The sequence below is a fragment of the Candidatus Frackibacter sp. WG13 genome (genome assembly GCF_900114655.1).
Classification (GTDB): domain Bacteria; phylum Bacillota; class Halanaerobiia; order Halobacteroidales; family Acetohalobiaceae; genus Frackibacter.
On the sequence record NZ_FOTT01000017.1, the window covers coordinates 1 to 57671 of the forward strand.

At 32.4% G+C, this 57671-nt stretch carries 64 protein-coding genes (1 of these 64 running past the window's edge); 53 read left to right on the forward strand and 11 right to left on the reverse strand.

Annotated elements, in window-relative coordinates; all coding sequences use genetic code 11:
• The first annotated feature begins 423 nt into the window (after positions 1-423).
• From BM077_RS09390 to BM077_RS09410, 5 genes are all read left to right on the forward strand, one after another.
• On the forward strand, positions 424-3171 hold the full coding sequence (locus BM077_RS09390) for a calcium-transporting P-type ATPase, PMR1-type (RefSeq protein WP_089749814.1): 2748 nt from the start codon (positions 424-426) through the stop codon (positions 3169-3171).
• Positions 3172-3548: 377 nt separating this feature from the next.
• The gene (locus BM077_RS09395; protein ID WP_089749811.1) at positions 3549-4031 is read left to right on the forward strand and encodes a chemotaxis protein CheW; all 483 of its coding nucleotides are present in this window, start codon (positions 3549-3551) and stop codon (positions 4029-4031) included.
• 37 nt (positions 4032-4068) lie between these two features.
• Entirely contained in the window at positions 4069-6057 is a 1989-nt protein-coding gene (locus tag BM077_RS09400) for a chemotaxis protein CheA (protein ID WP_089749809.1), read from the forward strand.
• A 19-nt stretch (positions 6058-6076) separates the two neighbouring features.
• Positions 6077-6439, forward strand: coding sequence for a response regulator (locus BM077_RS09405; protein WP_089749806.1), 363 nt, complete (start codon positions 6077-6079; stop codon positions 6437-6439).
• A 50-nt stretch (positions 6440-6489) separates the two neighbouring features.
• Positions 6490-7608, forward strand: a complete 1119-nt coding sequence (locus BM077_RS09410; protein WP_089749803.1) for a protein-glutamate methylesterase/protein-glutamine glutaminase — start codon at positions 6490-6492, stop codon at positions 7606-7608.
• Positions 7609-7732: 124 nt separating this feature from the next.
• On the opposite strand, the gene gyrA is transcribed toward BM077_RS09410, so the two are convergent.
• From gyrA to BM077_RS13880, 4 genes are all read right to left on the reverse strand, one after another.
• On the reverse strand, positions 7733-10120 hold the full coding sequence (gyrA, locus tag BM077_RS09415) for a DNA gyrase subunit A (protein ID WP_089749800.1): 2388 nt from the start codon (positions 10118-10120) through the stop codon (positions 7733-7735).
• Between the two features lie 222 nt (positions 10121-10342).
• Positions 10343-10690, reverse strand: coding sequence for a hypothetical protein (locus tag BM077_RS09420; protein WP_089749798.1), 348 nt, complete (start codon positions 10688-10690; stop codon positions 10343-10345).
• 11 nt (positions 10691-10701) lie between these two features.
• A complete protein-coding gene (locus BM077_RS09425; protein ID WP_089749796.1) occupies positions 10702-11229 on the reverse strand; it encodes a hypothetical protein in 528 nt (175 codons plus the stop codon).
• 73 nt (positions 11230-11302) lie between these two features.
• Entirely contained in the window at positions 11303-11446 is a 144-nt protein-coding gene (locus BM077_RS13880; protein ID WP_176941692.1) for a hypothetical protein, read from the reverse strand.
• 336 nt (positions 11447-11782) lie between these two features.
• On the opposite strand from BM077_RS13880, the gene gyrB reads away from it, so the two are divergent.
• The 9 genes from gyrB (at position 11783) to BM077_RS09465 (ending at position 17729) form a co-directional block, all read left to right on the forward strand.
• Positions 11783-13702 carry a DNA topoisomerase (ATP-hydrolyzing) subunit B gene (gene gyrB, locus BM077_RS09430; RefSeq protein WP_089749794.1) on the forward strand — a complete coding sequence of 640 codons (1920 nt, stop codon included), beginning with the start codon at positions 11783-11785 and terminating at the stop codon, positions 13700-13702.
• Between the two features lie 343 nt (positions 13703-14045).
• Positions 14046-14324: a TIGR04076 family protein gene (locus tag BM077_RS09435; RefSeq protein ID WP_089749792.1), complete on the forward strand. Its 279-nt coding sequence runs from the start codon at positions 14046-14048 to the stop codon at positions 14322-14324.
• A gap of 62 nt (positions 14325-14386) precedes the next feature.
• Positions 14387-14806: a (2Fe-2S)-binding protein gene (locus BM077_RS09440; protein ID WP_089749789.1), complete on the forward strand. Its 420-nt coding sequence runs from the start codon at positions 14387-14389 to the stop codon at positions 14804-14806.
• A gap of 128 nt (positions 14807-14934) precedes the next feature.
• Positions 14935-15249, forward strand: coding sequence for a nucleotidyltransferase domain-containing protein (locus BM077_RS09445; RefSeq protein WP_090003518.1), 315 nt, complete (start codon positions 14935-14937; stop codon positions 15247-15249).
• Between the two features lie 10 nt (positions 15250-15259).
• Positions 15260-15487, forward strand: coding sequence for a HEPN domain-containing protein (locus BM077_RS13885; protein WP_218124678.1), 228 nt, complete (start codon positions 15260-15262; stop codon positions 15485-15487).
• The gene (locus BM077_RS13890; protein WP_218124677.1) at positions 15477-15626 is read left to right on the forward strand and encodes a HEPN domain-containing protein; all 150 of its coding nucleotides are present in this window, start codon (positions 15477-15479) and stop codon (positions 15624-15626) included. The genes BM077_RS13885 and BM077_RS13890 overlap by 11 nt, the downstream gene beginning before the upstream one ends.
• A gap of 134 nt (positions 15627-15760) precedes the next feature.
• Positions 15761-16054: an autorepressor SdpR family transcription factor gene (locus tag BM077_RS09455; protein ID WP_089749786.1), complete on the forward strand. Its 294-nt coding sequence runs from the start codon at positions 15761-15763 to the stop codon at positions 16052-16054.
• Positions 16041-16682 carry an SdpI family protein gene (locus BM077_RS09460; protein ID WP_176941691.1) on the forward strand — a complete coding sequence of 214 codons (642 nt, stop codon included), beginning with the start codon at positions 16041-16043 and terminating at the stop codon, positions 16680-16682. The genes BM077_RS09455 and BM077_RS09460 overlap by 14 nt, the downstream gene beginning before the upstream one ends.
• A 138-nt stretch (positions 16683-16820) precedes the next feature.
• Complete coding sequence (locus tag BM077_RS09465) at positions 16821-17729, forward strand: permease (protein ID WP_089749782.1); 909 nt, start codon at positions 16821-16823, stop codon at positions 17727-17729.
• A gap of 158 nt (positions 17730-17887) precedes the next feature.
• On the opposite strand, the gene BM077_RS09470 is transcribed toward BM077_RS09465, so the two are convergent.
• Positions 17888-20746 carry a cation-translocating P-type ATPase gene (locus BM077_RS09470; protein ID WP_089749780.1) on the reverse strand — a complete coding sequence of 953 codons (2859 nt, stop codon included), beginning with the start codon at positions 20744-20746 and terminating at the stop codon, positions 17888-17890.
• Positions 20747-20956: 210 nt separating this feature from the next.
• Between BM077_RS09470 and BM077_RS09475 the strand changes: the two genes are divergently transcribed.
• The 5 genes from BM077_RS09475 (at position 20957) to BM077_RS09495 (ending at position 25263) form a co-directional block, all read left to right on the forward strand.
• Positions 20957-21868 (forward strand): YIEGIA family protein, encoded by a 912-nt coding sequence (locus BM077_RS09475; protein WP_089749778.1) that lies wholly within the window; start codon positions 20957-20959, stop codon positions 21866-21868.
• 2 nt (positions 21869-21870) lie between these two features.
• The gene (locus BM077_RS09480) at positions 21871-22077 is read left to right on the forward strand and encodes a capping complex subunit for YIEGIA (protein WP_089749776.1); all 207 of its coding nucleotides are present in this window, start codon (positions 21871-21873) and stop codon (positions 22075-22077) included.
• 209 nt (positions 22078-22286) lie between these two features.
• Entirely contained in the window at positions 22287-23153 is an 867-nt protein-coding gene (locus BM077_RS09485) for a hypothetical protein (RefSeq protein ID WP_089749773.1), read from the forward strand.
• 105 nt (positions 23154-23258) lie between these two features.
• Positions 23259-24785, forward strand: coding sequence for a GAF domain-containing sensor histidine kinase (locus BM077_RS09490; RefSeq protein WP_176941690.1), 1527 nt, complete (start codon positions 23259-23261; stop codon positions 24783-24785).
• Positions 24786-24879: 94 nt separating this feature from the next.
• Positions 24880-25263 carry a carbonic anhydrase gene (locus BM077_RS09495; protein ID WP_089749769.1) on the forward strand — a complete coding sequence of 128 codons (384 nt, stop codon included), beginning with the start codon at positions 24880-24882 and terminating at the stop codon, positions 25261-25263.
• Between the two features lie 50 nt (positions 25264-25313).
• On the opposite strand, the gene BM077_RS09500 is transcribed toward BM077_RS09495, so the two are convergent.
• On the reverse strand, positions 25314-26078 hold the full coding sequence (locus BM077_RS09500) for an ABC transporter permease (RefSeq protein WP_089749767.1): 765 nt from the start codon (positions 26076-26078) through the stop codon (positions 25314-25316).
• Positions 26071-26994, reverse strand: a complete 924-nt coding sequence (locus BM077_RS09505; RefSeq protein ID WP_089749765.1) for an ABC transporter ATP-binding protein — start codon at positions 26992-26994, stop codon at positions 26071-26073. The genes BM077_RS09500 and BM077_RS09505 overlap by 8 nt, the downstream gene beginning before the upstream one ends.
• 246 nt (positions 26995-27240) lie before the next feature.
• Between BM077_RS09505 and BM077_RS09510 the strand changes: the two genes are divergently transcribed.
• The 6 genes from BM077_RS09510 to BM077_RS09535 all read left to right on the forward strand — a co-directional run bounded on the left by BM077_RS09510 (position 27241) and on the right by BM077_RS09535 (position 30742).
• Positions 27241-27828: a flavodoxin family protein gene (locus tag BM077_RS09510; RefSeq protein WP_089749763.1), complete on the forward strand. Its 588-nt coding sequence runs from the start codon at positions 27241-27243 to the stop codon at positions 27826-27828.
• 15 nt (positions 27829-27843) lie between these two features.
• Positions 27844-28416 (forward strand): 2'-5' RNA ligase family protein, encoded by a 573-nt coding sequence (locus tag BM077_RS09515; protein WP_089749761.1) that lies wholly within the window; start codon positions 27844-27846, stop codon positions 28414-28416.
• 122 nt (positions 28417-28538) lie between these two features.
• Positions 28539-28700, forward strand: coding sequence for a rubredoxin (rd, locus tag BM077_RS09520; RefSeq protein ID WP_089749759.1), 162 nt, complete (start codon positions 28539-28541; stop codon positions 28698-28700).
• A gap of 17 nt (positions 28701-28717) precedes the next feature.
• The gene (locus tag BM077_RS09525; RefSeq protein ID WP_089749757.1) at positions 28718-29092 is read left to right on the forward strand and encodes a desulfoferrodoxin; all 375 of its coding nucleotides are present in this window, start codon (positions 28718-28720) and stop codon (positions 29090-29092) included.
• Positions 29093-29131: 39 nt separating this feature from the next.
• Positions 29132-29707 (forward strand): rubrerythrin, encoded by a 576-nt coding sequence (gene rbr / locus BM077_RS09530; protein ID WP_089749756.1) that lies wholly within the window; start codon positions 29132-29134, stop codon positions 29705-29707.
• 300 nt (positions 29708-30007) lie between these two features.
• A complete protein-coding gene (locus tag BM077_RS09535; protein WP_089749754.1) occupies positions 30008-30742 on the forward strand; it encodes a DUF421 domain-containing protein in 735 nt (244 codons plus the stop codon).
• A gap of 37 nt (positions 30743-30779) precedes the next feature.
• On the opposite strand, the gene BM077_RS13755 is transcribed toward BM077_RS09535, so the two are convergent.
• Positions 30780-30956: a hypothetical protein gene (locus tag BM077_RS13755; protein WP_177188346.1), complete on the reverse strand. Its 177-nt coding sequence runs from the start codon at positions 30954-30956 to the stop codon at positions 30780-30782.
• A 120-nt stretch (positions 30957-31076) separates the two neighbouring features.
• Here BM077_RS13755 and BM077_RS09540 point away from each other — a divergent pair, with 120 nt between their 5' ends.
• The 23 genes from BM077_RS09540 (at position 31077) to BM077_RS09650 (ending at position 50949) form a co-directional block, all read left to right on the forward strand.
• The gene (locus BM077_RS09540; protein WP_176941688.1) at positions 31077-31826 is read left to right on the forward strand and encodes a threonine/serine exporter family protein; all 750 of its coding nucleotides are present in this window, start codon (positions 31077-31079) and stop codon (positions 31824-31826) included.
• A gap of 15 nt (positions 31827-31841) precedes the next feature.
• Positions 31842-32273: a threonine/serine exporter family protein gene (locus BM077_RS09545; RefSeq protein WP_089749751.1), complete on the forward strand. Its 432-nt coding sequence runs from the start codon at positions 31842-31844 to the stop codon at positions 32271-32273.
• 231 nt (positions 32274-32504) lie between these two features.
• Positions 32505-34139 carry a bifunctional aspartate transaminase/aspartate 4-decarboxylase gene (locus BM077_RS09550; protein ID WP_090003517.1) on the forward strand — a complete coding sequence of 545 codons (1635 nt, stop codon included), beginning with the start codon at positions 32505-32507 and terminating at the stop codon, positions 34137-34139.
• A gap of 116 nt (positions 34140-34255) precedes the next feature.
• A complete protein-coding gene (locus tag BM077_RS09555; RefSeq protein ID WP_089749747.1) occupies positions 34256-35512 on the forward strand; it encodes an aspartate aminotransferase family protein in 1257 nt (418 codons plus the stop codon).
• A 12-nt stretch (positions 35513-35524) separates the two neighbouring features.
• A complete protein-coding gene (locus BM077_RS09560; protein WP_089749745.1) occupies positions 35525-35977 on the forward strand; it encodes a type II toxin-antitoxin system RatA family toxin in 453 nt (150 codons plus the stop codon).
• Positions 35978-36047: 70 nt separating this feature from the next.
• Positions 36048-37445: a Trk system potassium transporter TrkA gene (gene trkA / locus BM077_RS09565; protein ID WP_090095239.1), complete on the forward strand. Its 1398-nt coding sequence runs from the start codon at positions 36048-36050 to the stop codon at positions 37443-37445.
• Between the two features lie 12 nt (positions 37446-37457).
• Positions 37458-38897 carry a TrkH family potassium uptake protein gene (locus tag BM077_RS09570; protein ID WP_089749741.1) on the forward strand — a complete coding sequence of 480 codons (1440 nt, stop codon included), beginning with the start codon at positions 37458-37460 and terminating at the stop codon, positions 38895-38897.
• A 93-nt stretch (positions 38898-38990) separates the two neighbouring features.
• Entirely contained in the window at positions 38991-40091 is a 1101-nt protein-coding gene (locus BM077_RS09575; protein ID WP_089749739.1) for a GerAB/ArcD/ProY family transporter, read from the forward strand.
• A gap of 113 nt (positions 40092-40204) precedes the next feature.
• Positions 40205-40435: a hypothetical protein gene (locus tag BM077_RS09580; RefSeq protein WP_089749737.1), complete on the forward strand. Its 231-nt coding sequence runs from the start codon at positions 40205-40207 to the stop codon at positions 40433-40435.
• A 253-nt stretch (positions 40436-40688) separates the two neighbouring features.
• On the forward strand, positions 40689-40970 hold the full coding sequence (locus BM077_RS09585; protein ID WP_089749736.1) for an acylphosphatase: 282 nt from the start codon (positions 40689-40691) through the stop codon (positions 40968-40970).
• Between the two features lie 94 nt (positions 40971-41064).
• Positions 41065-41583 (forward strand): CDP-diacylglycerol--glycerol-3-phosphate 3-phosphatidyltransferase, encoded by a 519-nt coding sequence (gene pgsA, locus BM077_RS09590; RefSeq protein WP_089749733.1) that lies wholly within the window; start codon positions 41065-41067, stop codon positions 41581-41583.
• Between the two features lie 140 nt (positions 41584-41723).
• Complete coding sequence (locus BM077_RS09595; protein ID WP_176941687.1) at positions 41724-42476, forward strand: winged helix-turn-helix domain-containing protein; 753 nt, start codon at positions 41724-41726, stop codon at positions 42474-42476.
• Positions 42477-42582: 106 nt separating this feature from the next.
• Positions 42583-43269, forward strand: a complete 687-nt coding sequence (locus BM077_RS09600; protein WP_089749730.1) for a hypothetical protein — start codon at positions 42583-42585, stop codon at positions 43267-43269.
• 168 nt (positions 43270-43437) lie between these two features.
• Positions 43438-43776, forward strand: a complete 339-nt coding sequence (locus BM077_RS09605; protein ID WP_089749728.1) for a winged helix-turn-helix domain-containing protein — start codon at positions 43438-43440, stop codon at positions 43774-43776.
• A 103-nt stretch (positions 43777-43879) separates the two neighbouring features.
• Entirely contained in the window at positions 43880-44722 is an 843-nt protein-coding gene (locus BM077_RS09610) for an ABC transporter substrate-binding protein (RefSeq protein ID WP_089749817.1), read from the forward strand.
• Between the two features lie 28 nt (positions 44723-44750).
• On the forward strand, positions 44751-45446 hold the full coding sequence (locus BM077_RS09615) for an ABC transporter permease (RefSeq protein WP_089749726.1): 696 nt from the start codon (positions 44751-44753) through the stop codon (positions 45444-45446).
• Entirely contained in the window at positions 45443-46183 is a 741-nt protein-coding gene (locus BM077_RS09620) for an ABC transporter ATP-binding protein (protein WP_089749724.1), read from the forward strand. The genes BM077_RS09615 and BM077_RS09620 overlap by 4 nt, the downstream gene beginning before the upstream one ends.
• A 140-nt stretch (positions 46184-46323) precedes the next feature.
• Positions 46324-47388 (forward strand): tRNA 2-selenouridine(34) synthase MnmH, encoded by a 1065-nt coding sequence (gene mnmH, locus BM077_RS09625; RefSeq protein ID WP_089749722.1) that lies wholly within the window; start codon positions 46324-46326, stop codon positions 47386-47388.
• 24 nt (positions 47389-47412) lie between these two features.
• Positions 47413-48366, forward strand: coding sequence for an ADP-ribosylglycohydrolase family protein (locus BM077_RS09630; RefSeq protein WP_176941686.1), 954 nt, complete (start codon positions 47413-47415; stop codon positions 48364-48366).
• Between the two features lie 228 nt (positions 48367-48594).
• Positions 48595-48867: a YqhV family protein gene (locus BM077_RS09635; RefSeq protein WP_089749719.1), complete on the forward strand. Its 273-nt coding sequence runs from the start codon at positions 48595-48597 to the stop codon at positions 48865-48867.
• Between the two features lie 51 nt (positions 48868-48918).
• Entirely contained in the window at positions 48919-49755 is an 837-nt protein-coding gene (locus BM077_RS09640; RefSeq protein ID WP_089749718.1) for a phosphosulfolactate synthase, read from the forward strand.
• Positions 49756-50463 carry a 2-phosphosulfolactate phosphatase gene (locus BM077_RS09645; protein WP_089749716.1) on the forward strand — a complete coding sequence of 236 codons (708 nt, stop codon included), beginning with the start codon at positions 49756-49758 and terminating at the stop codon, positions 50461-50463.
• Positions 50464-50490: 27 nt separating this feature from the next.
• Positions 50491-50949, forward strand: coding sequence for a DUF441 family protein (locus BM077_RS09650; protein WP_089749714.1), 459 nt, complete (start codon positions 50491-50493; stop codon positions 50947-50949).
• A gap of 182 nt (positions 50950-51131) precedes the next feature.
• On the opposite strand, the gene BM077_RS09655 is transcribed toward BM077_RS09650, so the two are convergent.
• The 3 genes from BM077_RS09655 to BM077_RS09665 are packed head-to-tail and all read right to left on the reverse strand — an operon-like array spanning position 51132 to position 54000.
• Positions 51132-52382, reverse strand: a complete 1251-nt coding sequence (locus BM077_RS09655) for an MFS transporter (protein WP_089749713.1) — start codon at positions 52380-52382, stop codon at positions 51132-51134.
• Positions 52382-52690: a ferredoxin family protein gene (locus BM077_RS09660; RefSeq protein WP_089749711.1), complete on the reverse strand. Its 309-nt coding sequence runs from the start codon at positions 52688-52690 to the stop codon at positions 52382-52384. Before BM077_RS09660 ends, BM077_RS09655 begins: the two co-directional genes overlap by 1 nt.
• Positions 52690-54000: an FAD-dependent oxidoreductase gene (locus tag BM077_RS09665; protein WP_089749709.1), complete on the reverse strand. Its 1311-nt coding sequence runs from the start codon at positions 53998-54000 to the stop codon at positions 52690-52692. The genes BM077_RS09660 and BM077_RS09665 overlap by 1 nt, the downstream gene beginning before the upstream one ends.
• A 134-nt stretch (positions 54001-54134) precedes the next feature.
• Here BM077_RS09665 and BM077_RS09670 point away from each other — a divergent pair, with 134 nt between their 5' ends.
• The 5 genes from BM077_RS09670 to nth all read left to right on the forward strand — a co-directional run.
• Positions 54135-54596, forward strand: coding sequence for a demethoxyubiquinone hydroxylase family protein (locus tag BM077_RS09670; protein WP_089749706.1), 462 nt, complete (start codon positions 54135-54137; stop codon positions 54594-54596).
• A gap of 29 nt (positions 54597-54625) precedes the next feature.
• Entirely contained in the window at positions 54626-55759 is a 1134-nt protein-coding gene (locus BM077_RS09675) for a GerAB/ArcD/ProY family transporter (RefSeq protein ID WP_176941685.1), read from the forward strand.
• 200 nt (positions 55760-55959) lie between these two features.
• The gene (locus BM077_RS09680; protein ID WP_089749702.1) at positions 55960-56553 is read left to right on the forward strand and encodes a thymidine kinase; all 594 of its coding nucleotides are present in this window, start codon (positions 55960-55962) and stop codon (positions 56551-56553) included.
• Between the two features lie 71 nt (positions 56554-56624).
• On the forward strand, positions 56625-57398 hold the full coding sequence (locus BM077_RS09685) for an alpha/beta hydrolase (RefSeq protein ID WP_089749701.1): 774 nt from the start codon (positions 56625-56627) through the stop codon (positions 57396-57398).
• Positions 57399-57447: 49 nt separating this feature from the next.
• A protein-coding gene (nth, locus tag BM077_RS09690; RefSeq protein WP_320409901.1) for an endonuclease III crosses the window boundary here: on the forward strand, positions 57448-57671 show its 5' end (the start). 391 nt of this gene lie beyond the right edge of the window; 224 of the gene's 615 nt are visible here — the first part of the coding sequence; it begins with the start codon at positions 57448-57450; the stop codon falls past the right edge of the window.

Sequence of the window (57671 nt, forward strand, 5' to 3'; positions counted from 1 at the left end):
CCATATAGTACCTGAAAGACAAATTTAGATTTAGGTTTAGATAACTTTTTAGTAATTTTTTTAGAAAAACTTGATAATTTCCTTTTCAATTGGTATATAAGTTTGGTATAATTAATCATAGGTGGAATTCCTCCTTTTTGGTTTTGGTGTCCAACCTAATTATACCAAAAAACGGAGGTAATTTCACCTTTTTTGCGTAATCTGTGGATAATCTATTTTAATCAATTGTTAAGGTTAATTGTCCACAATTTTAGGTGTTGATAATTTTCATATTATTTACTTTAAAAAATGGGGAAACTCTATTATTATTTTGTAACTATGTAAGTTCCTTATGTAAGAGTTTTAACAACCTTTATTTGTAATTTTATCTTAATAGCTTGAATATTAATAATTATGAACTACATTCATCTAAGGAGGGTAGGTATGAGTAAAGCAAACCAAAAGAAAGCATATCAATTATCAAACTCAGAAGTGATTGCCAAGTTAGATGTCGATTCTAAGAATGGACTTAATAGTTCTGAAGTAAAAGGAAGACAGAGAAAATTTGGTCCTAATCAACTACCAGACCAGCAGCGTAGAACATTATTCAGTCTATTATTAGAACAGTTCAAAGATTTCATGGTGTTGGTTTTAATTGGAGCAGTAATTATATCAGGTCTTTTAGGGCAGGTTGAAGATGCAATTGCGATTATTGCTATCGTTATTTTGAATGCGATTATGGGATTTATACAGGAGTATCGAGCGGAGAAGTCTTTACAGGCCTTAAAGAAATTGGCAGCACCAGAGGCTACAGTATTAAGAAATGGAGCTAAGAAGAAAGTGCCAACAGAAGAGTTAGTGCCTGGTGATATTATTTATTTAGAAAGTGGGGACAAGATTCCAGCCGATGTTAGATTGATAGAACTTAGTAGCTTAGAGGTTAATGAAGCTTCATTAACAGGAGAATCAATTCCGGTTAAAAAGGAGACAGAAGCAATTAAAGATGAAGATATTGCACTAGGTGATCGTAAAAACATGGCTTATATGGGAACGACAGTAGTTAAAGGGAAGGCAAAGGCGGTAATTACTGATATTGGTTTAGATACTGAAATGGGAAGAATTGCTGATATGCTACGTGATACCGAAGAAAGGGAGACTCCACTCCAACAGCGCTTGAAGGCTTTAGGACGCTGGTTAGTCTACCTCTGCTTTTTAGCTTGTGCAGCGGTAGTAGTTTTAGGAGTTTTAAAAGGAGAGCCACTCTATAGGATGTTTTTAGCGGGAGTTAGCTTAGCGGTAGCTGCTATTCCAGAAGGACTTCCAGCGATCGTTACTTTATCTTTAGCTATCGGTGTGCAAAGAATGATTAAGAGGCAAGCGATCGTTCGAAAACTGCCAGCTGTAGAGACTTTGGGCTGTGCAACGGTTATCTGTTCTGATAAAACGGGAACTCTGACTAAGAATGAGATGACTGTTAAGAAGCTCTATACTAATAGGAAGCTATATAGTGCAGAGCAAAATTCCTTAAATAGAGCAGATGTTAAGGAAGTATTAAAGATAGGGGCCATATGTAATAATGCCGAAATTCGTCGCAATCATCAAGGCATCAAGGGTAAGATGAAGAAGTTAAAGGACCGTTTCAGTAGTGAAAGTAAGAGGTGGAAGGTTTTAGGTGACCCTACTGAAGGAGCTCTATTATTAGCGGCTCAGAAAGCAGGCTTAAAGAAGGAGGAGTTAAAGAGTAATTTTTCTCGATTTTGGGAGGTGCCATTCGATTCTAATCGTAAGCGAATGTCGGTAATTGGACAACAAGAAGGTGAGAATACTTTATATTTGAAAGGAGCACCAGACGTTGTACTAGATAGATGCAGTCATTACTTAATGAATGGAGAAGTAAAAAGATTAAATAGGAAGATGATAAAAAGATTAAAGAGACAGAATGAGAATTTAGCTTCTCAAGCTTTAAGGGTTTTAGCTGTAGCAACTCGAAAATTACCAAAGAATTTTAATCGAAACCGTTTAGAAAGGTATGAAAATAGATTAGTCTTTGTTGGATTAGTCGGAATGATAGACCCGCCAAGACCAGAAGCTCAGAAAGCGATCGCTCGCTGCAAACGAGCTGGAATTAGACCTGTTATGGTAACCGGAGATCATAAGAATACTGCTCAAGCAATTGCTAAAGAATTGAACCTATTAAATAAAGGTGATAGAGTAATTACTGGGACTGAATTAAAGGCTATGAGTGATGATGAACTTAGACAGGTTATAGATAAAATAAGTGTCTATGCCCGAGTTACGCCTGAAGATAAATTAAGAATTGTCCGAACTCTGAAGAGAAAAGGAGAAGTAGTTGCTATGACCGGGGACGGAGTTAATGACGCTCCGGCAGTAAAAGAAGCGGATATTGGTATCGCAATGGGGGAGAAGGGAACTGATGTAACAAAAGAAGCTTCATCATTAATCTTAGCCGATGATAACTTTCGGACTATAGTTGCTGCCGTAGAAGAAGGGCGAGCTATTTATGATAATATTCGTAAGTTTATTCGGTATCTACTATCATGTAATATTGGTGAAATTCTAACAATGTTCTTAGCTTCTTTATTCGGTTTTCCACTGCCATTAGTGCCGATTCAGATATTATGGGTTAATTTAGTGACCGACGGCTTACCGGCTTTAGCTTTAGGAGTTGATCAAAGCGATGATGATATTATGGAAAGAACGCCTCGACCACCAAATGAAAGTATCTTTGCTCACGGTTTGAGAACGAGAATTATAACTCAAGGGATATTGATTGGTTTAAGTACTTTATTTGTTTTCATTTTAGGCTTGCGGGTAAGTAATGGAAACTTAGTCGAAGCAAGAACCATGGCTTTTACTAACTTAGTAATGGCTCAGCTATTCTTTGTTTTTAGTTGTCGTTCAGAAAGGTATAGTTTATTTGAAATGAATCCTTTTTCTAATCTTTATTTAGTGACTGCTGTTATTATTTCGTTTGTTATGCAACTAATTGTGCTTTATATACCAGCATTAGAAGGTATATTTAAGACTACTTCCTTGAATCAAGTGGAATGGATTTTAATCTTAACTTCATCTGGGAGTGCTACTCTTTTAGTAGAATTTTTTGAAGGTGTTGTCAATAAAATCAGAGAAAGAATTAGGTATATTGTTGTTGAAAAAGAGTCATTAAATTAAAATTATATATAATTATTGATTCATTAAAATTGAGTTGTCAAGTAACTTTTAAAGTTGCTTGACTTTTCTTTTGCTATATACTTTCTAATTATATAGGAGATTTTAAAGGTAATCATCTAAAAATGTATAATTATATTAATATAAGATAAAAATTACAGCAATTAGTTAAATTGTGTTACATTTTAATCTTTCAATTATTTAAAAAACACCCTAATAAGTGAATGACCTCACAAAAGTTATTTTTTACTTAAAATTGCAGGATTTTATTATTATAATCACGAAATATGTAGAATAAGAAATAAATATGTTTATTAAGTTATAATTATCACTTTGCTCAATAATTTAGTTAGTAGTTAAACCGGAAGGAGGAAGTAATAATGAGTAACGAAACGAAACAATTAATAGTTTTTGATTTAGGTGGTGAGGAGTTTGGGGTCAAGATTACTAAAGTACAAGAAATTATTAGGATGAAAGAGTTAACTCAACTACCAAATGCTTCAGAATTTATGGCGGGGATTATTAATCTTCGTGGAGATATCATTTCAGTTATCGATTTAAGAAAGAGATTTGGTGTAGAACAGAAAGAGACTAAGAAGACTCGGATTATTATTGTAGAAATGGACAACCAGGATGTTGGTCTAATTGTTGATTCAGTTTCGGAGGTTTTAAGAATTGAACCTGCTGATATTGAAGATGCACCAGAAAGAATTGCTGGAATTAAAGATGATTACCTAAAAGGTATAGGTAAAGTTGATGATAGAATTATTATTCTTTTAGACTTAGATCAATTATTGACTACTGAAGAGAAGATTGAGTTGGAAAATGCAAGTCAGAATGTCAACGACGAAGATATAGCCTAATGGAATTTAGGATATAGTTTGTAGAGGAGGTTAAAAGATGGATATAGAGGAGTTTCAAGATTTATATGCTACAGAAGCTCAGGAACATTTAGAGATACTAAATAATTCCCTTTTACAATTAGAGGATAATCCACATGATTTAGGGCTTGTAAAAGAACTATTTAGAGCAGCCCATACATTAAAAGGTATGGCTGGGACAATGGGGTTTGAAAAAGTAAGTAATTTAACTCATGCTATGGAAAATATTCTAGATAAATTACGTAATGAAGAGATGGCTGTTAGTACAGAAATTGTGAACCTCTTATTTAAATCGTTAGATACTTTAGAAATTTTAATTAATGATGGTGAAGAGGCTTTGTCTTTCGAATTAGAAGATATTATTTCCGAATTAAAGGGATATGCTTCTGGTGAGATTGAAGTTAGTAATGATTCTAATAATATTGATGAAGCTACTACAATCCATAATTTTAGTATAGAGTTATCTGACGGAGAGATTAAGTCGGCAAAAAATAAATTAACAGAAGGCTCAGTTGTATTTCTTTTAAGAGTTATTTTAGAAGATGACTGTGTCTTTGGTGCTTTAAGAGCTAAGATGGTTGGTGACGAATTAGAAAGCTATGGAGAAATAGTTAAGGCTAATCCGGCATTACAAGATATAGAGGGTGCTGAAGTTGATAGCGAATTCCAAGTTTTATTTATTAGTAATTTTGAGGATAAAGAGATCCTTGATGCTTTAGATCGAATTTCTGAGCTTAAAGAACTTGATTTAGAAGTGATTGATGACCTAAATGAATTAAAGAAAGCAGAAAGCAAGAAGAATAAGAATAGTAGCAAAAAGACTTCGGCTAAATCATTATCTAAACGGTTAAAATCTAGTAGTACAATTCGAGTAGATGTAGAACGTTTAGATGATTTAATGAATTTAGTAGCCGAATTAGTAATTAAGAGAACCCAGGTAGAGTCAATTGGTGAGAGTTACCAATTAGATGAATTAAACAAGAAATTAAAGTCATTAGGTAAAGTTACAAGTGAATTGCAGAATTCTGTCATGAATATGCGGATGGTGCCGATTAATTTAGTCTTTAATCGTTTTCCAAGAATGGTGAGAGATTTAGCACAAGAAATGGAAAAAGAGATTAATTTAGAGATTGAGGGAGAAGATACAGAGTTAGATAGAACAATTATTGATGAAATTGGTGATCCATTAGTACATATTTTGCGTAATGCAGCTGACCATGGGATTGAAAGTCCAGAAGAACGAAAGAAGGCTGGCAAAGATCCAGCCGGAACAGTTAAGATGTCGGCTTTTCATGAAGGTAATAATGTAATAATTCAAATACAAGATGATGGTAAGGGAATTGATGCTGAGTTTATAAAACAGAAGGCTCTTTCTAAGGGAGTTATCTCTCAAGAGGAAGCGGAGATGCTTAGTGACCAGGAAACAATTAATTTAATCTTTGCATCAGGTTTTAGTACTTCCGAAGAGGTTAGCGATGTATCTGGTCGTGGTGTTGGGATGGATGTAGTTAAGAATAAGATTGAGTCTTTGAGTGGATCTGTTGATATCTATTCTAAAGTAGGTGAAGGCTCTACATTTACAATTAAATTGCCATTAACTTTGGCTATTATTCAAGGTTTCTTAATTAATATTGCTGATCAAAAGTATGTTTTACCTTTGGAAACGATTCAAGAGATAGTTAAAATTTCGCCAGATGATATTAAGACTATTAGGCAACAGGAAGTGATTCAAAGAAGAGGTTCTGTTATTCCATTAATTTCATTACGAAAGGAACTTAATAAGCCTGAATATGAAGAGATACCAGAAGAACTTTCAATAGTAATTATTAAGATTGGTGAAGAAAGCTATGGTTTAAGTGTTGATTCGATCATTGGACAACAAGAAGTAGTGATTAAACGGATTAATGATCTATCAGATGGAGTAGAAAAGATAGCAGGAGCTACTATTTTAGGTGATGGTAGTGTAGCATTAATCATTGATATTGAGGAAGTTACGTTAGGGAAATAATTAATGGTTAGGAGGGTTATTGGTGGCTAAGATATTAATTGTTGATGATGCTCAATTTATGCGAACGATGTTGTCGAAATTGATAGAAGAAGAAGGTCATGAAGTAGCAGGGGAAGCAGTTAATGGAATAGATGCAGTGCAAAAATACAAAGAATTAAGTCCAGATATGGTAACGATGGATATTACTATGCCAGAAATGGATGGGATTGAAGCAATGAAGGAGATCAAAAAGGTGGACCCAGGAGCTAATATTATTGTTTGTAGTGCTATGGGGCAGAAGCCGATGGTAGTGGAAGCATTAGAGGCTGGGGCTAAGGATTTCATTGTTAAGCCAATTAAGCCGAAAAAAGTTAAAGAAGCTTTAGCAAATATACTAGGTTAATATACTAGTGGGGATTAGGTTTAGGGGATGAATAAGGGAGGGAAGGTACTTTGACCTCAGAAATAAAAGTATTAGTTGTTGATGATTCAGCTTTTATGCGTAAGATGATCTCTACTATGTTAGATACGAGGGGTATTAGGGTGGTAGCAACAGCTAGGAATGGTAAGGATGCTCTAAAGAAGTTAGAAGAATATAAACCAGATGTTGTTACCTTAGATGTAGAGATGCCAGTTATGAGTGGATTAGATTTTTTACGAAAAGTAATGAAAGATAATCCTTTACCAGTAATTATGTTAAGTAGTTTAACTGAAAAGAATAGTGTGACTACAATTAAAGCTTTAGAACTAGGGGCAGTAGATTTTATTCCAAAACCTTCAGGAACTATATCTTTAGATATAGATAAAGTAGAAGCTGAATTAATTAAGAAGGTAAGAGTGGCTGCGAAGTCAAGTCCAAGTTTATCTAAATCCTCTTTAAAGGATAATAAGAAGTTTAGTAGAAAATCAACTAGTAGTTCTAAAAATAAAAGAATAAATCAAAATAAATTTAAAAGCAAGAGCAAACCGATATCTAAAGCAGAGTCAAAATCTACTAGAGGTAAAAAGCTAGTAGTTATTGGTGCTTCAACTGGAGGGCCTAGGGCTTTAAAGGAAGTTATGACTAGGATTAATGAGAATACTAATTGTGGTATATTAATAGTACAACATATGCCTCCTAATTTTACAGCATCGTTAGCTCATAGATTAGATAAATTAGCACCTATTAAGGTTAAAGAGGCTGAAGATGGAGATCAGATCATGCCAGGTAGAGCCTTGTTAGCGCCAGGGGATTATCATATGTTAATTAATAGCGATGGTACTAAAGTTAAGTTAAATCAAGATGATAAAGTACATAATGTTCGTCCTGCTATTGATTTGACTATGGAATCTGCTGCTAGGTATTATGGAAGTAGAACATTAGGTGTCATTTTAACAGGGATGGGTAAAGATGGAACTCGCGGTTTAGAAGCGATTAAAAGTGTTGGTGGTTATACTATTGCCCAGGATGAAGAGACATCAGTAGTTTATGGTATGCCTAAGGCTGCTTATAGAGCTGGAGTAGTTGACAGTGTTAAGCCATTAAACTTTATCGGTAATGAAATTATGCAATATATTAAAAAATTAAAATAGACGAAAGAAAATAAAAAGCCTTTAATCCCTGTGGATTAAAGGCTTTAATTAATTGTTGACGCTCCAAAATTTTATATTAATTATGCTTGAAATCTAATTATGAAATTAGCTTGTAGTATAATTTTTATTCTCCATGCTCTAAATTTGGTAGTTTAATCACTTTTTCTAATTTATCGTCATCTAATTCAATTTGAGAATACATTCTGCCTACTCGTTGGGTATTAGTAATATCTTCTAATGGTATTTCTTTTAACGCACCACTTTTAGTAACAAAGAGTAGTCGTTCTTCTTCTTTAGCAGTAGTTACTTGGATTAATTCATAATCATCACTAGATAATGTCTGTAATCCTTTGCCGTTGCGTTTTTGTAGCTTATAAGCCTCGATTTGGGTTCGTTTTCCTTTACCTTCAGGGTCAATGACTACTACATAGCCATTCTCTTCAGTTAAGTTAAAGCTAATAACTTCGTCATCGTTAGCTAAATTTACACCCTTGCTTCCCTTAGTATTACGGCCGGTATCTGATACTTCTGATTCAGCAAAATGAATAGTTTGTCCATTCTTAGTACCTAGTAATAGGTTCTGATTACCATCGGTTACTTCAATTCCAATCACTTCGTCATCTTCATTAAGGTTAATCGCTTTAATTGAGGATACACTGGTATCATATTCTTTACCAATGGTCTTCTTAACTAATCCTCCTTTAGTGGCAATAGTAATGAATTTTTGCTTAGTTTCGTCGTCTAACATAATAATATCAACTATCTCTTCATCGATTGGAAGTTTTAAATAATTATTTAATGGGTCGCCGGTAGATAAGCCATGGTGTTCTGGAATTTGATGAGTATTAAGGATATGAACTTGTCCAGTATTAGTAAAGAACAATAGATCATCCCGGGTGGTACCGGTAAAGACATGGGTGATATAATCTTTTTTTCCAGCTCTAACATTACTTAAATCATTAGTCCGTTTTAGATAGTTACGATGAGAAAAAGAGATAACGATATCTTCATTCTTAATTAGATCACTTTCGTCTAATTCTGCCTTAGATTCATCAGCTATAATTTTGGTCCTTCTCTGGTCGCCATATTCTTTTTGTACTTCATCTAACTCTTCTTCAATTAGATTATCCATTACTTCTTTTTGATTTAAGATTGAGTTTAGATATTTAATTTTCTCTTTTAGGTCAGTAATTTCGTTAGTGATCTTCTTAATTTCTAAACTGACTAATCGTTGTAATTTCATATTTAAGATGGCTTCAGCTTGTCTTTCTGAAACGTTTAATTCTTTTTGCAAATTCTTTTTAGCAGTTCGTGGATAGCGGGATTTTCTAATAATAGCAATAACTTGGTCAAGATTATCAATAGCAGTCTTTAAGCCCATTAAGATATGCTTACGATCTTTAGCTTTATTAAGCTCAAACTGGGTTCTATTAGTAATAACATCCCTTCTAAAGTCTAAAAAGTGTTGTAAAATAGTCTTTAGATTCATAACCTCTGGTCTTTTATCTACTAATGCCAACATATTAATCCGTTGGCTGGTCTGTAGAGAAGTATATTTATAGAGCCGATTGATTATTATATCTGCATTCGCTTTGCTTTTGAGGTCAATAACGATGCGTAATCCATCCTGATCTGACTCATCGCGAATATCAGAGACATTATCAACCTTGCCTTTCTTAACAGTATCGGCTATTTCTTCTATTAATTTAGCTTTACTTAGTTGGTAAGGAATTTCGGTAATTACTATTCTTTCACTACGACTACTTCGCTTTTCAACTTCTACTTTAGCTCGAAGGACAATTCTACCTTTACCGGTGTGATATGCTTTTTTAATTTCGTCATTACCAACGATTTTACCACCGGTTGGAAAATCTGGTCCCGGGATATGTTTCATTAAATCATCGATATTACATTTAGGATTATTTAATAGGTACTTTAGACCTGAGATAACTTCATTAATATTGTGTGGTGGGATATCTGTACTCATACCGACAGCAATACCACTAGAACCATTGATTAAAAGGTTTGGAACTCGCGAGGGAAGAACAGCAGGTTCTTGTAATGACCCATCGAAGTTATCAATAAAATTAACTGTCTCTTTCTTGATATCTTTAAGCAGTTTTTCGGATAAAGGAGCAAGTCTAGCCTCGGTATACCGCATAGCCGCGGCACTATCTCCATCTATTGACCCGAAATTACCATGTCCGTCGATTAGCTGGTATCTTTGACTAAAGTCCTGAGCCATACGTACCATAGCGTTATAAACTGCAGCATCACCATGAGGGTGATACTTACCTAATACCTCTCCAACGATTCTTGCTGACTTTTTATGTGGTTTATTCGGAGTTAATCCTAAATCTTTAGTTGCGTATAAAATTCTTCTATGTACTGGTTTTAAACCGTCACGAACGTCCGGTAGTGCTCTACTAATGATAACGCTTAATGAATAGCTTAAATATGATTCTTTCATTTTATCTTCAATTGCAACAGGGGTAACCTCTTGCTTGTCCATATATATCAAACTCCTTTCTAGAAATTAACAAATTCAAGTGAGATTAATAACAATACCTATTATATCATTATTGATTGAAATTGCAAAAGTAAGCTAAGTTATATTTATTTTCACCAGTATAATCTTGAGAATATCAATATATATAAAATCATACATGAAAATCTTGTATTCTTCAAGCGCCTTTTGTAATTTAAAGATAAATATTTGAAGAACATAAAACCTTTAAAGCTTTTGGTAAGCTTTAAAGGTTTTATGTTTAATCTTCTCAGGATTTTGAATCCAATCTTTCCAGGTGGAGTCAGTTATTAAGTGGTTTAAAAACTTCCTCCATTTATCATTATTAATTTCTTTCCATGGAGCAAAAGGATTTATTGTTAATGACCCTTGGTCACATGCTTGAAAGTGAGCCCAGAGAATAGCTAGAGCTAAGGAGTTAGGCTCAGAACTAGTGGTTTTAGATTTATTATCTGAACCGATATTGACTGAAATATCTTGTGGGTTGATTGGCTTGGAGGATTCAAGTACAATATTTTGCTTACAATGAAAGGTTGTAGTAACCTCATTAGACATGATTTTCCCTCCTATTTTTGATTATTAGAATTAGATAAGCAAGTAACAGACAAATTTTCAGTTTCTGCTTGAATATTGAGTTCAAGTTCAATGCTTAAAGGTTGTTTGATAGAGAAACTTTCGGATTTTTCAATACTATTATCAGTTTCTACTTTATCATCAGATCTTATTTTATTATAAGCTTCAATACTTCGTTTGCGTAATTCTAATGGATTTTGAATCCAGTTAGTCCAGCTGGCATCAGTTATAATATTTTCTAAAAATTGAAGCCAAAGTTCTTGGTTAGGAAATGATAGATCAGCATTTGTATGTATTATTTCCCAAGGAACAGGTGAATCTACTTTTAGAACTCCCTGTTCATAAGCTTCAAAATGAGCCCAAAGAATAGCTAAAGCTAAGAAGTTAGGTTGTGAGTTAGTGGTTTTAGATTTATTATCTGAACCGATATTGACTGAAATATCCTGTGGATCAATTGGCTCGGAAGATTCAAGCACAATATTTTGCTTGCAGTGAAAGGTTGTAGTAACCTCATTAGACATAATCTTTCCTCCTGTTTTCATAAAATTCGAGTGTAGGGAAGAACCTACACTCGATAGAATTAATGTATTCTGTCTAGCAATCACATGGTTTGCATTTAATCTTTATATTATCACATTTGGCTGTGACTACTAAATCGAATTCGACACATAAATCTTGTTTAACGGGACACTTTTTAGTAGTTAATGGTGTGCACTTAGTGTTATTATCTGTTGACAATAGAATCACCCCTTTGGTTTTAAGGTTTATATATATTATGCATTCAATTTAGATTATGTTACTATTCTTATAATAGCAAGAAGGTTCATATGTATAGGATTAGTTAACATACTTTTGATTTTATAAAGGAAATTAAGAGTTCTATGTTGTAATGATTTAAATGAAGGTGTTAATTTAAAATACTAACTTAAAGATTATTAATAAATAACTAAGTGATATATTGATGTTATTATTAGTTCAAAAATATTTTATAATTCTTTTGTTTAATTTGAAAGACTGGTATTCTATCTAAATCTTTGGTATAATAATAACGGTTCAATAGGAAGGTGGTTGACAATGACTGTACAAACAGAAGTAAATTATAATGCAGAACAGATTCAAGTTTTAGAAGGATTAGAAGCAGTAAGAAAGAGGCCAGGAATGTATATCGGTAGTACCGGTATTAAAGGCTTACATCATTTGGTTTGGGAAGTAGTAGATAATAGTATCGATGAATTTTTGGCTGGACATGGTCAAGAGATTGAGGTTAAGATTAAGGAAGGGAATACAATTGCTGTACAAGACTATGGAAGAGGTATTCCGGTAGATGTCCATCCTAAGAAAGGGTTACCAGCAGCACAACTAGTATTAACTACTTTGCATGCTGGGGGGAAATTTGGTAACGGTGGCTATCAAGTTTCCGGTGGTTTACACGGAGTTGGTATTTCGGTAGTTAATGCCCTTTCTAAATGGTTAAAATTAGAGATCTATCGTGATGGTTATACTTATACCCAAAAGTATGAACGTGGCAAACCGGTGACAGAATTTGAAAAAGGAAAGCGGACTACTAAGACCGGAACTAAGATAGAATTTAAGCCTGACCCTGAAATTTTCGATGTTTTAGAGTTTAAGTTTGATACTTTAGCTAATCGTTTTCAGGAATCGGCTTTTCTAAATAAAGGACTAAAGATTGTTTTAATAGATGAACGAGAGGGTTTAGAAGATGCGGTTACTTATCAATATGATGGAGGATTAGAGGCCTTTATCGAATTTTTAAATAAAGATAGAGATCTTCTCCATAAGGATATTGTCTATTTAGAAGAAGAAGTCGATGATACCTATGTGGAGGTCGCAATTCAGTATAATAAGAGTTATAATGAACGAATCTATACTTTTGCTAATAATATTAATACTCATGATGGCGGTTATCATTTGACTGGTTTTAAGACTGCTTTAACTAAAGTTTTTAATAATTATGCTAAAGAGAATAATCTTTTAAATAAGAAAGACCCTAAATTATCTGGACGTGATATTCGTGAGGGGCTAACAGCGGTAGTTAATGTTAAGCTAAAAGAGCCACAATTTGAAGGTCAAACTAAGACTAAATTAGGCAATAGTGAGATTCGAAGTATAGTAGAAAGTACTGTTTATGAGTACTTAAGCTATTATTTGGATAGAAATTCTGAAATAGCTAAAAAAGTAGTTAATAAGGCCTTAGAAGCAGTTAGAGCTAGAAGAGCAGCTAAGAAAGCGAAAGAATTAACTAGACGAAAAGGAGCATTAAGTAGTAGCTCACTACCTGGTAAGTTATCTGATTGTAGTAGCAGAAAGAAAGAAGAGTCAGAGATCTATCTAGTAGAGGGGGATTCGGCTGGTGGTTCAGCTAAGCAGGGTAGAAATCGAAAGTTTCAAGCAATCCTACCGTTAAAGGGTAAGATTATGAATGTAGAACGGGCGCGATTAAATAAGATTATTAGTAATAAAGAAATTGTGACGATTATCACTGCTTTAGGGACAGGCATTGGTGAAGAGTTTGATATAAGTAAGCTTCGTTATGATAAGATTATAATTATGACCGATGCTGACGTAGATGGTGCTCATATCTGTACTTTGATTTTGACATTATTCTATCGTTATATGCCAGAATTAATCGCAAATGGACATGTCTATATTGCTCAGCCACCTTTATATAAGGTCACTTATAAGGGTGATGAGAAATATCTATATACAGAGCATCAACTACAGAACTATATTGCTGATTTGGATAGGGATAAGGTACAGATACAGCGCTACAAGGGTTTAGGTGAGATGAATCCGCGGCAACTTTGGAATACGACTATGAATCCAGAGAATCGCAAGTTACAACAAGTTAAGATTGAAGATGAGCGAGAAGCTGATGATATCTTTACTCGCTTGATGGGGTCTAAAGCACGTTTAAGGAGAGAGTTTATCATGACTAATGCTGATTTAGCTAATGATGTGGAATTAGATATTTAGTGTAGGGATTCATAAAGTGTGCGACTTTGAGCATAAAGTTTGCAACTAAATTGCAGATAGATTGCAACTTGCATAAATATATAATATTGCGTATAATTATAAATTAACTAAAAAATAATAAATTGATTGGATAAAATATCCTGTGTCTTTTTGTAAATTGAGGACACAGGATATTTTTGTTTTGCTCCTTGACTTTAACTTTTAGACCAAAAAGCTGATTCTCAAAAGCATGCTATTTTTTACTTTCTTACAGGAAATTAACTACCTTTATAGTATTAATATAAGTAGTAGTTTAGTAATGTAAGGAGAAGGTAACTATAATTATAAAAGAGAGGTAGAACAAGTGAGTAGAAAACCTAAAATAAAAATAACATTAGTAGATAAAAAAGAACAAGGACACTGTCATCGTGGTCATAAAATAGGTGATACTTTTGATTTTGACACAGAAAGAGGAGAACTATGTCCAATGGTCATGCATATTGCTTTTCCATATATAGATATATTAAGGTATGGTGGTGAACTGCCTCAAAATAAAGACGGAGAAATATTATTCTGTTGTTCTGATGTTGATGTTATTAATGTATTTAAACTTGAGAAGATAGAAAATACAGATAACAGATAACAATACTTAAAACTGTCCTCTGTTATCTCGTAATTTGCTTATATGGAATAGGGGGTTTTTATATGAGGAATAAATCATGTCCACAATGTAATGAAGTAGGAAGTGAAGTTGACCATATTGCAGTAGATAGTATAGTCAAAGCAGAAGTAAATGATGATGGCTATTTAGTCTGTCTTAATGAAGATTGTAAAGTAGTTTATTTTAATGAACTGAATAGCTATGATATTTCGGATTTAACAGTTCAAGTTTACTTTAAAAGCGCTTCTGATGAAGAATGTCCAATCTGCTATTGTTCTGACTTAACAAGAAAGGAAATTAAAGAAGCGGTAGCTAAAGGCTATGAAACCATTGGCCAAATAAGAGAATATACTGGCAAAAAATCAACTGGAAATTGTAAAACTAAAAATCCGTTAGGAAAATGCTGTCACAAAATTTTTCAAAATGAAATCAATAAATATAAAAACAGCAAGAAGTCAAAGTAAAGGCCGGAGTGAAGTTTATTATTAGGTTTTAACTGTTCTCTGTAATTTGTACTCTGCTTTTTTTAAAATTTCATCTTAAGATAAAAATATGGTATAATAAAAACATAATCTGGAAAGAAGGTGGTAATATGATTTCTGAAAAGGAATTGAGGTCATTGAGTAATGAGATATCACAAATAATAGATACAAAGAAAATAATCTTATTTGGTTCGCATGCCACTGGTAATTCAGATGAAGAAAGCGATATTGATTTATGTATTATAACTGATGAAGAGAAAAGAAAGTTAGATATTATGCGAGAAATAAGAAAGAATTTATTAGAGGTAACAGATTATTCACTTGATTTATTAGTATATAAAGAGGATGAATTTTATCAAAAAGCTAATTTAGAGAATAGCTTTGAACATCAGATTATGGAGGAAGGGTCTGATTTGTATAGATAGAAAGGATATAATGCAAGAATGGTTTACATTAGCAGAAAAAGACTTAAAATCTGCTCAGTTTCTAAAAGATATGCATCCGGCTTCATTAGGAATAATCTGTTATCATTGTCAGCAGAGTGCAGAAAAATATTTAAAAGGATATATGATTTTTCAAAATGAGAAGATAATTAGAACTCATGATTTGCTTGTTTTAAATAAAAAATGCAGACAATATAATAGTAATTTTTTTGGAAATTGAAGATGAATGTTTAAGATTGACTGATTATGGAGTTAATGTTAGATATCCTTTTTCTTTAGAGTTAACACTAGATGATATGGAATTAGCAATAAAAGATGCTATTAGTATTCAAAAATTTGTTTTAGATAAAGTAGAATAATTACTTTTAACTAACCTTCGGGTTGGTTTTGTTAATTTTCGAATGTTAATTACTTGCAAAATAAAATAGATAGTGCTATAATTATATTATATATTTAGATAATTATCTAAATATCTAATGAAGGAGTGAATAATATGACACTAAACTTTGATCAGACTTTTAAAGCATTGGCAGATAATAATCGTCGTAAGATCTTAATCCTACTTAAGGAAAAAGATTTAACAGCTGGAGAGATAGCCGAAGAATTTAACATTAGTAAACCTTCAATTTCGCATCATCTTAAAATATTAAAGAATGCTGATTTGGTTGATGCTAGAAGGGAGGGGCAGAATATTTATTATTCTTTGAAGATGACTGTTTTTCAAGAGATCCTTAATGGGTTTATGGGACTATTTAAAGAGGAGGATGATGATAATGAAGATGTTTAATTGGAAAAGGGATATCTACTCTTTAATTATTTTACTAATAGGGATATTAGCTGTTATTTGGAATTATCCAGAGCTACCTGCTAAGCTACCTATTCATTGGAACTTACATGGGGAAGTAGATAATTATATGAATAAGCCTTTGGGTGCATTCATAGGTTTAATAATTGGTTTAGCAATTTATATTGGTTTTTATGTACTGGCTTCAATTGACCCTTTAAAAGAAAATTATCAACGATTTAATAAAATTTATAAGTTAATCAGAGATATTATGATTACATTTTTTGTAGTTATTAATTCAATACCAGTTTTAGTAGCATTAGGCTATATTGAGAACGTAAATAAGACTATATTTATTTTAATGTCATTATTAATGATTATCTTCGGTAATTATACACCTACTTTTAAACGTAACTGGTCTTTAGGAATAAAGACTCCTTGGACATTAGCAAATGAAGAGGTATGGAATCGAACTCATCGTTTTGGAGGAAAGCTTTTTATGGTCGCAGGTATAGTTAGTTTAATTGGAACTTTGTTGACTAGCAATGCATACTATCTTGGTATTTCGGTAGCGATAGCAGCTATTGGTAGTGTAGTCTATTCCTATTTGTCTTATAAGAAGATAACATAAAGCAATTAAAATTATTCCTGAAGAAAAATTAATAAGATATACTAATCTTAATTTAGATTTGAATGGATATTATGAATATGATAAGTTAATAATTGCTACAGGGGTTAAACCAGTAGTTTTATTGATTCCCGGGAATGAGTGCATATTTTAATTGGTACTCTTATACTAATCTTTTTACGGTGGCAATTTTTATTTGCAGAAATTATTGGTGGTCTTGTTTTGGTAACTATCAGTAGTATTTTAATTAAGGTAAGTTATCCTGATAAATGGTTAAAGGAAGCACGAGAAAAAGTAAAGAAAGAAGGTCCTGAAATTGAAGAAGATTTTGACTGGAAAAAAAGAATTAAGAGTAAAAAAGGATGGAGAATGGTCGGTAATAGTTTTGTAAATGAGTGGAAGATGGTCTGGGAAGAAATTCTGATTGGTTTTACAATTGCAGGTTTTATTGCAGTATTTGTACCGACCGAATTCTGGAACAGAATATTTCTTATTGAAATTTCAAAGTCATTACCTGATTGGTTTGTTGCTCTTGAAAATGCTATGGTTGCCCCTTTGGTGGCAGCACTAACTTTCATAGGTTCTATGGGTAATATTCCATTAGCTACTGTTCTTAATACAAATGGTGTTTTATTCGCCGGAATCATGGGGTTTATTTACTCTGACTTGATGGTTCCACCACTTGTAGCAGTCAATTCCAAATATTATGGTAAAAAAGTGGCTCTATATATTGCTGTTATTATGTATATAAGCATTGTACTCACAGCGCTTATTTTAAATGGGCTTTTTGGTGCAATTGGTATATTGCCGGAAAGTAGCAAAGTTATAAATGAAGTAGCACGATTTAAAATTGATTATACCTTCTATTTTAACATATTGTTTGTTCTTCTTGCAGGCTGGTTAATCTATCTTAAAAAAGGATATGTAGAAATGCACAGTAGCGAATCTAATGATATGAATATGGAAGGTAGCACTTCATTGAAAAGGAAGGTTGTCTATCTCTTTATTGCGATTCTTATTGGGGGATTAATTATCAATGCAGTTGTGTAGATATTTATATTAAAATTTCAACCTATGATTTATCTCTTATTCTTTCCCTGTTTAATTGATAATTCAATGTAGAGGTTGCGCTACAAGTTTAATGGTAATTGATTTACCCCTCAATCTTGTGTTAAAGCTAGATTGAGGGGCTTTAATTGACTTTTAAATCAAGATTCATCCTCAGTTGTTTCTTCTTTTATATCATCTTTCTTAGGAACTAATTCTTCACTTGTTTCTAAATTAACTTGTGGTTTTAAATTTTCAATTCCTTTTTTATTAGTTGATCTTTTTTCGCCAAAAGCCCTCTTTCTTTTATACCACTTTATTCCTTCAAAAGATAGCAAAAAGATTCCACCAGCTATTAGTATCCTCAGCCAATCCACTGCCGGCAGTGGAGCAAAATCCATATAAGAGTTAAGGCCTGGGACATAAACAACGGATAATACTAACCCAATGGAAATAACAATTGAATAGAGCATCTTCTTATTATTAAAAAAGTTTTTATTAAAAAGGCTGGTAAACTTATAACGTCGTGAAAGTATATTCAATAACTGACAAATAACAATAGTTAAATAGGTTATAGTGGTAGCCCGAGGATATAAGGCATGATTATTAGTGAATACTCCTCCAATATTACTGACAAAAAGAGCATAATTTATAAAAGCTAATCCTCCCATCATAATACCTAAAAAACTTACTTCAATAGCACTACTTTGATTAATAATATGCTCATCTCGGTCTCGGGGAGGAGTAGTCATTAATTCCTCAGAACCAGGATCAAAGGTTAATGCTGTTAAGGGGAGAATCTCTGCTAATAAGTCAATAGCAAGTATTTGAATAGCTAGTATCGGTATTGGCCAATTTAATAAAACTGCTCCAATTAAGCCTAATAGTACAATTAATAGTTCAGCGGCATTACTGGTTAAAGTTCCAAGTACTGTCTTTTTAAGATTATTATAGATGGTTCGACCTTCTTTAATAGCATGAACTAGAGTCGGATAACTATCATCTAGCAAAATCATTTCTGCTGTTTCTTTCGATACATCAGTTCCCATCTGTCCCATAGCAACACCGATATGAGCACTCTTTAGTGCTGGCGCATCATTGACACCATCTCCTGTTACTGCTACAATCTTATCTTCTTCCTTTAGATTTTGTACAATTCTTAATTTATTTTCTGGAGAAACACGAGAAAAGACTAAAGATCTATTCTCTTTCATTTTTTCTTTTAATTTTTCATCAGACAATTCTTCTAATTTTTGATTGGTGATTACTGGTGCTTCTTTATCACCGCCTAGATTAATTTCTTCTGCTATGGCTTTAGCTGTTATAGCATGGTCACCGGTCATGATATAGGTGTCGATATGGGCTTGATGAGCATCGGCAATAGCTTCTTTTACTCCTTCCTTAGGCGGATCAATCATAGCTACTAATCCTAAGAAGACAACATCTCGTTCGATCTTATCTATCTCATAATCAGTCTCATCAGGTCCAAGCTCACGATGGGCAACGGCTAAAACTCGCAGAGCTTGATTTGAATACTTTTCATTTATATCATTTAATTTCTTTTTATCCTGCTCAGTGATCTCTACTTTTTCACCGTTCTTATAGATATATTTTGCTATTGAAAGTACACTATTTAAAGCTCCCTTCATAGTTAGAACTTTACTATCTTCAAACTCTCTTATAGAACTCATTCTCTTACGTTCCGAATCAAAGCTAAATTCATGAATTTCAGGGTTTTCTTCGTCCTCTTTAGGAGATCGGATGCCTAGTTTAGTAGATAAAGTTATTAAAGCTGCTTCAGTAGGGTCTCCGATAGGGTACCAGCCGGCATGATCATCATCGGGAGGATGAACTTCGGCATTGGAAGACATAGTTGCAGCATCAAACATGCTTTCTAATTCTTCTTTTTCTTCTTCATCAACCGGAGTGTCATCTTGATGTAGTATGTCGCCTTCTGGTTCATAGCCAAGTCCAGTAATTTTATATTCTTGATCATTGAACCAGACAGTCTTAACGGTCATTTCATTTTTAGTCAGAGTACCGGTCTTATCTGTAGATATTACATTTGTAGACCCAAGTGTTTCAACAGAAGAAAGTTTCTTAACTATGGCATTTTTTTCAGACATCCTAGCTACTCCTTGAGAGAGAGAAACGGTAACCTGCATCGGTAATGCTTGGGGAACAATAGCAACGGTTATACCTAGACCATAAATCAGGGCATAATACAGATTAAGCCCTCGATAAATACTGACTCCAAATAGTAAGATACCTATTATAACAGCAAGGATTGCTAATTGATTAGCAACTACTCTTAACTCTTCCTGTAAAGGTGATTCAGATTTCTCTTCTTCCTGTGTCAAAGAAGCAATCTTACCCATTTCAGTCTCTGTACCTGTAGATACGACTACACCTTTAGCTGATCCAGATGCAACATTAGTGCCCATATAAGCCATACTACTACGATCGCCAAGAGGACTTTCTTCATTAATTGGATTACTTTGCTTTTCTTGCGGCATTGATTCTCCTGTTAATGCTACTTCATTAGTCCTAAGATTATTAGATTCTATTATTCTTATATCCGCAGGGACTTTATCTCCTTCCTCTAGACTAATTACGTCACCAGGGACTAGGTTTTTTTGCTCTATTTCTTTGAGCCCTCCATCTCTATAAACTTTAGCAGGAGATTGGATTAACTTTTTTAGAGAAGACATTATCTTTTCAGCTTTAAACTCTTGAAAGAATCCAATTACTACATTAATAACAACTATTGCTAACATTACAATAGCATCACGATAATTCTGGATTAGCAAAGACATTCCAGCAGCTACTACTAACATTATAGTTAATACATCTTTAAACTGTAATAAGAACAAGAGCCATTTTGGTGTACCTTGAGAGACTTCTAGCTTATTCTCACCGTATTTTTTTAATCTCTTTTTAGCCTCCTTTTCAGAAATACCTTTCTGACTAGTACTAAGTTCTTTAAATACATCTTTAATCTGTTGTTGATAAAAATTAATTTTCTCACACCTCCTATTTGCAATGACTAATTTTATTTTGTCATGTTCTATTATTATTTATACTTTTTACTTAAGTTAATTTTATATAATTAAATGGATAGTCAGATGATTTTAATGTAAAAAGTTAATAAATTAATTACTGTAGATGAATATGTAAATTGATGTTATCAAATCATAATAAGAAAAGTAACTTTAAGGAGCATTAATAATATGAATACAGAGTTTTTATCACAACAAAATATAGTATTGATAACAACTGCAGTAATTACAGGTACATCGGCTCGTTTACTTGTTCTTAAACAAGATTATCGGCAGTATCCAAGTTATCCTAATGGGTATTTGATTCATATAGTTACTGCAATTATAGCGGCTTTCTTAGGGGCAGTAGCAATTCCTGCTTTATTAACTAAAAATTTTGTGGCGGTTACATTTCTTTCTCTAGCTATCCAACAGTTTAGGGATATCAGAAAAATGGAAAGAGATAGTCTTAAGGATTTAGAAAATACAGAGTATACCTACAGAGGAAACGCTTATATTGATGGAATAGCTAAGACGTTTGAATCAAGAAATTACTTTGCATTAGTTGTTTCATTTCTAACTGCTTTAACTATTCAACTACTTAATTATAAAATCATATGGGTAAATGTAGTAAGTGGTGTTATTGCAGGTGCTATAAGTACATATTTACTAAAAAGGTTTTCAAAAGGGAAAACAATTGGAGATATAGCTGATGTTGAGATGGCTGAAGTTCAAGTTAAAGGTTCAGAACTATATGTTAATGATATCTATGTAAGCAATCTATTAGGTAGTGAAAATGCAAGTAAGATGTATCAAGAAGAAGGTATAGCAGCTATTATTTATCCTCGGGAAGAACATTTTAGAATAACTCTTGATAATTTTGGGCAACGACAAGCAGCTCTCTTTGAAACTACTAGGGCTATGGGAGTAAAACGTTATAGTTTCACCAGAAAGGATTATAAGCAAGGAAGAGTAGTTATTACTCTTGTTCCTATAATAAAAGATACGGATGCTTTTATTGAGGCAATTAAGAAAACGCCATTATTGGAGAATGTTAAAAAGAGTCATAGTGTAATGGAAACTAATCTAATAGGGAGGGAATAAAATTGGGTAGAGAGGCAACTATGAAACCAGATTATGAAATTTTAGCCTATATAACAATGAATTCCAAAAGAGTTTTAGGTGGGAAAGCCCAAGCATTGTTAGCTAAAAATGAAGAAGAGCAGAGAATAATAGCTCAGGACATAGCTAAAGCACTTAAGGCTGATACGGTCAAACTTAAATGTGGTGACTACATGGTTATACGCGTTTAATCAAGTGTGCTTTAAAGGTAATTAGCACCGTTATAAAGAATAATACTCAATAGATTATTGTCTTAAGAGCAAAGGTGGCTATTTGGCTAATCTTTGCTTTTATTTATTGTAAAGGTTAAAAGCGTATAACATTATAACTGAATAAACATAATTTGAACTAAAAGCGAAATAATAAAACAAATTATAATAAAAAAGGGAGGTTAAGGTAAATGGGAGAGGTTATTCCGATTAAGGTGTTATATAAATATCTTGATTTTTCTAAAGAACCTATTAAGGAGTGGAATGATAGTACTGATCTACTAAGGTTTCTTTACAGATTACATGATAAGAATGAATCAATAATTATCGATAATCAAGTAGAGATTAGTGCAAATCAGATGAGTTATGGCAAGAAAGTTTATGACCGTGGTACAAAAAGACTTTTAGATAGGAGTAAAAAGTTAAAGGAAGTAGCTAAACAGAATAATATTTTATTCTCAGGGGGAGCAGAAGATAAGTCTGAAATTATTAAATTTTCAGAAGACCCCATATTTGGTTGGGCAGCAAAATATATTATAGCTTGGGATGGAGTAATGGGAGTGGTATTATCAGAAGATGCCTTCTTTTCAATAACACATATTCTTGAAGCAGAATCTGATCTTAAATGTTCTATAGAACTAACAACTCAACTATATTACAAACAAGCATGTCAGGTTTTGATAAATTTCTTGAAAGACCTTATCTTACCACTTTATTTTTGCGATGATTTAGACTTTTTTGAGAAGTGGAAGAATGGTAACTATAAGATACCACCAATTAAGGGTGAAGGAGGTATTCTTTATAGATTAAGGAATAATGGTGTATTACCCGATAAAACGTCTGATTATATTGAAAAACTGTATGATGCTCTATACGTTTATGTGGAGGGGAGTGAAGAATACTTAATTAATAGAGGAATGCACTCAGATGATTGGCTAGGACATTCGTTCAAAAAGCAAGATTTTTATAATTGGTGTGAACTTATCGTTGAAACTATTTCTATTGGTATACATTTAACTAGGTTAAATATTAATCAAAATAATGATTTATGTAGTTGATGCGAAAAAGAATATAAATCATTGTTAATATGGAGGGATTTATAGGATATATATCGAAATATTAGATTAAATGACAAATGAATATGTATGAAAGGGATGTTCCATATGGAGAATTTTAAAGAAAGCGGTCTTGAAAGAGATATTTATAATAAGTTAGTTATTGAGCTATTATCTTTGCTTAATATTGATGAAGATGAAGATATCTTAGAAAGAATGATTAATTTAGTAAAAGAGCATACTGGATTCGGAGCAGTTGGTATTCGATTTAAGCAAGGAGAGAACTTCCCTTATCATTATCATTTAGGTTTTTCTAATTCCTTCATTGAAAAAGAGAATAGCTTATTTGTGAGTGACCAGTCGAGAGGAGTCATAAGAGATTGTAATAATGATATAAAATTAGCTTGTTTATGTGGTGCTGTATTAAATGAAGAGACTAATCCATCTTTGCCTTTTTATAATGAGCACGGCAGCTTCTTCACAAATAGCACTTCAGAACTCGTAGCTAAATTTAAAGACGATTTACCATCTTCGGCAAGGGCACATTGTGCTAATGAAGGCTATAAAACAATTGCTATAGTACCTATTCGTACAGAAAATGAAACTATCGGCACGCTTCAATTAAATGATAAACAAGAAGGGCTTTTAAATCCTAATAAAATTAAGAATCTTGAAGCGGTTGGCAATATTTTAGGGATTATCTATCAAAGAAGGCAGTATGAGAATGATCTACGAAAAAGCCAGAAAGAATTGAAAACAGCTTTAGTTAAGCAAAATCAAGAGTTCTTAAAGCGAAAAAGAAACGAAAAGAAACTAGAGCGCAAAAAAGAAGAATTAGAGTATAATAAATTAAAGACTAAATTTTTTGCTAATATGTCCCATGAATTAAAGACACCATTAAACCTAATTTTTTCTTCTCTTCAAATGTTAAATCTGTATCAAGAGAAGAATTTAAACCAAGAGCATCAAGATAATTTAACTAAGTATACAAAGACAATTAAACAGAATGCTAATCGGCTTTTAAGGTTAGCAAATAATATTTTAGATATAACTAAGATTGATATAGGTGCTTTCAACCTTAAATTACAGAATATTAATATTATTAATGTAGTTAAAAGAGTAAGTGATTCAGTCAAAGACTATATCGAAAGTAATGGAAAAGTGTTAAAAGTTAATTTAGATATAGAAGAAAAGATTATAGCTTGTGATCCAATTAAGATCGAACGAATTTTATTAAATCTTCTCTCAAACGCGGTGAAATTTACAGATCAAGGTGATACAATAACGGTTTCGACTTCTCTTGGTGAGGAAGGCGATAATGTAATTATTTCTGTAAAGGATACCGGTATTGGAATGAAAGAAGATAAGCAACAAGTAATCTTTGAAGAATTTAGACAAATAGATGAGACCTTTTCTAGAAATGTTGAGGGGACAGGGATAGGATTATCTATCGTAAAATCACTTGTTGAATTACACGATGGTCAAATTAGTCTTAATAGTGAGGTTAATAAAGGTAGTGAATTTACTATTAAACTTTCAAATAGAACTCTTTCGGCAGAAGAAAGCGATCAATATTATAATTATGAAGATAGTCTTGATAGAGTTGAAATAGAGTTTTCAGATATTTATGATTAATAAAAATTAGAAATTAAATTATGTTGAATTTAAATGTAATATAATATATAATATATAATATCAATTAATTAAAATATAGGGAGGATTTGTCGTTATGAATACTACAGAATTTGTAACAACAATCAATTGTATGGATGGAAGAGTACAAGAACCAGTGATTCAATGGTTAAAAAAGAAATTTAATAGTAAGTATGTAGATACAATTACAGAGCCAGGACCTAATTTAATTCTAGCCCAAGATGAAGATACGGATAGAATAAAATCGATTAAAGAAAGAGTTGATATTTCAGTTAATGGCCATGGTTCAGAGACAATAGCAATAGTAGGGCACTACGATTGTGCTGGGAACCTAGCAGAAAAAGAAGAACAGATAGAACATATCAAAGCTTCCATTGTAAAAGTTAAAGATTGGGATTTTGGAGTGAAGGTTATAGGATTATGGGTTAATCAAGAATGGGAAGTTGAGCCGATAGCATAAATATAGGTCAAGCTACTCTTTTAAAAGTAGCTTGACCTTTGTTTTTCTACTTAATCTTTAATTTTATAGCCAATCTTAAATAGATAAGTAGTTAAGCCAAATAAGATTATAAATAAGGAACTAATAACCCCTAAAGAAAAGAATGGGTTAATATCAGAGTGATTAACAAAGGCATACCTTACTATATCAACCATATAGAAAACCGGATTAAATAATGATACCTGACTCCAAATACCTGGGAGTGACTTGACCGAATAAAAGACTCCGCTTAAAAATGTCAAAGGTGTAATAAAGAAGTTAGAAAAGATAGAGACATGGTCAAACTTTTCTGCCCACAGACCAGCGATTAGTCCTAGAAGTGAAAAGATTCCAGCTACTAAAGTCGCTGTAAATAGTAGCAATAAAGGATTAGCTATCTGCCCACTAGCGAATAAGATAGAGACTAGGTAAATAGAAGTTCCTACGGCTAAGCCTCTAGCTATTCCACCGATCATCATACCTAAACTTAATTCCATATGTGAAAGAGGAGCCAATAATAGATCAACAATAGTACCTTGATATTTTGAAATTATTAATGAAGAAGAAGTATTGGCAAAAGAGTTTTGAATAATCCCCATAATTACTAGTCCCGGAATAATAAATTGAATATAAGGGACTCCATAGCCAGCAATCTCTTTGCTCTTAAATGAATAAGAAAATATAATTAAGTAAAGAGAAGTAGAGATTAAAGGAGCAAAGATAGTTTGAATAGAGACTTTAATAAATCGTAATACCTCTTTTTTAACTAAAGCAAAAAATGAAGTGTAATTATTCATCTTTATCTCCTCCTAAATTAGTCAACCTTAAGAAGACATCTTCTAATTTCGCACTAGCAATATCTATATCCTCAATTACAAGTTCAGATTGGTATACTTCATTTATGAACTTAATCAGATTATCTTTAGTAAGCTCAATGTTTATCTCTTTTCTTTCTTTATTAAATTCATATGGGTATTTATTAAAGAAAGTTGGTAGTTCATCTATATCTTGCGTTAAATTTAACTCTACTATCTTTTTATCGATAGAGTTTACTAAATTTTCTTTAGTATCGATAGTAATGATTTCTCCTTTATCCATAATAGCTATTCGGTCACAGAGTGTTTCAGCCTCCTCAAGGTAGTGAGTAGTTAATATAATAGTCTTTCCTTCTCGATTTAACTTTCTAATATAATCCCAAAGGCTATTTCTTAACTCTACATCAACTCCTGCTGTTGGTTCATCCAAAACTATTATTTCGGGGTCGTGTACTAATGCTTTAGCAATCAATAACCTACGCTTCATCCCACCGGATAAATTTCTAGAGTAAGCTTCGGCTTTATCTTGTAGGTCAAGAGCAGTTAATAATTCATCGATCTTTTCTTCATTATTATTAATGCCAAAGTAGCCTGATTGTAATCTTAAAGCTTCCTTTGGATTAAAGTAAGGATCAATAACGACTTCTTGTGGAACTATACCTAAAGCTTTTTTTGTCAATTTAGGTTCTTTCACTACATCGTTACCTAAGACAGTTATTGAACCAGAATCTTTGTGAGCTAAACCAGCCATAATCTTAATTAAAGTACTCTTTCCAGCGCCATTTGGTCCTAATAAACCAAAGAACTCTCCTTTTTTAATTTCTAAGTTTACATTTGATAATGCTTGTAAATTTCCATAACTTTTGTTAATATCTTTTATTTTGATGGCAGTTGTCATATGTAACTCCTTTCCTGAATTTAATTTGTCTAAGGTTTATTATAGTACTTTTGCTATTAATAATCAAACGTTTTATTATTAGTAAAGCATATAAAGAAGAATTAATATAAAATAGTATATTTTCAATAGAATATATAGTTTGAATTAATTAATATTATTTGTTACAATATAGTTAGTAATCATTACTAATATTAGTAATTTTAGAACTGAAGCTTAGAAACTTTCTTAGGGAAGCAGGTGGGAAAAATGATTAGAGTGTTAGGAATTAAAGGGAGTCCAAGAGTTAAAAGTAATAGCAATTTAATGCTAGATAAAGTAGTAGAAGGTATTAAAGATACTAGTAAAGAACCTGATATCAAGATTATTTCACCGACTAAGATGGATATTAGTCCATGTCAGGGCTGTTATAATTGTGAGGAGAGTGGAGAATGTATCTTTAATGATGATATGGAAGAATTATATCAAGATTTTGATCAAGCGGATATTATATTAATTTCTACGCCAGTATTTTTTAATGGAGTTTCGGCTCAGTTAAAGACAATGATTGATAGATGTCAGGCAATTTGGAGTAGTAAGTATAGGGCTAAAGGATCTATTATTGATAGAGATAAGAAAAGGTTTGGTTTTCTTTTGGGTTCTGGAGGAGCTCCTGCTTATGAAGGGCAGTTTAAAGGGATTTATAAAGTAATTGATATGTTCTTTAAAGTAACTAATACTGAGTGGAGAGGGGAATTATTGATTTCTAATAGTGATGAAGTGCCTATAAAGGAAAGAAGTCATGTTTTAGAAGAAGCCTATGGAATAGGTAAGGAATTAGTTTGTGATTTTAATTAGTTTAGGGGTGGGGATATGATTAAGTCTGCTAATTTAGAAGAAGAATATTTTGTAGTCTTAACTTTTAATTATAGTGATTTAAAGCCAGTCTTAGAAATTCAAAAAGCTATAGCAGAACATTATAATTTATATAAAAGGGAGGAATATCCTGAGCTTCATATAACAATAGATAGGATCAAAAAAGATTCTTTTATTGAAGCGAAGAAGGTTTTAGAGAAAGTAGTTGATGATGCTAAGAAAATTCAAGTTAAAGTTACTGATTTTAAATGTTTTCAATTAAGTAATAATTCCTTAACATTGCAAGTTGATAAAACAGAAGGATTAAAGAAGTTAAGTAATAAAATTCATGATAGATTAGGTAAAAATGGGATTTCTACTATTGACAAATATAATCAGTGGAATTTTCACATAACTCTTGTTAGTAACCATTTTGTAGAGACTTCTATTCCTAATGTTGATTTTGATAAGCTTTGTTACTTACTTGAGGGTAAAGAATATTCTTTATGTACTTCAGTTAAAGCAGTAGAAATTTGGCGTCCAGTACTTGATCCTAATAAAAAACAAGTTGCTTCTTTTGAACTATCTTAAGCAGATTTACTCAAAGGCTTGACAAAGATATTATGTTTAGATATAATACTAATAGTAATTGTTACTATTAGATGAGAGTGGTTATTGATTACATATCCTAAAATTCAAGGAGGTAAATAATTATGGATAAGTATCGTTGTGTAGTTTGTGATTATGTCTATGACCCTGCAGAGGGTGATGCAGACGCAGGAGTAGAACCAGGAACAGCTTTTGAAGATTTACCTGAGGATTGGGTTTGTCCGCTTTGTCATGTTGGTAAGGATCAATTTGATAAAGAAGAGTAAAAAGGAGGCGGTCACATATGCAAATAAGAGAAATTTTCAAATGTAATGTTTGTGGTAATGTAGTAGAATTATTACAGGCAGGAGCACCAGCCTTAGTCTGTTGTGGACAAGATATGGAGAAATTAGAGGCTCAAACAGAAGATGCTGCTAATGAAAAACATGTTCCTATTGTTAAAGAAGTTAATAGTGGCATTGAGGTTACAGTAGGAAGCACATTGCATCCAATGGAAGAGGACCATTTAATTAGGTTTATTGAAGTACTGACTGAAGATAAAGTGTTGAGAACAGAATTGGAAGCAGGTCAGAAACCGATAGCCAAATTTAATATTGATAAGTCGGAAGTAGTAGAGGTTAGAGAGTTTTGTAACGTGCATGGTCTTTGGAAAGTATAATATTATTGAGTTTAAAATAAATTTTAAGAGGTGATATTTATGTCAAAATTAAAAGGAACAGAAACTGAAAAGAACTTATTAAAAGCTTTTGCTGGTGAGTCTCAAGCTAGAAATAGATATGATTATTTTGCTTCTAAAGCTAAAAAAGAGGGCTATGTACAGATTGCTGATATCTTCAAAGAAACTGCTAGAAACGAAAAAGAACATGCTAAAAGACTATTTAAGTTTTTAGAAGGTGGCGAGGTAGAAGTAACTGCTTCTTTTCCAGCAGGAGTAATCGGTACTACAGCAGAGAACTTAGAAGCATCTGCTGGTGGAGAAAACCATGAATATACTGAAATGTATCCTGAATTTGCTGAAGTAGCTGAAGATGAAGGTTTTGAAGAGGTTGCTGAGGTATTTAGAAGTATTGCTCAAGCAGAGGAAGCCCATGAAGAAAGATTCTTAACTTTACTTAATAATATCAAAGAAGGTAAAGTATTTGAACGAGAAGAAGAGGTAACATGGAAATGTGGCAACTGCGGTTATGTTTATGAGGGTAAAGAAGCTGTTGATAAGTGTCCAGCTTGTGCTCATCCTAAGAAATATTTTCAATTACGAGACGAAAATTATTAATTAAGTCTATATTAAGGATAATTGAATAATCTTTGTTAATAGGAGGCTTTCTATATATGGAGTCTCCTATTAACTTTTTATGTTACCCAACACAACGAGTTAGTTTTAATAAAGCAGAGTTCTTAGATTAATTCTTTTTTAGATAAAATATACAGAATGACAAAGCCAATAACTATAAATAAGATAGTTAAGATACTTTGCAAGGATAGACTCATATCTTTTCATCTCCTTTAATAATAGTATTTACTTTTTTAGCGAAGAATAATCATACAGCTAAAGAAGATTGAAATGAGAGGGACCATGACTATAACTGCAGTTATTGAAGTAACTATTCAGACATTTTTGGCCTTCTTTTCTATCCTATTCTTCACTAGACTCTTAGGTAAACAGCAGATTGCCCAATTAAGTTTTCACGATTATGTTAATGGTATTACGTTTGGGTCTATTGCAGCAGTCTTAGCTACAGATTTATCCCAACGTACTTGGCAGCATTTAATCGGTCTATTTCTTTTTGCTTTATTAACCTTCCTGATGGAATGGATTACGATTAAAAGTCGTAAAGCTCGTAAGGTGATTGAAGGTGAACCATTAGTCTTAGTTCATAATGGTAAAATATTAGAGGATAATATGAAAAAAGCACGTTTTAACTTAAAAGAACTAGCTGCTCAATTACGAAAAAATAATCTTTTTGATGTAGACCAAGTTGAATATGCTATTCTAGAAACCGATGGCAGCTTAAGTGTAATGCCTAAGCCAGAATATAGATCTCTTACTCCCCAAGATATGGGACTGAGTTTTGCTCCCGAAGCGATTCCGGCGACAATTATTATTGAAGGAAAATTATTAACTCCTAACCTTAAACAACATAACTTAAATCGCGTTTGGATAAAAGAACAGTTACAAAGCCACGGAGTTGATGATATTCAAGATGTATTCATGGCTTCCTATGACCCTAGTAAGCAAAAACTGTACATTGACCTTTATGATGATGAGTTAGGTAAAGATAAGGTTGATATTAGTGAAGAAATGAATTAATACTAAGGGTCAATTGACCCTTAGTATTAATTCATTTTTATGAATCTGTATCTTTACCTTTAGCAGGAGATAGAGATTTGCTGATTTCTACTAATTCTTTAGCCCTTTCACTTTGATAATCAATTGTCATCCATCCAAATAAAGCAGGCATACTCTGTGGCGGTGGTGAACCCATTTCGCGTTCTGGGTCATGATTTACTTTTTTATCAACCATTTTACTTCCCTCCTTACATTTTTCATAGTATAACCTTTTATTTGGTTTATAATTCTACTATTATGTGATATAATGATTGCTGGTTTTAATGACATAATTAAGAAAGGAGGAAGTAATCAAATGGCCCAACAGAAGATTTTGCTTTTAGTTACTTTGATTGGAGAAATATTATTAAAGAATGGAGCTGAAACCTATCGGGTTGAGGAAACAGTTAGAAAGATAGGTGAGGCATATGAATTTGTTAAAACCGAAGTTTTTGCCTTGCCCACTGGAATCTTCATCTCTTTGGAAGATAAAGAGGGTAACTCTTGGACAAGAATCAAACGGATTAAGTATCAGACTACAAATTTACAAAAAGTATCTTTAATAAATGATCTTTCAAGACAGATTACAGCTAAAAAAATTAACTTAGATCAGGCTTGGTTGAAATTAGAAGCAATTAATGAAACTAAAAGTAGTTATTCAAGTCTTACATTTTATTTAGCTGGAGGCATTGGTAGTCTAACTTTCGCTTACATAGTAGCTGGTGTAGGGTGGGAGTTACTTCCTACATTTTTAGGAGCTTTATTGCTACAGTTTTGGATGCGACATAGCAATATTAATAAATTTATGGCCGAAGTTGTAGGTGGTATTATAGCAGCGGTAGTAGGTGTTAGTACTAAATTTTTATTTCCAGAGCTAGATGCTAATTCTATTATCTTAGGAATTGTTATTCTATTAGTACCAGGAGTAGCAGTTACTAATGCTGCCCGTGATATCATTGCTGGAGATTCTTTATCAGGAATTGTTAGAGGAATGAATGCTTTACTTACAGCTTTAGCAATTGCCTTAGGCGTAGCTTCAATCTTAGGAGTAACAATTTTAATTTAAATGAGGTGAGAATAGATGATACTTGATAGTTTAGCAGTATTTTTAGCTACAATCTGTTTTGGGGTTATCTTTAAATTGCCTAAACGGACTCTATTTAATAGTGGCCTAGCAGGATTATTAGGCTGGGGCGGTTATAACTTAGCATTAAACTATACAAATAATCAAATCTTTGCTAGTTTTTTAGGAGTAGTGGTTATTACCACTGTTGCTGAAATTAGTGCTAGATTATTAAAAGAACCAGCTACTTTATTTATAGTAGCTGGAATCATTCCCCTAGTTCCCGGTAGTCAGGCTTATTTTACTATGTTAAATTTAGTCAAAAAAGATTACCAAGCAGTCATAGAAACTGGAATTGAGACTCTATTAATTGCAGGTGCAATTTCTGCTGGAATAATCTTTGTAGGTGTCTTAGCTAGATTAAGAACAAATGAATCAAATTTGCAATAATAAGTAATTAAATTTAATATGCTCGTTTATTTTTTAATAGCTCTCATATCTCTTTGATTATTCTTTCAGAGATATGAGAGCTATTATTTTTTTATTCTTTATGGGTATAATAAGATTGATTTAAAAGTAAAAATAGCTTCAGAATTGAGGTTTTCGCATAATTCTAAAGTTTGCATAAATAACTAAAAGAGAAATAATAAATCTAATTCTATATAATTAGGAGGCATAATAATGGAAACTAAAGATGTCTTAGCTTCAGGGCTAACTTATGAAGATGAAATAAGATATATGAATTTAAGTCCTTTTGAGGTGACAAATATCTTAAGGAAGATAGCACAAGATGGCTGTGAAAGATTGAAGGCACAAGGTAAAGATTGTAGAGTCTTAAATGCTGGGCGAGGAAATCCAAACTTTCTTAATATAATAGGACGAAAAGCTTTTGCCAAACTTATGTTATTTGCTACTGAATTGGCAGCTAATGGTCAAGATTTAGGCTGGAGACCAGAAAGAAGGGATATCGCTAGAAAATTTAAAGCTTATCTGGCTGCTGATCGAAGTAAAGAAACTTTCTTTTTAAAGGAAGCGATTGATTATGCAGAAGAAGAGATTGGGTTAGATGTAGATGAATTTGTTTTTGAATTAGTCGATGCTGCTTTAGGTGATTTTTATCCAGACCCACCCAGAATCTATCCTAATACAGGTGAAATAGTAAGAACCTATCTTGATGATATCCTTATAGCAGATGATAAATCAAAAGATAAATTCGATATTTTTGCAACTGAAGGAGCAACCGAGGCAATGGTCTACTCCTTTAAGTCATTAAGAAGAAATCATCTTCTTAAAGCAGATGATCGAATTGCTACTGTTACCCCTATCTTTGCTCCTTACTTAGAGATCCCTAGTTTAAACGATTACGACCTAGTCAATATCGAAATTAAGCAGTCTGAAGCATTAGAATGGCAGATTCCGAGTGAAGAGCTTAAAAAATTAGAAGACGAAAGGATTAAAGTGCTATATTTAGTCAATCCTACTAACCCCACTTCAGTAGCTATATCTAGTAATACTATTGAAAAGATTGCAAAGTTAGTTAGAGATCAAAGACAAGACTTAATTATCTTAACTGACACAGTTTATGCTACTTTTGTCGATAATTTTTATTCATTAATTGATGCTATCCCTGAAAATACATTATGTATATACTCTTATTCGAAGTATTTTGGAGTAACAGGGTGGCGTTTGGGGGTAATTATGCTTAATAAAGATAATGTAATTGATCGTTTAATCAGTGAACTACCTAATGATGTAAAAGAAGAGTTAAACGAACGCTATGGCATCATCACTCCTGAACCAGAAAAGATAAAGTTCATAGATCGATTAGAGATGGATAGTCGTGAAGTAGCCCTTGCTCATACCGGAGGACTCTCTGGACCACAACAAGCTATTATGTGTATCTTCTCATTATTTAATTTAATCGATAAAGAGAGAGTATATAAGAGTTTAGTTACTGAGACATTAGAGCGACGTATCAAAAATTTGTATGCTAGTTTTCCCGAAGATTATTCTTATTTAAAAGGCTCTAATAAGACTCATTATTATGCTTTAATTAATATCGCTATATTAGCTAAAGAACGATATAATGAAGAATTTGCTAATTACTTAACAGAAAACTTTTTAGCTCTTGACTTTCTTATTAAATTAGCAGCAGAAAAAGCAATTTTATGTTTACCAGGAGCAGGATTTTCAGGCCCTGAGTGGACATTGCGTGTTTCATTAGCCAATTTAAATGATCAAGACTACTTAATCATTGGTCAAGCGATAATTGAAGTCTTAGATGAGTATTATGATTATTATCAAGGAAATGAATAGTTATATGCAATAAAAACGTATCATAAGTATAATATTTACATAAAATTAAGATAATAGTAATGCGGGGAGTTAAAAGTTTAGGTCAAGGCTAAGTTAAGATGAGGGAGGGGAAAATTATGAACCAAGCAGAAGAGACTATTAAGCTTTATGAGGAAAGTATCAATCCAGCATTAGCTAGACTCTTTAGATTTATGGGATTAGATAGTATTGAAGTCAGAGCTGAGGGAATGAGGATTAAAGATGCGAAAGGGCGCGAGTATATTGATTGTTTAGGTGGTTATGGAAGCCTTAACTTTGGTCATAGCCCAAGGGAGATAGTAGATGTGGTTAAAGATCAACTAGATAGGATGTCACTTTCTAGTAAGATTCTCTTTAATCATCAGTTAGCTGATTTTGCATCTGAATTAACTGAAGTAACACCAGGTGACCTGCAATATTCATTCGTATGTAATAGTGGTACAGAAGCAGTAGAAGGAGCATTAAAATTAGCAAGGTTATATACTGGAGAGAATGAGATAATTTCAACAGTTAATTCTTTTCATGGTAAGAGTATGGGGGCTTTAAGTGCTACTGGGAGAGAACAGTATAAAGAACCATTCGGTCCATTAATACCAGAATTTAAACATATTCCTTTTGGCGATTTGAAATCTTTTCTTAAAGCAATTACTCCTCGAACGGCGGCAATAATTTTGGAACCTTTACAAGGGGAAGGAGGAATCGTTCTACCTCCATCCGGATACTTAAAAGGAGTTAGAGAAATCTGTAATCAAAAAGATATTGTTATGATCGTTGATGAGGTTCAAACCGGACTAGGAAGAACCGGAACTAACTTTGCAGTAGAAGCAGAAGAGGTAGTGCCTGATATAATGACTTTAGCTAAGTCATTAGGTGGGGGAGTAATGCCGGTAGGAGCTTTAATTGCAAGACCACATATTTGGGAGCCATTTATTGAATCACCATTAGTACATACATCTACTTTTGGTGGCAATCCTTTAGCAGCGGTTGCTGGTAAGAAAGCATTAGAAATTCTACAACGTGATAATTTAGCATCTAGAGCTAAAGAGGTTGGTGAATTACTGATTGGTAAGCTTAAAGAGTTAAGAGATAAATATCCAGAACTAATTAAAGAAGTCAGAGGGAAGGGCTTAATGATCGGTATAGAGTTAATGAATGAAGGTTTGGGTGGCATGTTAATTTCTGAATTAACGAATCGACGCCTTTTAGCTGCATACACCTTAAACCAACCAAAAGTAATTAGGGTTGAACCACCACTCATTATTAGTGAATCTGACATAAGAGAAGTAATAGATATCTTTGACGATGCTTTAGCAGCGGTAGCTAATCTCAACTCTATGGAAGCAAGTATAAGTTAGGAGGATATAAAGATGCCTTATGTAGAAAGTTCGATTATAATCAATGGAGATCCAGATGAGATTTATGAATTAGCTAAGGATATGGAAAGTTACCCACAATTTATGAAGGATGTAGTTAGTGTAGATGTGATTAAGAGAGAAAATAACCAAACAATCACTGCTTGGGTAACTGATATTGATGGAAGAAAATTAGCATGGAAAGAAAGAGATACATTTAATCAGCAAAAGAAAAAAATTCATTATGAACAGATTGAAGGAGATCTTAAAAAGTTCACTGGTGAATGGAGATTTGTAAAGGAAGCTAAAAAGACGAAAGTAACTTTAACTGTTGATTTTGAATTTGGTATCCCTATGTTAGCACCCATATTAAATCCTATTTTGAAAAAGAAAGTAGAAGCTAACAGTAAATCAATGTTAGAAGCTATGAAAGATAAGATGGAAAAGGGAGAGATAGCGGTTAGCTAAATATTTTGGTTATTATTTGCTTCTTTATTACATAGATTGTTAGTAGGATAAATTTAAAGGAGCAGGTAATATGAGTTCTATGGTATCAAAGTTTAAAAAAATTAAAGATAATTTAACCTCATCACCGGCCTATCAAGCAATTATTTATGGTGGTAATCAAATTGGGTTGCAACTAGCAGATCAATTAACGAAGTTAGGCCGCGATGTAGTAATTATTGATGAAGATGATAGAGTGTTAAGGCAAGCTCAAGAAAAAGTAGATGTAATGGCTTTAGCAGGCAGTGGAGTAGATATAGCGACCCTTAAACAAGCTGGGATATCTAAAACTAAGTTAATGATAGCAGTATCTAATAATGATGAAAAGAATATTTTAACTTCTATTTATGCCAATAAATTAGGAGTGGATGAGATTGTAGCCAAGATTAATGACTATCATGCTTTAAATAAGAGCAACTCTGTATTTAGTGAAAATTTAGGGATTGATTTAATAGTTAATCCTTGTCAAATAGTAGTAGAGCAGATTAAAGATTTAATTAGACCAACCATGAAGACAGAGATTGAAAGCTTTGTTGACGGAAGAGTTCAACTTTCAGAAGTGATGATTTCTCATCGTAGTCCTTTCGCTTTCAATCATATAGCTCAGATAGACCTTCCACCACAAACAATAATCATCTCTCTTTTAAGAAGAAATCGTTTATTCATTCCCCATGGCGAGCATAAAATTTACCCAGGAGATACAGTTTATATCTTGGGTAAAAAAGTATTTAGAGCTAAGTTAGGTCAGTTACTTAGTAAATCACAGAATAATAAAGAGAAGATAGTCTTAGCTGGCGGAAGTAATATTAATTATCAGTTAGCAAAAGTTTTTAAGCGGAATCAAGCTATTTTAAGTCTAATTGAAGAAGATGAAGCTAGGTGTGAAGAGTTGGTAGAAGATCTTTCAGATATCTTAATCCTACATGGTAAGCCGACTAATATAGATTTATTAAAAGAAGAAGGAATAGACCAAGCCGATATCTTTGTAGCAGCTGGGGATAAAGATGAAGCCAATCTTTTAAGTGGCTTAGCAGCAAAAAAATTAGGTAGTAAGAAGGTTATTGCTATCGTTAATAGCTTAGAATATAGTTATTTTAGTGAAATTGTTAATGTCGATACAATTCTTAGTCCTCAGGTCTTAGTTCTAGAAAGAATTTTAGACTTTTTACATCAGGGACAAGTAGAATCTGAAAGCATCTTAAATGGTCAGATGCGTCTAGTACGCGTAGATGTACCGAAAAAGTTTGCTAGAAAAGGAATGGAAATAAAAGACTTAAATAACTCTTCTGATTTAATTATCGGTATAGTGATTCGTGGCAAAGAATTAATTATTCCAGATGGGGATTTAGAATTTAAAGAAGATGATCAATTATTAATCTTTACTCTATCAGCTAAGAGCGATCTACAACGAGATCTGTTTGGTAATTATTAAGGAGCGAATTAGATGAGACTTAAGATTGTCTTTAATATGTTAGGGAAATTACTGATATTTGTTGGTCTGTCTATGTTCTTACCTTTATTAGTAGCTTTATATTATCGTGAAATGGACGCCGTATCCTTCTTAGTTTCTATGGGCTTGACTGTGAGTATAGGCAAGATAATGCAACGTTTTTCTTTTTCGCAACAAGAGATTAGACACCGTGAAGGATTTGCAATTGTAACTTTAGGTTGGATCTTAATCTCAATCTTTGGATCAATTCCTTTTATGCTATCTGGAGTTTTTGATAATTTTATTGATGCTTTTTTCGAAAGTGTAAGTGGTTTTACTACCACTGGAGCCACGGTAATCATGTCTTTAGAGAGCTTATCACATAGCATCCTATTTTGGCGGAGTCTCAGTCATTGGTTAGGTGGAATGGGGATTATTGTAATGTCAATTGCTATTTTACCAGAATTAGCTGGGTCTATGCAGTTATTTAAGGCTGAAGTACCAGGACCAGTTCATGATCGACTAAGACCTCGAATCAAGGAGACCGCTAAGACTTTATGGGTGATCTATTTATTACTAACAGTATCACAAATTATTCTCCTGTTTGTAAATGATGTACCTTTATTTGAAGCAGTTATTCATTCCTTTGGTACAGTTTCAACCGGTGGTTTCTCATCTCGAACTTTGAGTGTTAGGGCTTATGATAGCTTGATTATTGATGGTATTATGGTCTTCTTTATGTTCTTAGCAGGAACTAACTTTACACTTCATTATCAGGTTTTGAGAGGAAATATTAAGGCTTTATTTAATAATAAAGAATTTAGATTCTATGTCTTCTTGGTAACAACAGCAATTATTTTAATCACTATTAATTTACGATTGCAGGTTTATAAGACGATAGTAGAGTCAATACGTTATGCTGCTTTTCAGACTCTGTCTATTATTAGTACTGCCGGTTTTGCTACAGTAAATTATGATATTTGGCCGCCTTTTTCAAGAGGTATCTTATTAGTATTAATGTTCATTGGTGGCTCGGCTGGGTCAACAGCAGGTGGTATTAAGGTGATAAGAATCTATGCCTTAATGAAGAAAGGGTTTCAAGAACTATATAAATTAATTCATCCGCGGGCAGTAACTTCCTTAAAGATAGGAAATCGAGCCGTTTCTGAGGAAGTATCAACTAGCATTTTAGGTTTCTTCTTTCTATATATTATAGTCTTTGTAGTAGCAGCTATTACTTTGACTTCATTTGGTATAGATATAGTTAGTTCGATTTCGGCAGTGGCAGCTACTCTTGGTAATATTGGACCAGGACTAGGCTTGATTGGGCCTTTAAAGACTTATGTACCTTTACCAATAACAGGTAAATTGCTGTTGTCGTTTTGTATGTTACTAGGACGGTTAGAAATTTATACAGTATTAGTCTTTATGTTATCAGGGTTTTGGCGAAAATAACGGGTTTATTAAGTAAAAAGTCTAATATCTCCTTCCTGAATAGAACTTTTAAACTTGGAAATAATAAGTAAAAGTCAGATTATAGGAGGAGTTATGCTAGAACCTAATGATAAAATAAGTAGCTATCAATTATTTATGCTCATTGTAGGAGTAGTGATTGGAGTAGGGGTTGTAAGTTTACCTAGACCTGCTGCTAAAGCAGCAATGCAGAATGGTTGGGTTCTACCATTAATCGGTGGTGTAGTTGTTATTATAGATTCTTATTTTATAATTAAATTAGGCCAAGCATTTCCAAAACAGAACTTTATTGAATATAGCGAAAAGATTGTGGGGAAGTTCTTGGGTAAGTTATTATCTCTTGGCTTACTATTCTATTTTTTATTATTGACTAGCACAATATTACCAATTTTTTCTTTAGGAATTCAACCTTTATTACTTAATAAGACTCCTACTGAGGTAGTATATATTACTATGCTAAGCTTGTTGTTATATATTGCTAGACATGGTATAGAGCCAATTGCTAGATTGAATCAAATCTTAACTCCAGTAGCAATCATAGTTCTTTTGGTCTTATTAGCAGCGGTAACGACAAATCCACATATAGATTATGGTCAATTACAGCCGGTATTAACTGATATACCAATTACAGGATTATTTAAAGAGGCACTATTAGGACCAGGATTTTTTGCCTTCTTAGGAATTGAATCACTTTATATTATTTTTCCGTATTTAAATAAAGAAACGCAGGCTAAAAGTTTTAAAGTTGTAACTTTAGCTTTAATATTTATAATTTTAACTTATTCTGTAGTTGTTTTACTATCTATAGCCCATTTTGGAGCAGAAGGTACACAAATGTTTGTTTTCCCGACCTTAACATTAATTCGGGAGATTCAGTTACCATTCTTTGAACGAATAATCGCTGCTTTTTTGGCGGGATGGCTAGTTGCTGGTTTCACTACAACGATGATTATTGTTTATGCGGGAGCCGGTTTAGGTTTAGCAAGTTTTTTAAATTTTAGAGAACCTAAGTTTTTAATTCCGTTAGCTATTATTCCACCTTATTTTATAGGATTAATTCCACAAAATATTATTCAAGTCTTTAAATTTAGTGATATAGTCAATTATTTTGGAGTAGTTTATTTATTGATATTGCCCCCAGTTCTATTTGGGATTTATAAATTGAGGAATATCTAAAGAATGGTAATTTAGCACTTAAATAATGTGAATTTTTTCATTTACAAATTATGTAATATGTGGTATAATGTATGTGTAGTGAAATGAAATAATTGAGAAAAGGTGGTATAGGAGTGAAGGAACGAGGAATATTTAATGAAATAATCTCTATTCTTGAAGAGCTAAAGGAATTGTATAATCAGGCCGATGACCGGAGATGTCAGTTATTTATTGAGCTTAAAATAAAAGAAATCTACTACAAAGCATTAACTAACGAAAAACATGAATTAGCTAAGATGAGCTATAAGATTTATCAAGACTTAGTTCAAGAACCGATTAACGAAGAAAAAATAGTATTAAATTAAGACTCTACTAAATTTATTAGTAGAGTCTTTCTATTATATTAGGTAATTATAAATTTTATTTAACTATCCATTCTCGACTAAATTATATTTTTTGTAAAATAAGCAGGAAAAAGATTGATTTTATAGAAGTTTAACTAAAGGAAGCAAAGTTAATATTAATTATAGTAATTAATATTGTGCTTAATGGGAATAATAATTCTAGGTGCGTTAATTTTGTAAGTATTGTTGATTATTAGAAAGGTGGTAGTTAAATATGTCAGAGGAAAGTGCTGTTAGAGTTACAATTGAAGGAAGAGTACAAGGAGTTGGGTATCGAACTTTTACTCATCAAAAAGCGACCCAGTTAGGAATTACAGGTTATATTAGAAATCTAGGTGGAAATGAAGTTGAGGTAGTTGCTGAAGGAGAGAAGGGTTCGTTAGAAGAATTAGTAGAATATTTAGAAGATGGTCCAGCACGAGCAGAGATTGAAGATGTCAATTTAGAATGGATTGATTATACTGGTGACTATATTCGTTTTGCAATTAAATACTAACCTTCCTATAAATAGGAAATATTTTCATAAAGTATAATTTCTAAATAGAATAAATATAAATTGGTTAGGGGAGTAGAAGTAGGAGGAATTACAAATGAATATAGCTAACCGCTTAACCTTCAGCAGAATTTTATTTATCCCTATATTTTTATTTGCTTTTTTTGTGCAGTTTAAGTATCATCTATTGATTGCCGGAATTATATTTTTCTTATCGGGATTAACTGATCTTTTTGATGGTTACATAGCTAGGACTTATAATCAAGTTTCTGAATTAGGGAGATTGCTGGACCCTTTAGCTGATAAATTAACAATGATTGCGGTTTTTATTGCCTTGGCTGTTAATCAATTAATTCCAATTTGGATTTTAATTGTAGTAATTACTAGGGAATTTATTATCTTGTTTGGTGCTATTTTAGTTTATTTAAACAAAGCAGACATAATTAGTCCTAGTAAGTTTGGTAAATACGCTACTTTTTTTCTTTACGTTACGGCTTTTGCTTATATAATTAAATGGCGATTATTCCAGTATGCTACTGTATTAGCTATACCGTTTACAGTGATTTCTGGAGTCGATTACTGCATAAAAGCATATAATAATTTTTCAAATGGGTAGATTATTTTACTTCTATCCATTTTTTTATGCTTGTTATTTCTAAAAAATTCTATTTAAAACAAAATAATGAAGGTGATTTACTTCTTAAGCGAGAAGTAAATATGTAGACAATAACTTTTAAATATGTTGGAGGTGCAATGATGTCTGAGGCATATGATTTAACAGAAGTAATGACGATTTCGGACATGGCTTATACTATTCTTAAACAGAACCAAAATCCTTTACATTATAAAGAAATATTTGATGAAATTAGTAATGTGAAGCAGGTTAAGAATTCTGGTTCGGTTCAGTCTTGCATTTATGCACAAGAACCGTTTATTAGGATGGGTGATGGTTATTGGGGATTGACAGAATGGTTATTAAATGGATTGAGTTTTATTTACGTTTTAAGTCCTTTGGAGTATGAGAGGGGTGTTTTACGAGTAGACTATGATCATGAAATCTATTTTCCTGGTTATATTAAAAAGAGCGAAGCAAAGTTTAAGATACAAAATCGTGAACACAAAATCATTCGTAAAAACACACAGACTTTTATGGTAGAAGACCTTTATGAGATAGAAGAGATAGAACCTAATGACAAACTAGTAATTGAGATTTTAGATATTGATAATTTAGAATATAAAATATATAAGTGGGATGAAGTAGTATCAGAATTAAAAGATAGAAGAGATAATTTCGATAAGAAAGTACGTGAGTTAGCATTTCAAGTTTTAAAAGAACAACGAGGAATTATGAGTAGTGCGAGGATATTAGAACAGATACTAATTAAAACTTTAGATAATGAAGATAATAATGACTTTAGAATATTACCATTACCACCTATATCAGAAATTATAAGTGATGACCGCCGTTTTAAAGAAAGATTGCCAGGGATGTTTACTCTTAATTTATAATTTTATGTTGAAAAAGCAGGAGTCTTTAATTTAGTGTAGAATAGTAATAGCTAGCAGAAGAGAATAGCAATTTTTAGTAGAATATTAAATTTGAGGAGGAAAAAGCGTGGGCTGTAAAAATGCTTTAGATTTAAGTAAGGAAAGCTTGCGATGTGATTATTTGAACAAGCTTAATTTTACTAAAAATCTTTTAATTGATCTATTGCCTGAAGACCAACAAATCAGGTTAAAGATGAAATCGCTACATTCTACACTAGAACGCATCATTAATTTATTAAAGGTAGAAAAAGAAGGGCAGGATTTTGATCAGGCTTATGAAATTATTGCTGAAGGTGATGATATTTTAGAGTTTATTTATCTTGCAGCTGAAAATGAGATTTACATAAAGGTGAAAGAACGTTTTCAGTTAAATCCAGATTATTCATGGGAGCTATTCAATAAAGTTTATAAGAAACTACATAATATTTCTGATCAAATTCAGAATCTATCTGAGATTAATAATAATGATGTTTCTGAAATTCAGAAGGCATTGATGCAAGTTGCTATTATATTTAATAATAATTTAAATAAAGATTTAAGGGAAGATAAGTATTTAGCCCGCCGTTTAAATGCTATTTATCATTTTGTTCGAGGAGAATTAAATGAATCTCTACATATAAAAGGGAATCAAGTAGATACTGAATGGAATATATTACAAAAAGCTAAGAACGAATATGAACGAGCTTTAGAATATGATAATAATTTAATTAAAGCTAGGGATAAGTTAGCAGAAATTAAAAAATCAATAGTTTAAGTTAATTAAAAGTCTAGTCATTAATGACTAGACTTTTAATATGGGATAAAACTAAGCGAAAAAATTCATTATTAAGCAGGAATTTCCTTTTATGTCTTGAAATATAGTTAATGGAAACTATGTCATAGAAGACATAACGTTTCTGTTACTAGGAGGTGATAAAATAGTTTGGAGCCTAAGATAAAGATGTGGCTAGAGGTAGATGGTGAAGTAGTCTTTGGAGCGGGACGACTATGTCTATTAGAGAGTATTGATCGTTTAGGCTCAATCAATAAGGCAGCTCAAGATTTAAATATGTCTTATCGAGCAGCTTGGGGGAAGATTAAAGCTAGTGAAGAAAGATTAGGTATTAAATTAGTAGAGACAAAGGTTGGTGGAAGTAGCGGAGGGGGGACCCAATTAACTTCTAAAGCTAAAGGAATCATAGAAAGATATAAAGACTATGAGAATTTAGTTAACAAACATGCTAAGGAAATATTTGATGAAAATTTCACAGGGGAACTTTAATTTTTTATGTTTTGATACTAAGTCCCAATTTATATTATTTAATTTAATGTCGTTATGTCTAATAAGACATTGCGAAAAATAGGAGGTTAAAATAATGAATTTTATGAATAATAAGAAGAAGTTAATATTGGTATTAGTTTTAACTGTATTAGTTAGTAGTTTTTCTTTTGTAGTAGTAGAGGCTAAAAGTGGTGACAGATTAATCTTGGCAACAACAACGAGTACTGAAAATTCAGGCTTATTAAACGAATTGTTGCCACCTTTTGAAGAAAAGTTCGGGGTTAGAGTAGATGTAGTATCTGTAGGTACAGGTAAGGCAATTAGATTAGCTGAGAATGGTGATGCAGATGTTATATTGGTTCATGCTCGAAAAGCAGAAGATAAGTTTGTTAATGAAGGATATGGTGTTAATCGGCGTAGTGTAATGTATAATGATTTCATTATTTTAGGACCTAAGTCTGATCCAGCGGGGATTAAAGGGATGCAAGATGTGACTAAGGCTTTTCAAAAGATAGCAGAAAGCAATAGTGAATTTGTTTCACGAGGTGATGACTCTGGTACAAATAAGAAAGAATTGTCTATCTGGAAGAAAGCAGGAATTAAACCAGATGATAGTTGGTATCTTGAAACTGGTCAAGGAATGGGAGCGAGTATAAATGTCGCTAATGAAAAGCAAGCTTATATTTTAGCAGACAGAGGAACATATTTAGCTTATAAAGGAAAGATTGATTTGGCAATAGTAACAGAAGGAGATCCATTATTATATAACCCTTATGGAATTATTCCAGTTAACCCAGCACTTTATTCACATGTTAATTACCAGTTAGCTATGTCCTTAGTAGGTTATATTACTTCTCAGCAAGGACAGGGTATTATAAATGATTATACTAAATACGGTAAAAAATTATTTAAACCGTTAGCTATTAAACCAGGTAATTTAGAGTAGTTTAGAGTAATTTAGGAGGAGAAAAGATATGGGATATATATGGGGAGGAATTAAACAAGCAATAGCGCTAATAATTCAGTTAGATCCAGAAGTGGTAGAGATAGTATGGACTTCAGTTAAATTATCAACTATTTCTACTTTATTAGCTTCTATTATTGGGATACCAGGTGGAATAGCAGTTAGCAAGATAGACTTCAAAGGTAAGTATTTATTTGACACTATATTGAATACTTTATTAAGTCTACCAACAGTAGTAGTTGGTTTAGCTGTATATTCTTTAATTTCATACCGGGGGCCTTTAGGGCAACTGGAGCTTTTATTTACTGGGAAAGGGATTATTTTAGGACAGGTTATCTTAATCCTACCGATTATAGTAGCTTTAGTAAGAAATGCTATTCATGAAATAGATGATAGAATATATGACACAGCCATATCTTTAGGAGCAACCGGAACTCAGAGGTTCCGGTTGCTCATCTCTGAAGCAAGGTATGGAATTATGGGAGCAGTTGTTGCTGGTTATGGGAGAGTTATAGGTGAAGTAGGAGTTTCCATGATGTTAGGTGGTAATATTAGACGAGTAACGAGAACGATTACTACAGCAATTGCTTTAGAAACTAATAAAGGTCGCTTTAGCTTTGGGATAGCCTTAGGGTTAATCTTATTATCGATTTCATTCATAGTTAACTTTTTAATTTATTATTTACAGACAGGTGATAAAGAATGAAAAAGAAAGAAATAATTTTAAAAGCAGAAAATGTAACCAAATATTATGGTCAAGAGAAAGTATTAGATATTGAACAATTTAACCTTTATCAAAATGCTTTTAATTTTCTTTTAGGTGCTAATGGTAGTGGGAAGACAACTTTATTAAGGATTTTAAGTCTAGTAGATAAAGATTATAATGGACAATTAAGTTATTGCGGCAAAGAGATTAATAAGCAAGAATCGGAACTATTAAATTTGAGAAGAAAATTCTCTGTTATCTGGCAAGAGCCTTATCTGTACAATAAATCAGTAGCTGATAATATTGGTTTACCACTAAAATTAAGAAAAAAGTCTAAAAATTGCATTAAGAACAAGGTTGCAGAATTAGCAAAAGAATTAAAGATTAGCCATTTATTAGATAAAAACAGCAAGCAATTATCCGGAGGAGAAAAACAAAAAGTTTCTATTGCTAGAGCACTGATTACTGAACCAGAAATTCTTTTTATAGATGAACCTACTACTAATCTTGATTATAAAAGTAATCAATTTTTTAATGAACTTTTTACTAAATTAGTAGCAAAAGGAGTAACAATTCTATTAATAACTCATGATTTATATCAAATTGAGAAATTAGCAGAATATATAACTATTTTAAAGCAAGGAAAGATAGTTATTAATGAGCACAAAGAACAGGTGTTGAATGAAGGGGAACTAGAGGGGAATAATATTATTGGTCAAAAGTTAGTCTTTGCATAATAAAACTATTATTGGGTAGGTTATTAAATAATATATTTATGATTAAAGCACAAAAGGGTTATTTAAAAGAAGGAATTATATAATTTTTAACGAAAGACTGAAAGAAAGAAGAAATAAATATAGTATAGGAGCATAATATTATGGAACTAATAACCTATCAAGAGACTTTAAATAAAGAATCTGTAGTCTATGTTGATGTTAGATCGCCGGGGGAGTTTGAAGAGTCTACAATCCCAGGAGCAGTCAATATTCCGGCTTATAATAATCAAGAAAGATCTCAAATTGGAAAAGTATATACTCAGCAGAGTCCAGCAGCAGCTAAGATGTTAGGAGTAGAGTTAATAGCTCCTAAATTGCCTAAATTAGTAAAGCAGATTAAAAAATTAGCTAAAGAATATAAATATGTAGTTCTTTTTTGTGCTAGAGGAGGACTTAGGAGCGAAAGTGTCGGTGTAGTTAGCGAATTACTAGGAATGAAGTTATATAAATTAGAAGGTGGCTATAAGAATTATCGTCATTATATTTTAAATCAGTTAGAAAACTATAATTTTAAGAGTAAACTATTGGTTATTCATGGCTATACTGGAGTTGGTAAGACAGATATACTTAAAGAATTAAAGAAAGAAGGAGTACCAGTCATTGACTTAGAGGGACTAGCTAATCATCGTGGTTCAGCATTTGGTGATATTGGTTTAGGAGAACCAACTAATCAGAAATATTTTGATTCATTGTTGTGGGAAAAATTAGATGAATTAAAGAATGAAGAATTAATTGCGATTGAGGCTGAAAGTAAACGAGTTGGAATGTCAGTGCTACCAGATTTCCTATTAGAAGCAATGGATGTGGGAGAGCATATATTAGTTAGGAGTTCATTAGAAAGAAGAGTTAATCGACTTCATAATGAGTATGTAGCAAGTTATAATAGTCAACCTCAAGAATTTATAAATAAAATATTAGAATCTTTAGATTCTATTAAAAAATATATAATAAAGAGAATCGGGAAAAATGGATATAAAGAGTTAGTTAATTATGCTAAAGAAGAGCAGTTAAAAGAGGTAATTAGAATTCTCTTAACCGAATACTATGATCCAATGTATAAATACTCGCAGGAGCAATGGGGAGATTTTTCTCTGACGATTAAATCAGATGAATTACAAGAGATAACTGTAGAAATAATTGAATATATCGATGATTTTGCTCTTTAGAATATGAGAAGGGAGCAGATAATTTTGCAAAAAAAATTGCTAAAAGAAAAGTTTATTGGCGCATTAGTTGGTACTTTTGTCGGTGATGCTTTAGGTATGGCGGTGGAAGGTTATAGCTTAGAACGTATTAAAGCTGATTATGGGCAGATTGATCACATGTTAGAAGCAAGGTTAGGTTCTGGAACTTATACTGATGATACAGAAATGATGATCGGTGTAGCAGAATCTTTGGCTAGTGTTGGTGGGTTTGATGGAGAAGATATGGCAAATAGGTTTATCGATAACTTTAATTTAGATCGCGGTTATGGTGGTGGAACTATTCAAGCTTTAAATAATATTAAAGCAGGTACCTCATGGCAAGAAGCAGGTAAGCATATCTTTGGTAATGGATCATTTGGGAATGGTTCAGCTATGCGGGTAGCTCCTATTGGTCTCTATTATTATGATAAATACGAGGAATTAAAAGCAAAAGCTAAAAAATCAAGCTTAATTACCCATGCTCATCCTTTAGGGAAACTTGGAGCCGCCTTACAGGCTTTAGTTGTCGGCTATGTTATTAATCAAGATCCTAGGCAAAATTTATCACAAGGGGATTGCTTAAAATTTTTGGCGAATACTTTAGAGATAGAAGATACCGAGTTTAGTCATAAGCTAAAAATAACCAAAGAACTTTTAGCTAATAAACCAAAGCCAGAAGAGGTAGCAAGAAAATTAGGTAATGATACTAGAGTATTTAGCTCTGTACCAACTGCTATCTATTCCTTTTTGGCTAATGTTAATAGTTTTAGCGAGGCAGTTATGTATGCCATAACTTTAGGTGGGGATACAGATACATTAGGTGCAATGACCGGAGCAATAGCCGGAGCGTATCATGGTTTAAATGCTATTCCACAAAAGTGGCTCAAATCTTTAGAGAATAAGGAGAAAGGGTTGGATTACGTTATTGAATTAGGTGAAAAATTGTTTGAATTAAAATAATTATAAATGAATTTCATAATTAAGTGAATTCCACAATTAAATTTCAGGCATAATTAATTATACAAAATCCTTAGTTATATTTTTATTAAAAGAACTCATTGATGAGTTCTTTTTTTTATTTCTATTTCGTATAATATAATAGGTCCAATAGGCATTAAAATATATGCTTAGAGCATCGAGACTTACTTATAGTGAATAAATCTTTTTTAGGTTATGGAGGATTAATTAATGATCTTTATTAAGAACAAGATAGTTTCTAGTATGGCATTATTAAGGATAATTTCCGGAGTGATTGAGTTTACAGCTGCATTATTGATGTTAAAGTTTAATTCAGTAGAAAGAGCTATGCAGTTAAACTCAGTATTAGCTATAGTAGGACCTACTGTCTTAGTATTAGTAACAACATTAGGATTAATCGGGATTGCTGATAAAATTTCAATCTTAAACTTTATAATTATTGGCTCTGGTGTAGCTCTCATTTTATTGGGGATTAAGATTTGAATTGTATTAAAAAAGAATTAAATAAAATTTTGAGATAAGGAGTGATTAGTAATGGAGACAAAAGACCTACAAAATGGCTGGGAAGTAGATATTAACTTCCCATTACAAGGACGCAAATTAAAACCTCGTGACATTGGATTAACTATGATGTTGGATAAGGGGTTAGGATTACGTCAGACTGAAGATCTATTAGAATTAGCAGCTGATTATATTGATTTTCATAAATTAAGTTTTGGGACTTCAGCTCTTTATCAACCAGAAATTTTGCAGAAGAAGATAGAATTAGTAACCTCATATGGTATAGATATTTATCCAGGCGGGACATATTTAGAGATAGCAGTTACTCAAGGAAAGTTAGAACAATATCTAACTAGAGCTAAAGAGTTAGGATTTACAGCTGTCGAAGTTTCAGATGGAACGATAGAGTTAACTTCTAATTTGCGTTCAGCAATCATTAGGCAAGCTGCTGAATATGATTTTAAAGTTTTAAGTGAAGTAGGTAAGAAAGATAAGAATAAGAAATTTAGATTATCGAAGATAGTTAAAAAATTAAAGCAAGATATAGATGATGGAGCTTATAAAGTTATAATCGAAGCTAGAGAATCAGGAAAAGGAATTTCAATTTATGACGAAGAAGGTGATATTGATGAATTTAAAATGGAGCAATTATTGTTAGGGGCCTATGACCAGGGTGATATTATTTGGGAGGCTCCACTTAAGAAGCAACAAGTGATGTTCATCAATACATTAGGGCCAAATGTTAACTTAGGAAATATATCTCCAGATGAAATTTTAGCTTTGGAATCATTACGAGTAGGTGTTAGAGGAGATACATTTAAGACAGCACTTTTACAAGAAGATAAGAGGATAGGGGTGGAATCAAAATAAATGAAGGTAGATGTAGTATTAAATGCAAATCAAATAGTGAAAGAAAGAATAAAAGATAAATTAATAATTGCAATAGATACTTTTAGAGCAACTACTACAATCATAACTGCCCTGGCTAATGGTGCTAAAGAAGTAATTCCAGTTGAGAATAGTGCGAAGGCATTAAATTATCGTAGGTTAAGTCAAGATATAATTTTAGCTGGGGAACGCAATGGTAAAAAGATCTCTCAATTAGATTTAGGTAATTCTCCTTTAAGCTATAATAAAGAGATAATCAAAGATAAGAAGATAGTCTTAACTACTACTAATGGAACCAAGCTTTTATTAAATTTGATAGGAGCTAAGAAGGTATATATAGCAGCATTCATAAACTTAATGGCTGCAGCTAAAAGAGTGCTTAAAGAAGACGAAATAATAATATGTTGTGCTGGTATGCGGGGAGATTTTTCTTTAGAAGACTTTATGACCGCCGGAGGTTTAGTGCATAAATTAAAAGAATTAGATATAGATTTAGAATTAACAGATGGAAGCTTAGCTGCTTATCAGAGTTATCTAATGAATAAAGATGATTTGATTAAGGTACTAAGCCAAAGTAGAAATGGAAGCCGGTTAATCTCTTTAGGTAAAGAAGGAGACGTCAATTATGCACTAAAAGAGAATCTGTTTGATTTAGTTCCTATTTATAAAAAAGGTAGAATAATTATTTAAAAAGTAAATTTTAAAGAGGTGTAGAGGTTGGGAAATGGCTATATATTAATCTTTATTATCTTTTTTTTAGGTATCTTAGCTAAATCTAATATACTTTCATTAGCAGCAGTTATCCTATTTTTGTTAAAAGTTTTAAAACTTAAATTGGTCTTTCCTATTTTAGAGAAGCAAGGGTTAGATTTAGGGCTGTTATTCTTGATCCTGGCAGTCCTAGCGCCTTTAGTTACTGATGTAAAAGCTTTAACAGACTTGGTAAATATTTTTAAGTCTCCATTAGGCCTTTTAGCTTTAACAGGTGGTTTATTAGCTACTAAATTAAATGGAATGGGGCTTAATTTATTAGAAAATCAGCCCCAATTAATTGTAGGAATGGTTATTGGGTCTTTAATTGGAATTATATTTTTAGACGGTATACCGGTAGGTCCATTGATGGCCGGTGGCATTACTGCATTCTTTTTGAGAATAGTACAGATTATTATTAGTTAAAGGGGCGGTTAGGCTTGATTATTAGTTTTTGGTTTTTGATAGTTGGAATCTTAATCTGGCTTATAATTAAGCATCCAATTAAACATTCACAAAAAGATAAAGATAATTATGGTTATTTCTTCAATAATAAAAATAAAAGGGACGAAAATTGATTCTATGATGAATCATTATTAGATTGCTGATTATCTTGTTGATTTAGAGCCTTCGCTATTTGAACCTTGGCCATTATCTTCAGCTGAGATTATCTTTTTTTCATCCAAGAAAGTAAAGATTAACCCAGCACTTATTATTCCAATTCCTGCTCCTCCAAAGAACATAACTCTTTCGCTTATTCTATTTAATAGACTAAAAGTAGGAGGACCAAAGGCAACACCGATAAACCTAACACTTCCATATAACGATGTAATTCCTCCTCGCTCTTCACTAGGGGCAGAACTAGTGACTAATGTATTAACTGATGGTAAGATTAAGCCACTACCAACTCCAAGAAGAGAAAGTATACTAATATATAGATAAAGATTACGAATAAAAGGCAATAAAGTCAAGATAATAGCATTAATAGTTAATCCTAAAGCAAGAGCATGTTTAAAATATTTGCCTTTGTTCTTTAGATAAACCCCTGTAAAATACGATGTAGTAGACATAAAGGAGATAGGAATTGCAATTACTAAACCTTTAATTAAACCTTTAACATTATATCTCGTTTCTAGAATATCAGATAGATAAGATAGTACTCCAAAGAGCAAGAAGAGAACGACCATCCCACCTAATAGACTGAATAATAAAGAGACACCTCTTTTTTTAAAGATCTCTTTAATATTACCCAAATATTCATTAATAGACTGTTGTTTAATATTATCTTCAGGTTCTTCAGCCAAGAACCAGATAGCAGCAGTAATCGGAATAGCTAAAAAAGCATAAGAAAAGAAGAGAGCATACCAAGAGATTAAAGCAATAGCTGCACCTAAAATAGGACTTAAAATCTTGCCTAATCCATTGGCTGATTCAATAATTCCTAGGGCTTCACTTCGTTGATTAGAAGTGAAGATATCACCGACTAAAGCCATAATAATTGGGGCTGTGCCTGCTCCACCAATTCCTTGAATTACTCGACTAACTAAGATGACTTTATAAGCTTTTTCACCTAAAAATATTGCTGCTAAACCAGCAATTAATCCTCCAAAACCATAAAGAATCAAAGATGGTATAACTATCTTTTTACGGCCGATTCGGTCAGATAGATAGCCTAAGAAAGGAATCGCTATTCCAGCTGAAGCAGAAAAGAGCGTAATTAAGAGTCCAACTTGAAATTGATTTATATTTAAAGCAGATTTAATTTTGGGGAATTCGGGAATTAACATAGAGTTACCTAAAACCATTAAAAACGGAACAGATGCAAATGCTGCTAGCATTTTTTTATATTTGTTGTCCATTAACTTAAATCCTCCTGATCACTATAATTAACTCCGTATCCACCTTTTGGAAAGTGCCACTCAATATTATTATGAGGGCATCCATAAGGACAAGCTAAACATTCAATACATCTAGTATATGAAACTTTAATTTGATTACTTTCTTCATCCCATGCAAAGACACGTGTAGGGCAGTAGTAAGTGCAAGGTTTATTTTCACATGCTTTTAGACAAGTCTTTCTATTCTTAATATCAATATGTGACTCATCATCTGGTTTAATCTTAATATAATCAAATGGAGATTCTTCAGCTTTTAAAAAGTTAGACATTAAAAGATCCCCCAATCTTGAATACCATAGTAAAGGTCAGTAAGTGTTTTTTTAGTAGGTTGCATACCAAAGATTTCATCTTTAATCTTTTTCATCTTAGTTTCAGATGCTTCAATACCAACTGTAAAGAAGCGATAAGCAGCATCATTAGCAGCTTTTGTTAATAAGAAATCAGCGTCAGGATGTTCTTTATAATATTGTTTTGAATTTTTACTCTTCTTAATACTCTTCATAAAGAAACTATCCATAATTCTTTTCTTATATCCTTTTAACACTTTAGCAGTATAATCTTGGGCAGCTCTAGCTTGAGCTATAGTTTCAGCAGCATAGAGCCCAGACAACATTGCTATATCAGTTCCGCGTCTTCCACTAACCATCATTGCTGCATCACCAGCTACTAGGATACCATCATCATAAAGAGTAGGGATACTTTCATAACCACCTTTAGGAATGATATGTGACTTATAAGCAATAGGTTTAGCATCGCTAATTAATCTTTTGATTAACGGGTGTTCTTTAAATCGTGTAAGTAGTTGATAAGGACTAACTCCTTTACTATTAATTTGATTTAAATAACCACCGACGATTATTGAAATTGAGTCTTGATTAGTCCATAGACCGCCTTTGCCCACTACACTAGCAGTTGGATAACCAATCATACCAATATTACTTCCTTCACCTGGTTCTAGATTAAAACGAGATTCAATCTTTTTAGCTGGGAGGGCTAGTTCTTCTTTAACATAGAGAGTTAGACTCGATGCTTCGATACTTCCTCTTAATCCAGCCTTTTGAGTTAGGTTTGCACTTGCTCCTTCAGCTAATAATACTACATCAGCATAGATAACTTCTCCATTATCTAATTTTACCCCATCAACCTTCTTTTTAAGCAAGCCAATTTTTTCATAAACTAAGTCTACTGCTAAAGTTTCAGTCATAAGTTTTGCTCCAGCTTTTACTGCTTGATTAGCGAACCAAGGGTCAAACTTACTTCTAATAGCTGAAAATTTGTTATATGGCTCTTCATTAAACTTTAAACCGGTAAAACCTGCTTTAACAGCAGAAGTTCTATCCATTAACCATAATTCATCAGTGATTATCGTTCTTTCAAGAGGAGCTTCTTTCCAAAAACCAGGAATGATTTTAGCAGTTGGCTTTCGATAAATGCTTCCACCAAACATATTTTTGCTTCCAGGCTTTTTTCCTCTTTCAATAAGGGCTACTGATAGGTTATTTTGTGCTAAGAGAAGTGCTGCTGTTGAGCCAGCTGGTCCTGCACCAACAATGACTACATTATAACGATCATTTCCCATATTTTTCTCCCCTTCAATTAGGTTACTTAATACAACTTTAGTTTTAACGATTATTAATATTTTATTCTCAGTTGTGTATGATATCTCTAAAAAGAGTTTAAAATAAGATTGACAAGTTTTATGAGGTGATAATAATGAATAAGAAGTTATTAATTGCTTATTTGAATTGGTTTTATACTTTAGAATTAGAACAAGTTACTCTCTATAAAGAGCAGGCTAGAGCAAGTAATGATGATTATATTAAAGAAGTTCTTAAGCATTTAGCGGCAATAGAGCAACGACATGTTGAAAATATTAGTAATAGTCTTAAAAGATTAGGAACAAACCCTAGCAAAGTTGGAGAGATCATTGGACCAATTTTTGGTAAACCATTTAGTGAACTGACGACTATGTTTGGTACAGTTAATCTATTTAGGGTTAATATTTTATTGGAGACGCGAGCAACTCGAGATTATCAAAATTTAATTGAACGAGTTGATGATAAAGAATTATTAAATGTTTTAATAGAAAATTCAATTGAAGAAGACCTACATCGTAGTTGGTTTATTGAACAGAAGCGTCAGTTAAACAAGCAAAAGCAGTCAAGAAAGAATTAATCAATAGTTTAGTCGGGTAGGTGAAGATGATGATTAATCCAGATGATAGGATTTCTACACGTCAATTATATATTATGGTAATTAGTATCTTAATCGGTGTTAATACATTGATTATACCGCGATTAATGACTAGTGTAGCAGGGGTAGATGGTTGGATTTTACCGATTACTAGTGGTATCGTAGTCATTATAAATATGTATTTACTAATAAGAATAAATTCAGCATTCCCTAATTTGACTTTTATCGAATATAGTGAAATAATTTTAGGTAAATTTATAGGTAAAATACTGAGTTTAGGATTATTATTATACTTTTTATTCTTAACTTCAATTAATATTAGACTATTTAGTTCAGCTATTAAGCCATTTTTAATACCTCAGACTCCAATTGAAGTATTATTACTCTCGACTTTAATAATGCCCACTTATCTAATCAGACATGGAGTCGAACCAATAGCTAGATTTAATGAATATATTACAATTCCAGCTTTGGCTTCATTAGCTATGCCTTTATTTCTAATAATCTCTATACCATATTTTGACCTTGGCAAGTTATTGCCCTTCTTTAGTAGTGGGATTTATAAGATTGCTCAAGGTTCGTTAATTGGTTATGGTGCTTCAGCATTTTTAGGTTTAGGAATGATGTATTTATTATATCCTTATATTAAATCATCAGAAAGAGATAATATTTATTCATCAGTAATCATGGGCATTATAACAGTTATTGTGATCTTTGTTCTCTTTATAATCATGACTATAGCAGCCGTTGGAGCTGTAGAATTAAGTTATATGACTTGGCCAATAATTAGTATTTTAGGGTCTATAGAAGTTCCGGTAGTAGAAAGAGTAGGTAGCCTCTTTATTGCTATTTGGGCTACAATATCTTTCACTACTACGTTAGTCTTAACTTTTGTTGGTAATGGCTTAGGTTTAGCCCATTTTTTAAATTACAGAGAATTTAAACATTTAATCTTACCTGGCATGGTGCCGCCTTACTTTCTAGCTTTGTTGCCAGGAACTATAGATGAAGTTTTAAAAGTAATGTATTATATAAATTATATTGGAAAGTTCTACTTGATTTTTTTACCACTAATCTTATTTGTAGTCTTTAAAATAAGAAATTTAGATAAATATGGGAGAAAATCAAACAAAAAAGAACAATAATCATAAAAAACTTTAAAAAGCAAGGTTATTATTATATAATTGAATTGGCAAATATATAACGCACATAAGTAATTAAGACTCTTGTATAATTAATTATTGACGCTCAAAAAATTGGCGTTAAATATGCTTGAAATTTAATTATAAAATTTGCTTAACTATAGATTAACAAATAACATATAATATTTTGGGAGTTGATTTTATTGCACGGTTATTATGGATCAGTTAATTCGGGATGGATAGAAGTGATTACTGGAGTGATGTATGCTGGTAAAAGTAATGAACTAATCAGAAGAATTGAAAGGGCAGTTATTGCTAAGCAAAGGGTTGTTGTCTTCAAACCAGATATTGATGATCGATATAGTGAAACAGAAGTTGTAGCACATAATGGAAATAAGATCGAAGCTAAAATTGTAAAACGCGCAGGTAAGATTAAAGAGAAGATCAAAGAATTAGACAAAAAGCCAGATGTAATTGCAATTGATGAGGGTCAATTTTTTGATAATGGCTTAATTGAATTAGTAGAAGATTTAGCTAATCAAGGATATCGAGTAATTGTAGCTGGATTAGATATGGATTTCGCTGGACGGGGGTTTGGTCCTATGCCTGAATTAATGGCAAGAGCAGAATATGTTACAAAGTTACATGCGGTTTGTGTAAAATGTTCGAATCCAGCTACTCGGAACCAACGTTTAATTAATGGGGAGCCGGCTAGTATTAATGACCCAGTAATAGTAGTCGGAGCAGATGAGAAATATGAAGCTAGATGTAGAAATTGTCATCAAATTAAAGCATAATTTTTTAGATTAATATCTTTGAATTAAGTCTTTGGAAGTGATATAATTTACTGCAAAAGGAGTGATTAGTATTGGAAAAACCAGTTCGGTTTGGTGAGAGTGGCGAGGAGATGTTTGGTGTTTTGCATATTCCAGAATGTAAAACTAGCTATCCCAAACCAGCAGTAATCTTTTGTCATGGTTTCAAAGGAGATAAGGTCGGACCACATAGACTTTTTGTAAAAATGGCGAGAAGATTAGCTAAGAATGGGATTTTAGTTTTTAGGTTTGATTACCGTGGTTGTGGAGAAAGTTTAGGACGATTTGTAGATACTACAATCTCTAGTCAAATAGATGATACTTTAACTGCTATTAATTTTGTAAGCCAATTAAAGAGAGTAAACTCTTCACAGTTAGGTTTATTAGGTTTAAGTTTGGGAGGGGCAGTTGCTTCTTGTGCTGCAGCTAGGTCAAAACAAATTAAAGCTTTAGTCTTATGGTCAGCGGTAGCAGATATTCAAAAAGTATTTTTAAGTCAACGACCAGAAGATGGTTCTTTAGAACAGATTAATGAAAAAGGATATATAGACTTAGAAGGATTTAGGTTAGGAAAAGAATTTGTTATGGAAGTTAACCAGATAAATCCATTGACAGAGATTAAAGAATACAAAGATTTAGTTTTTTTAGCACATGGAAGTGAAGATGAAGTTGTACCTATAGAAAATATTGAAAGTTATTATGATACTGTAATAACTAAAAAATGTCAAAAGCATATAGTTGTAGGGGCAGACCATACATATAATAGTTATGAATGGGAAAAGGAAGTTATGGAAAAGACACAGCAATGGTTAATTGAAAACTTATAGCGAATTATTGAAAATTGTGAGGTGAGTAATAATTAAATCTAAAGCAGAGATTAAGGATATATTAGATATATTAGCAGATAAGTATCCGAATCCAGAAACTGAATTAAATTATGAGACACCTTTTCAACTCTTAATTGCTACTATTTTATCGGCTCAATCTACTGATAAACAGGTAAATAAGGTAACAATTAAGTTATTTGAAAGATATAGAGAGCCAAAAGACTTTATCGATATGACTATTGAAGAATTAGCAAAGAAGATTCAAGGGGTTGG

Coding starts and splice junctions, on each gene's coding strand:
- BM077_RS09390 (WP_089749814.1), top strand. CDS start 424: ATGAGTAAAGCAAACCAAAAGAAAGCATATCAATTATCAAACTCAGAA.
- BM077_RS09395 (WP_089749811.1), top strand. CDS start 3,549: ATGAGTAACGAAACGAAACAATTAATAGTTTTTGATTTAGGTGGTGAG.
- BM077_RS09400 (WP_089749809.1), top strand. CDS start 4,069: ATGGATATAGAGGAGTTTCAAGATTTATATGCTACAGAAGCTCAGGAA.
- gyrA (WP_089749800.1), bottom strand. CDS start 10,120: ATGGACAAGCAAGAGGTTACCCCTGTTGCAATTGAAGATAAAATGAAA.
- BM077_RS09420 (WP_089749798.1), bottom strand. CDS start 10,690: ATGTCTAATGAGGTTACTACAACCTTTCATTGTAAGCAAAATATTGTA.
- BM077_RS09425 (WP_089749796.1), bottom strand. CDS start 11,229: ATGTCTAATGAGGTTACTACAACCTTTCACTGCAAGCAAAATATTGTG.
- gyrB (WP_089749794.1), top strand. CDS start 11,783: ATGACTGTACAAACAGAAGTAAATTATAATGCAGAACAGATTCAAGTT.
- BM077_RS09440 (WP_089749789.1), top strand. CDS start 14,387: ATGAGGAATAAATCATGTCCACAATGTAATGAAGTAGGAAGTGAAGTT.
- BM077_RS09445 (WP_090003518.1), top strand. CDS start 14,935: ATGATTTCTGAAAAGGAATTGAGGTCATTGAGTAATGAGATATCACAA.
- BM077_RS13885 (WP_218124678.1), top strand. CDS start 15,260: ATGCAAGAATGGTTTACATTAGCAGAAAAAGACTTAAAATCTGCTCAG.
- BM077_RS09455 (WP_089749786.1), top strand. CDS start 15,761: ATGACACTAAACTTTGATCAGACTTTTAAAGCATTGGCAGATAATAAT.
- BM077_RS09460 (WP_176941691.1), top strand. CDS start 16,041: ATGAAGATGTTTAATTGGAAAAGGGATATCTACTCTTTAATTATTTTA.
- BM077_RS09475 (WP_089749778.1), top strand. CDS start 20,957: ATGAATACAGAGTTTTTATCACAACAAAATATAGTATTGATAACAACT.
- BM077_RS09485 (WP_089749773.1), top strand. CDS start 22,287: ATGGGAGAGGTTATTCCGATTAAGGTGTTATATAAATATCTTGATTTT.
- BM077_RS09490 (WP_176941690.1), top strand. CDS start 23,259: ATGGAGAATTTTAAAGAAAGCGGTCTTGAAAGAGATATTTATAATAAG.
- BM077_RS09495 (WP_089749769.1), top strand. CDS start 24,880: ATGAATACTACAGAATTTGTAACAACAATCAATTGTATGGATGGAAGA.
- BM077_RS09500 (WP_089749767.1), bottom strand. CDS start 26,078: ATGAATAATTACACTTCATTTTTTGCTTTAGTTAAAAAAGAGGTATTA.
- BM077_RS09505 (WP_089749765.1), bottom strand. CDS start 26,994: ATGACAACTGCCATCAAAATAAAAGATATTAACAAAAGTTATGGAAAT.
- BM077_RS09510 (WP_089749763.1), top strand. CDS start 27,241: ATGATTAGAGTGTTAGGAATTAAAGGGAGTCCAAGAGTTAAAAGTAAT.
- BM077_RS09515 (WP_089749761.1), top strand. CDS start 27,844: ATGATTAAGTCTGCTAATTTAGAAGAAGAATATTTTGTAGTCTTAACT.
- rd (WP_089749759.1), top strand. CDS start 28,539: ATGGATAAGTATCGTTGTGTAGTTTGTGATTATGTCTATGACCCTGCA.
- BM077_RS09525 (WP_089749757.1), top strand. CDS start 28,718: ATGCAAATAAGAGAAATTTTCAAATGTAATGTTTGTGGTAATGTAGTA.
- rbr (WP_089749756.1), top strand. CDS start 29,132: ATGTCAAAATTAAAAGGAACAGAAACTGAAAAGAACTTATTAAAAGCT.
- BM077_RS09535 (WP_089749754.1), top strand. CDS start 30,008: ATGACTATAACTGCAGTTATTGAAGTAACTATTCAGACATTTTTGGCC.
- BM077_RS13755 (WP_177188346.1), bottom strand. CDS start 30,956: ATGGTTGATAAAAAAGTAAATCATGACCCAGAACGCGAAATGGGTTCA.
- BM077_RS09540 (WP_176941688.1), top strand. CDS start 31,077: ATGGCCCAACAGAAGATTTTGCTTTTAGTTACTTTGATTGGAGAAATA.
- BM077_RS09545 (WP_089749751.1), top strand. CDS start 31,842: ATGATACTTGATAGTTTAGCAGTATTTTTAGCTACAATCTGTTTTGGG.
- BM077_RS09550 (WP_090003517.1), top strand. CDS start 32,505: ATGGAAACTAAAGATGTCTTAGCTTCAGGGCTAACTTATGAAGATGAA.
- BM077_RS09555 (WP_089749747.1), top strand. CDS start 34,256: ATGAACCAAGCAGAAGAGACTATTAAGCTTTATGAGGAAAGTATCAAT.
- BM077_RS09560 (WP_089749745.1), top strand. CDS start 35,525: ATGCCTTATGTAGAAAGTTCGATTATAATCAATGGAGATCCAGATGAG.
- trkA (WP_090095239.1), top strand. CDS start 36,048: ATGAGTTCTATGGTATCAAAGTTTAAAAAAATTAAAGATAATTTAACC.
- BM077_RS09570 (WP_089749741.1), top strand. CDS start 37,458: ATGAGACTTAAGATTGTCTTTAATATGTTAGGGAAATTACTGATATTT.
- BM077_RS09575 (WP_089749739.1), top strand. CDS start 38,991: ATGCTAGAACCTAATGATAAAATAAGTAGCTATCAATTATTTATGCTC.
- BM077_RS09585 (WP_089749736.1), top strand. CDS start 40,689: ATGTCAGAGGAAAGTGCTGTTAGAGTTACAATTGAAGGAAGAGTACAA.
- pgsA (WP_089749733.1), top strand. CDS start 41,065: ATGAATATAGCTAACCGCTTAACCTTCAGCAGAATTTTATTTATCCCT.
- BM077_RS09595 (WP_176941687.1), top strand. CDS start 41,724: ATGTCTGAGGCATATGATTTAACAGAAGTAATGACGATTTCGGACATG.
- BM077_RS09610 (WP_089749817.1), top strand. CDS start 43,880: ATGAATAATAAGAAGAAGTTAATATTGGTATTAGTTTTAACTGTATTA.
- BM077_RS09615 (WP_089749726.1), top strand. CDS start 44,751: ATGGGATATATATGGGGAGGAATTAAACAAGCAATAGCGCTAATAATT.
- BM077_RS09620 (WP_089749724.1), top strand. CDS start 45,443: ATGAAAAAGAAAGAAATAATTTTAAAAGCAGAAAATGTAACCAAATAT.
- mnmH (WP_089749722.1), top strand. CDS start 46,324: ATGGAACTAATAACCTATCAAGAGACTTTAAATAAAGAATCTGTAGTC.
- BM077_RS09635 (WP_089749719.1), top strand. CDS start 48,595: ATGATCTTTATTAAGAACAAGATAGTTTCTAGTATGGCATTATTAAGG.
- BM077_RS09640 (WP_089749718.1), top strand. CDS start 48,919: ATGGAGACAAAAGACCTACAAAATGGCTGGGAAGTAGATATTAACTTC.
- BM077_RS09645 (WP_089749716.1), top strand. CDS start 49,756: ATGAAGGTAGATGTAGTATTAAATGCAAATCAAATAGTGAAAGAAAGA.
- BM077_RS09655 (WP_089749713.1), bottom strand. CDS start 52,382: ATGGACAACAAATATAAAAAAATGCTAGCAGCATTTGCATCTGTTCCG.
- BM077_RS09660 (WP_089749711.1), bottom strand. CDS start 52,690: ATGTCTAACTTTTTAAAAGCTGAAGAATCTCCATTTGATTATATTAAG.
- BM077_RS09665 (WP_089749709.1), bottom strand. CDS start 54,000: ATGGGAAATGATCGTTATAATGTAGTCATTGTTGGTGCAGGACCAGCT.
- BM077_RS09670 (WP_089749706.1), top strand. CDS start 54,135: ATGAATAAGAAGTTATTAATTGCTTATTTGAATTGGTTTTATACTTTA.
- BM077_RS09675 (WP_176941685.1), top strand. CDS start 54,626: ATGATTAATCCAGATGATAGGATTTCTACACGTCAATTATATATTATG.